Raw genomic sequence first — 52,746 nt, 5'->3', positions numbered from 1 at the left:
GGCCCCACGAGTGCTCGTGGGGCCCGCCGTCGGTATGGACCCGGGAATCACTGCAGCCCTCAGGACTCCCGCGCGGTCCGTTGTTGCGCGAACATCCCCACTATAGGGAAGGCTGCCCTTATTTCACAAGACCTCGAACCGGAAACCCTGCTGCGACGAACGCGTCGAGGAGAATTTGCCCCCGGCGCGCGGCGACCCGCCGGGATCCGCCGCCGAGAATCGGCAGTTGCGCCGCACCGGTCACCACGGACCGGCCCACCATGGCCCAGAATCGCGGACCGTCGAGGGGCGCGGACCGGCAGACGGCGCCGTGCACCGCCGTCAGGGCAGTGACGGCGCGATGCGCCGTCCACACGGCCATCGCCTCCTCGCACGGCAGCACCACCACGTCGCCGGAGTCGGCGGCGCGATCGTCCGGCAGAACCCGCAGCGTGTCGTCGGCGACACCCGCCCAGTCGATGCAGCCGTCGCTGTCCTGATGCAGCCAGAGATTGTCCAGTCCCGGATCCCACACGCGGCCGTCCAAGACATACGGGGCGAGCACGCGTCCGGTCACCGCATGGATGAGCGCTGCGGCGACCTGTTCCGCGGCGATGCGGGGATCCTCGACGTCTTCGCGCGCCCGGGCGTAGAGCAACTCGATGCGGTGCGTGCGCTCCATTCCCCCGAGGTACCACCAGCGTCGCCGCGGTTCCTCGTCCACGCACGCGACCGCGTACACGCGCGGCGCTCTCGCGGTGAGTGATTCCAGTCGCCGGCGCGTGTCGTCGAACGCGCGGACGGGGGTGGGAGCGGCCGCGGGTGACGGCAGCAGCAGAGTCGTCATCCGACCTCCTGATCGACGGGTCCCGTTAATTAGGTAAGCCTAACCATCGCAGTCCGGGCGGGAGCGCGCAACCCTCCCGTTCCCGTTCCCCCGGGCACCCCCTCCCGCCGCCACATAGGATTCCGTAACCTAACTCCTAGATCCGCAGTCCCACTCGCGATCCCTCCCGAGGAGCACCCCGCGCACGTGACCACCACCCCCCACCGCGACGCCGCCCCACCGGCGTCCACCCCGATCACCCCGCCCACCACGGGGCGTCGCGTCGCCGCCGAACTCCTCGACCTCGCACTCGTCGCCCTCCCCCTCGCCATCGGCGCCCTGGTGGTCGACACCCTCGGCGACGCACACGGCGGCGGGCAGGCCGACCGCATCGTGTTCGGCACCGCAGCCGTCCTCATCGCCGCAGCGGTGCTGTGGTGGAATCGCGGACTCCGCGAAGGCCGCACCGGACAGAGCCTCGGCAAACAGTGGCTGGGCCTGGTCACCCGCGACACCGTCACCAGCGCACCGGTCGGCGCCCGGGCCGCACTCCTGCGGCGCGGCACCGACACCGTCACCGTCAAGGCCGCCGTCCACGACGGCTTCACGCCCCGACCGGCCGACACCAGCCTCCCCGCGATGCGCCGCCGCCGACTCCTCGGCCTCGCCGTCCTGGCAGTTCTCCTCGTGCTCGTCCTGCTCGCCAGCATCGCCATCGGTGCCCGGCCCATGTCCTTCGCCGAGGTCTACCACGCGCTCGCCGTCAACGACGGCGCCGAAACCGACCTGATCGTGCACTCGCTCCGCATCCCTCGCACCCTGCTCGCCCTGATCGTCGGCATCGCACTCGGCGTCGCCGGGGCCCTCATCCAAGGGCACACCCGCAACCCCCTCGCCGACGCCGGCCTGCTCGGCATCAACGCCGGTGCCGCGTTCATGGTGGTGCTCGCGATCTACCTGTTCGGCGTCACCACCCCCGCCCAATACCTGTGGTTCGCGTTCGCCGGCGCCATGCTCTCGAGCATCGTCGTGTTCGGCTTCGCCTCCGTCGGCAACGGCCGCTCGAGCCCACTGAGCCTCGCCCTGGCCGGCGCAGCCGTCGCCTTCTTCCTGCAGGCGATGATCCAGACCATCGTCCTGCTCGACCAGACCAGCCTCGACGGCTACCGATTCTGGGTGGTCGGCTCCGTCGCCGGCCGCGGCATGGACGTGCTCTGGCAGGTCCTCCCGTTCCTCGTCGCCGGACTCGTCGTCGCCATCGCGGGCACACCGTCGCTCAACGTGCTCAGCCTCGGTGACGACGTCGCCCGCTCCCTCGGCACCAACGTCGTCCTCACCCGCGTGGTCGGCATCGCCGCCATCACCGTCCTGACCGGCGCAGCCACCGCAGCCTGCGGACCGATCGCCTTCGTCGGCCTGATCGTCCCGCACATCGCCCGCGCGATCACCGGGCCCGACTACCGATGGCTGCTGCCCTACGCCGGGCTGCTCGGAGGCGTCCTGCTCGTACTCGCCGACGTGATCGGCCGCATCGTGGTGCGCCCCGGCGAACTGCAGGTCGGGATCGTGCTCGCACTCATCGGCGCCCCGTTCTTCATCGCCCTGGTGCGACGCCGGAAGCTGGTGGCACTGTGACCACCACCCCCGGCACCGAGAGCCCCACGCCCCTCACGGCCCCCGTCGACGGCGCGCGGCGCCGCTCGCCGATCCAGATCTCCACCGCCGTGCCCGGCCGGCACGCGTTCCGCATCGGACCGTTCTCGGTGGTCTGGCGCGGCCGCATGGTGCTGGTGTGCGCCCTGATCGCTGTCGCCACCTTCCTGCTCACCTGTGTGTCGCTCGGACGTGGCGACTACCCGATGTCGGTTCCCCAGGTCATCGAGGTGCTCTTCGGCGGCGGCTCCCGCCTCGAGCGATTCGTCGTCTTCGACCTGCGACTGCCCCGGGCGGTCGGCGCGATCGTCGTCGGCGCCGCCCTCGCCGTGGCCGGCGCGATCACGCAGTCGCTGTCCCGCAACGCCCTCGCCAGCCCCGACATCCTCGGCATCACCGCCGGTGCGAGCGCCGCCGCGGTCGCCCTGATCGTCCTCACCGGCGGCGGATCCGTCGTCGGCATCCTCGCCACCCTCGGGTTGCCGCTGGCGGCCCTCGCCGGTGCCCTGCTCACCGCCGCGGTCATCTACCTGCTCGCCTGGCGCAACGGCGTCGAAGGGTTCCGGCTCGTCCTCATCGGCATCGGCATCAACGCGATGCTGCTCGCCCTCACCAACTGGATGCTGGTCTCCGCCGACATCAACGACGTCTCCCGCGCCCAGGTGTGGCTCACCGGATCACTCAACGGCGTCTCCTGGAACCAGGTGGCCCCGGCCGCCCTGGTTCTGCTCGTCCTCGGCGCGTGGGCCACCGTCTCGTCGTTCACCGTCGGTGCGCTGCGCCTCGGCGACGACACGGCGCGCTCCCTCGGGGTGCCGCTGCAAACGCAGCAGGCCCTGCTGCTGATCACCGCCTGCACCCTTGCCGCGGTCGCCACCGCCGCGGCCGGACCCGTCGGGTTCGTCGCGCTCGCCGCCCCCCAGATCGCAGTCCGTCTGGTCAAGTCCGCGGGGCCGCCGATCATCGCGTCCGCACTGACCGGGGCGCTGCTCGTCGTCGGCGCCGACCTCATCGCCCGTACGATCCTGCCCGTACCACTGCCCGTCGGTCTCGTCACCTCCGCGCTCGGCGGCCCGTTCCTGCTGTACTTGCTCGTGCGCTCCAACCGGAAGGTCTCCGCGTGACCGACACCCACACCCCCGCCGCCTCGGACACCGAACACCCCGAGGCTGCCCCGGCGACCCGTCTGGTCGCCGAACACATCGGGCTCGGCTACGGGGATCGGCTGATCATCGACGACCTCGACCTGGAGATCCCCACCGGCGTCATCACCACCATCATCGGACCCAACGGCTGCGGCAAATCGACCCTGCTGCGGTCGCTGAGCCGACTGCTCAAACCCCGCACCGGGCAGATCCTGCTCGACGGCCGCAACATCACCACGATGCGCACCCGCGACGTCGCCCGCGTGCTCGGGATGCTGCCGCAAGCGCCCCTCGCCCCCGAAGGACTGACCGTCGCCGACCTCGTCGCCCGCGGCCGGCACCCTCACCAGTCGTGGCTGCGCCAATGGTCGTCCGACGACGAGGGCGAAGTCGCCGCCGCGCTCGACCGCACCGGCATCGCCGACCTCGCGGACCGGCCGGTCGACGAATTGTCCGGCGGCCAGCGCCAACGCGCCTGGATCTCCATGGCACTCGCGCAAGGCACCGACATCCTGCTGCTCGACGAACCCACCACCTACCTCGACCTCGCGCACTCGGTGGAAGTGCTCGACCTCGTCGACCGGTTGCACAGCGAACTCGGCCGCACCGTCGTGATGGTCCTGCACGACCTCAACCTCGCCGTCCGCTACAGCGACCACCTCGTGGTGATGAAGGACGGCCGCATCGTGCGCTCCGGTCCGCCCTCGGAGGTGATCTCCGCCGAACTGCTCGCCGAGGTGTTCGATCTCGACGCGTCGGTGATCGAGGATCCGGTGTCCGGCCGGCCGCTGATCATCCCGATCGGCACCCGGCACGTCTACGGCGCAGTCGGGGGTCCCGTGGCCCCGGCGCACACGCCCGGAATTGCCGAAACTCCCTGATCACGACCCCGCCGAGGCTACGACCCGGGGTAGTACGCACAAACGTCGGAGAAATCCGTAGAATCGGACCATGGCAGCACTAGGCGAACTCGAGCGAGCAGTGATGGACCACCTGTGGTCCTCCACCGAACCCCAGACGGTCCGGCAGGTCCACGAAGCCCTGTCCACCCGCCGCAACCTGGCGTACACCACCGTCATGACGGTGCTGCAACGGCTCGCGAAGAAAAACCTGGTGGTCCAGCAGCGCGACGACCGCGCCCACCGCTACATGCCCGTCCACGGCCGCGACGAACTCGTCGCCAACCTCATGGTGGACGCCCTCGATCAAGCCGACGAAACCGCCGGCCGCGCGGCCGCCCTCGTCCACTTCGTCGGCCGCGTCGGCGCCGACGAAGCCGAAGCACTGCGCGCCGCACTCGCCGAACTCGAAGCCCAGCAGTCGGGCACCACCGCCACGCTGGGCGAACACGGCTCCGGGCGCGCGAGCTGACACACTCGATGCCATGAACGCCCCCACAGCGCTGTTCTTCGGGATACTCGCGCTGCTTCTCGCGGGTCCGGTGCCCGGGCTCCTCGCCCGTGCCACCTGGCCGCACCGCAACCCGCGTGCGGCGCTCGTGCTCTGGCAGGCGATCGCGCTGGCCGCGGTCCTGTCCGCGTTCAGCAGCGGGCTCGCCATCGCCAGCCGGCTCCTCGTCCCCGGGGCCGACGGCCGGCCCACCACCGAGCCGCTCCGCGAAATCGAAGCGCTCGGTCTGCCGCTCTGGCTTACCTACATCGTGGTGCTCGCCCTGACCCTGCTCATCGGTGCTCGCCTGATCTACTCCATGCTGCGCGTCGCGGTCCGTACCCGCCGTCGCCGGTCCCGGCACCGGATGCTCGTCGACCTTCTCGACAACCGCGACTCCCGCGAGGTCGTCCGACGCCACCCGCACGTCCGGATCCTCGACTCCGCCGACCCCATCGCATACTGCCTTCCCGGCCTGCGCCACCGCGTGGTGCTCAGCGCCGGCACCCTCGACAACCTCAGCGACGCCGAACTCCGCGCCATCCTCTGCCACGAACACTCGCACCTGCGGGCCCGCCACGACCTCGTCCTCGAGGCGTTCACCTCCGTGTACGAAGCCTTCCCCCGCTGGGTGCGGTCCCGTTCCGCCCTCGGCTCGGTGCAGACGCTCGTGGAGATGCTCGCCGACGACTCCGCGGTCCGCGTGACCGGGCCGACCCCCCTCGCCCGGGCGCTGGTCGCGTGCGCCGGCACCTCCACCCCGAAGGGCGCCCTGGCCGCCGGGGGACCGAGCACCGTGCTCCGGGTGCGGCGACTCGCCGATCCGGGACCCGACCTGCGTATCTCCGCCGGCGCCTACATCGCCGCCGCCGCGATCCTGGTGGTGCCCACCGTCGCCGTCGCCGTACCGTGGCTCACCGAGCTGAGCCGCCTGCTCGCGCACTGACCCCGCGCCGATTTCGATCCCACCCCGTTTCGGGGGAAGCTGTACCCATGACCGTCGAACACACCGCGACACCCCAAGCCCAGATCGGCGTGACCGGCCTGGCCGTCATGGGGTCGAACATCGCCCGTAACTTCGCCCGCCACGGATACACCGTCGCCCTGCACAACCGCAGCATCGGCAAGACCGACGCGCTGCTCGCCGAGCACGGCTCCGACGGCACGTTCGTGCGCACCGAAACCATCGAAGAATTCGTCGCCGCACTCGAGAAACCCCGCCGCGTCCTCATCATGGTCAAGGCCGGCGACGCCACCGACGCGGTGATCGAGGAACTGGCCGGGGCGATGGAACCGGGCGACATCATCATCGACGGCGGTAACGCCCTCTACACCGACACCATCCGCCGCGAAGCAGCGCTGCGCGAGCGTGGCCTGCACTTCATCGGCGCCGGTATCTCCGGCGGCGAGGAAGGCGCACTCAACGGCCCCTCGATCATGCCCGGCGGGCCCGCCGAGTCCTACAGCGCCGTCGGCCCGCTCCTCGAGACCGTCGCCGCCCACGTCGACGGCATCCCGTGCTGCACCCACATCGGCCCCGACGGCGCCGGCCACTTCGTGAAGATGGTGCACAACGGCATCGAATACGCCGACATGCAGCTCATCGGCGAGGCCTACCAGCTGTTGCGCGACGCGCTCGGCCACGACGCCGCAGCGATCGCCGACGTGTTCTCCGAGTGGAACACCGGCACCCTCGAGTCGTACCTCATCGAGATCACCGCGGAGGTGCTCCGCCAGACCGACGCCGCGACCGGCAAGCCCCTCGTCGACGTGATCGTCGACGCCGCCGAACAGAAGGGCACCGGCCGCTGGACCGTCAAATCCGCCCTCGACCTCGGTGTGCCCGTCACCGGCATCGCCGAAGCGGTCTTCGCGCGCGCCCTGTCCGGCTCCCGCGACCAGCGCGCCGCCGCCCGCGGACTCACCGGCGGCACGCTCGGCGCCGCCCCCACCGACGCCGCCCAGTTCACCGAGGACATCCGCGCCGCCCTGTACGCGTCGAAGATCGTCGCCTACGCCCAGGGATTCGACCAGATCGCGGCGGGCAGCGCCGAGTACGGCTGGAACGTCGACCGCGCCGCCCTCGCCACCATCTGGCGCGGCGGCTGCATCATCCGCGCCCAGTTCCTCAACCGCATCAAAGAGGCGTACGACGCGGACCCCGACCTGCCCAGCCTGATCCTCGCCCCGTACTTCCGTGACGCCATCGAAGCGGGCATCGACAGCTGGCGCCGGGTGGTGGTCACCGCCACCACGCTGGGCATCCCGATTCCCGCGTTCGCGTCGTCGCTGTCGTACTACGACGGGCTGCGCGCCGAACGGCTCCCCGCCGCCCTGACCCAGGGTCAGCGCGACTACTTCGGAGCGCACACCTACGAGCGGATCGACAAGCCGGGCAAGTTCCATACCCTGTGGAGCGGCGACCACAGCGAAGTCAGCGCCTGACCTCGCCGTGAACGGCCTCGCGGCAGCATCCGTGGCGTGCGCACTCGCCGCCGCGGTGCTGACCGCGATCGCCGGGGTCGCGCAGCAACGATCCGCCGCCGCCGTCCCCGAAACCGGCAACCTGGTCAGCTCACTGCTGCGCAACCCTCGCTGGTGGGCCGGCGCGGTCGGCGACACCGCCGGCTACGGATTCCAGATCGCGGCGCTCGCCCTCGGCTCGGTGCTCGTCGTGCAGCCGCTGATGGTGAGCTCGCTGCTCTTCGCGCTACCTCTCGCCGCCTATTTCGGCGGCTACCGCCTCACCCGCAGCACCTGGCTGCTCGCCGCAGCGCTCTGCGCGGCGCTGGCGATCTTCCTGATCGTCGGCAACCCCGCCGCCGGGACCACCGACGCGGCCGCCACCCGCTGGGCGCTGCCCCTCGGCGCGGTCCTCGCCGTCACCGCGGCCGCCGCGGCGCTCGGCGCCGCCCCGGCCCAGACCACGCGGCTGACCCCCGGCGTCCGCGCGACCCTGCTCGGTACCGCCGGCGGTCTGCTGTACGGGGTCGTGGCCGCCCTCACCAAACACGTCACCGACCTGTTCGAGGACGGGCCTGTCGCGGTACTGACCTCCTGGCAGGTCTGGATGCTCGTCGTCGCCGGTGTCGGCGGCTACTACCTGCAACAACGAGCATTTCAGGTCGGGCCGCTGTCCGCGTCTCTCCCCGCCCTCACCGTCGGCGAACCGCTCGGTGCGATGTTCCTCGGTGTCGTCGTGCTCGGTGAACACCTGCAGGTCGGCGGCGCCGGCATGGTCCTCGTCGCCGGGGCGGTGCTCGTCATGTTCGTCACCACCATCGCGCTGTCGCGGGCGGAAGCTCCCGCCCCCGAGGTCGCTACGCCCGCGACAACACCGCCACCAGAAAACCCGAATCCTCGGTGAAGGGACGCAGATCCCACGTCGACAGGCGCAGGTCGACCGTCAGTCCGGCCCGCTCCGCATCGGCGAAGAACTCCGCGAATTCGTAGTCCCGGCCGGCGCCGAATCCCACCACGACACGCCCGCGGTCGGCGAGGTGCCGGACGAATCCCGCCAGGACCGCATCCCGCGTCTGCGGCGCCACGAACGTCATCACGTTGCCCGCACAGACGATCACGTCGAACGCGCCCGTCACCCCCCGCGCCGGCAGATCCAGTTCCGCGAGATCCCCGACCAGCCAGCGCGGACCGGGATGGTCCTCCTCCGCCGCGGCGATGAGCACCGGATCGACATCCACGCCGACGACCTGGTGTCCGGCGCGATGCAGATATCCGCCCAGCCGGCCCGGACCGCAGCCCGCGTCGAGTACCCGCGCCCCGCGCTCGACCATGGCGTCGACCAGCCTGGCCTCACCGACGGTGTCCTGGCCCTGTGCCGCCAACTCCCGGAACCGCTCCACGTACCAGGTCGAATGCGACGGATCTGCCGCCGTGATCTCCTCCCACCGGCTCGGGATACGTCCGCCAGGGGTTCCTGCAGTCATGGTCGATACTCCTTCGTCCGAGGGCGCGAGCACGGATCCGTTCCGCGGTCCCGACCACACCGTAGGCCGACGGCCGGCGAACCGTCGCACCCGCCGCCGACCGGGGGCGGTTCGGCGCCGCGGCGACAACACCGCATCCCCCTCAGTAGAATGAGGACTTTCACACGACGTCCGGGCGGCCGCTTCCTCTCCCCGTCCCGGACCAGACGAAAGGAACCCGGTGCCCGCGGCACCCTCTTCCCGCAGGTCAGTACCCGAAGCCACTGCGGAGCCCGACTCCGCCGGTCCGGAGGGCTCCCCTACCGAGCCGGGTGACCACCCCGGCGACACTCAGCACCCACGGGAGCGGATGTGACTTCCGTGATCCTGTCCGTCCTCAGCCTGGTCGGCTTCGTTGCCTTGACCGCCGGAACCGCGCTCTTCGTCGCGGCCGAATTCTCCCTCACGGCCCTCGAACGCAGCACCGTCGACGCCGAAGCCCGAGGCGGCGACCTGCGCGCCCGGCAGGTGCAGCACGCACACCGCACCCTGTCGTTCCAGCTCTCCGGAGCACAGCTCGGCATCACCATCACCACCCTGATCACCGGCTACCTCGCCGAACCCGTCCTCGCCCGCTTCCTCGACCCGCTGCTCACCGCGGTCGGGCTGAGCGAGTCCGCGTCCGGCACCGTGTCGCTGATCGTCGCGCTGATCCTGGCCACCTCGTTCTCCATGATCTTCGGCGAACTCGTCCCCAAGAACCTCGCCATCGCGCGGCCCCTGGCCACCGCCAGGGCCACCGCAGGCCTGCAAGCCGGGTTCTCCCTCGTGTTCAAGTGGGCCATCAACGGGCTCAACGGCAGCGCCAACTACATCGTCCGGCGCCTGGGCATCGAACCCGCCGACGAACTGCGCTCGGCGCGGTCGCCGCAGGAACTGGGCTCGTTGGTCCGCGCGTCCGCCGTCAGCGGCGTCCTGGACGAGAGCACCGCCCAACTCGTCGACCGGTCCCTGCAGTTCGGTGAGCGCACCGCCGCCGATCTCATGACTCCGCGTGTGACCATCGAGTCGCTGGACCGCAACGACACCGTCCTCGACCTGATCGACCGCTCCGACCGCACCGGCTACTCCCGGTTCCCGGTCGTCGACGGCGACCTCGACGACACCCTCGGTGTCGTCCACGTCAAACACGCGTTCACCGTCCCGGCCGCCGCACGGGCCACCACGCCGGTCCACACCCTGGCCCGCCGGGTGCCCAACGTGCCCTCCAGTCTCGACGGGGACGCCGTGATGGAACGGGTCCGCGCCGACGGCATGCAGGTCGCGCTGGTCGTCGACGAATACGGCGGCACCGCCGGCCTGGTCACCATGGAGGATCTCATCGAAGAAATCGTCGGCGATGTCCGCGACGAGCACGACGAACCGGAACTCGACGCGCACCCGCAGGGCATCGGCTGGTCGTGCGCGGGTCTGCTCCGCACCGACGAACTCGCCCAGCTGACCGGCTACCAGGCCCCCGAGGGAGACTACGAAACTCTGGCGGGCCTGTTCCTCACCGAACTGGGCCGCATCCCGGACGTCGGGGACGAGATCGTCCTGCCGGCCCGCCCCGGGGAGGAACACCGGCCCTGGTACGCGCAGATCCTCGAGATGGACGGTCACCGGATCGACCGGGTTCTCCTCGTCCCCGGCGAACCGGACGACGACCCCGAATCCGATGTTCCCGAGTCCGGTGACCCTGAATCCGGGCACCTCGGTGACACGGGATCCTCGGAGACAACGGATTCCTCGGAGACCCCGGACGGTGACGCCCGATGAACGACTGGATCGCCGTCGCCCTCACCGTCGTACTGCTCGCCGGCAACGCGTTCTTCGTCGGCGCGGAGTTCTCACTCATCAGCGCCCGGCGGGACCGCCTCGAAACGCTCGTCGCCCAGGGCCGGAAACGCGCGCAGACCGTCGTCGACGCGGGCGAGCACCTCTCCCTGATGCTCGCCGGGTCCCAACTCGGCATCACCATCTGCTCGATCCTGCTCGGCCGGGTCGGCGAACCCGCGCTCGCGCACCTGATCGAACGGCCCCTGCACCTCGTCGGGATCTCCGAGGCGTGGCTGCATCCCATCGCCTTCACCCTGGCCCTGAGCCTGGTGGTCGTGCTGCACATTCTGCTCGGCGAGATGGTCCCCAAGAACATCGCCATTGCCGGCCCGGAACGCACCGCGATGCTGCTCGTCCCCGCCCATCTGATGTTCATGCGACCGGCCCGGTTGCTCATCGCGTTCTACAACGTGTGCGCCAACGGGGTGCTGCGGCTGATGCGTGTCGAACCCAAGGACGAACTCGAGGTCACCGTCACCGCCCTCGAACTGTCGGAGATGATCGGTGAGTCCCGTTCCGAGGGTCTGCTCGACGAGGAACAGCATCGCCGCCTCACCCGGGCGCTGAGCACCAGCAACCGCACCGTCGCCGACGTCATGATCCCGCTCGCGGCCGTGCGGACCGTGCCTGTCACGGCGACCGGCACCACCACGCTCGGCGCGATCGAGCAGGCGGTCATCGCGACCGGGTTCTCCCGCTACCCCGCCCAGGCACCGACCGGCACGATCAACGGTTACGTGCACATCAAGGATGTCCTCGACCTCGTCGGAGATCCGAACGCCGGTCCCGACGCCGTCATCGCCGCCGACACCATCCGGCCGCTGCCGTCGATCCGCCCGAGTGTCGCGCTGGACGAGGCGCTGTCGGTGCTGCGCCGCACCAGTTCGCATCTCGGCGGGGTCGTCGATGCCGCCGGCACCGTGATCGGCATCGTGGCGCTCGAAGATCTCGTCGAGGAGTTCGTCGGTACCGTCCGCGACGCCACCCACCGCGTCGCAGAACCCCCGGAGCGCCGCGCCCCATGACCGATCCCACCCCCGGTGCCGCCCCGACCGTGCTCGCGGAGGCGGACTGGACCGGTCGCCGCGACCGTCACCACGCCGCGGCGGACGCCCTGCTGGCCGACCATCTGCGGCGGCGCGCGGCCGACGAGACGCACCCGGTGCACGACTTCCTGTTCACCTACTACAACTACCGGCCCGGCAAGTTGCGGTTCTGGCATCCCGGTTACGGGACGATCCTGCTCGGTGCCGCGACCCGCGACTACCGGGATCATCCCGGCTACGAGCGGCTCGAGGTGGACGGCGTGCCCGCGGTCCGGGTGAGCGAGGCGGTCCTTGCGCACCGCTCCGGCACGGTGGACTTCGTCGCCGGTCTGCTCGCGGCCACCGCGTCCCGTCCGGCCCAGCTGGGGTGCTTCGGTCTGCACGAATGGGCGATGGTGTACCGCACCGGAACCGAGGACGTCCGGCACTCGTCGGTGCCGCTGCGCCTCGGCCACCAGGGCACGGACGACGTGGTGAAATCAATGCAGCTTCGATGCACCCATTACGACGCGTTCCGTTTCTTCACCCCGGAGGCCGCGTCGCGCAACGCCTCGGCACTCACCCAGGACAGCCGGACGGACCGGGAACAACCCGGGTGCCTGCACGCGGGGATGGACCTCTACAAGTGGTGCTTCAAGCTCTCCCCGCTGGTCGACTCCGATCTGGTGCTCGACTGTTTCCGGCTGGCGTCGGCGGCTCGCGAATTGGACATGCGGGCCAGCCCGTATGATCTGAGCGGCTACGGCTACTCGCCCGTCGCCATCGAGACTGCCGCCGGACGCGCACAGTACGTCCGCGAGCAGTCGGCGCTCACCACTCGCGCCGCGGCCCTCCGTGAGGAACTGCTCAATCGCTGCTCCGCCCTGCGCGCGTGTCGACCCGACACCCCTACTGCTACCGGCGGGTAACATAACTGGAGTTTTTCGTGCAAGCACCCGTGGCGCTGCCCCGGGCGCACCGCAACCGGAAAGAGTGAGGCTAATGACAGAACGCGTGCAAATCGGTGGACTCCACATCGCAAAGGTGCTCTACGACTTCGTCAACGACGAAGCGATCCCCGGCACGGGGGTAGACGCAGCCGCGTTCTGGGACGGTGCAGACAAGATCATCCACGAGCTGGCCCCCAAAAACCGAGAGCTGCTCGCCAAGCGCGACGATCTGCAGAGCCGCATCGACACCTGGCACCGCGACCGCGCCGGGCAGCCCCACGACCCCGTCGCGTACAAGGCGTTCCTCGAGGAGATCGGGTACCTCGTCCCCGCCCCCGAGCCCTTCGAGATCACCACGGCGAATATCGACAGCGAGATCGCGACCACGGCCGGACCGCAGCTCGTCGTCCCCGTCCTCAACGCCCGCTTCGCGCTCAACGCGTCCAACGCCCGTTGGGGTTCGCTGTACGACGCGCTGTACGGCACCGACGCCATCCCCGAGGACGACGGCGCCGAGAAGGGCACCGGATACAACAAGGTGCGCGGCGACAAGGTGATCGCCTGGGCCCGCGACTTCCTCGACAAGGCCGTCCCGCTCGCTGAGGGATCTCACGTCGACTCCACCAACTACGCCATCGACGGCACCGAACTCCGGGTCACCCTGGCGGACGGCACCGTCACCGGTCTGGCCCAGCCCGAGAAGCTCGTCGGCTACCTCGGCGACAAGGCCGCCCCCACCTCCGTGCTGCTGCGCAACAACGGCCTGCACATCGAGATCCAGATCGACGCCGAATCCCCCATCGGCAGCACCGACGCCGCCGGCGTCAAGGACGTCGTCCTCGAATCCGCGGTCACCACGATCATGGACTTCGAAGACTCCGTCGCCGCCGTGGACGCCGAGGACAAGGTCATCGGCTACCGCAACTGGCTCGGCCTCAACCGCGGCGACCTGTCCGAATCGTTCTCCAAGGGCGGCAAAACCCTTACCCGCACCCTGGCACCGAACCGCGTCTACACCGCGCTCGACGGCAGCGACCTCGAACTGCACGGACGTTCGCTGCTGTTCGTCCGCAACGTCGGTCACCTCATGACCAACCCCGCGATCCTCGACCGCGACGGCAACGAGGTGCCCGAAGGCATCCTCGACGCTCTCGTCACCAGCCTGTGCGCCAGCCACGGCCTCTACGGCGACGACGAGCACGGGCCGCTGCTCAACAGCCGCACCGGCTCGATCTACATCGTCAAGCCCAAGCAGCACGGCCCCGAAGAATCCGCGTTCACGACCGAACTGTTCGGCCGCGTCGAGGAGATCCTCGGCCTGCCCGCCAACACGCTCAAGGTCGGCATCATGGACGAGGAACGCCGCACCACGGTCAACCTCGCCGCCTGCATCGAAGCCGCATCCGAGCGCGTCGCCTTCATCAACACCGGCTTCCTCGACCGCACCGGGGACGAGATCCACACCTCCATGGAGGCGGGCCCGGTCGTGCGCAAGGCCGCGATGAAGCAGCAGAAGTGGATCGCCGCCTACGAGGACTGGAACGTCGACACCGGTCTCGCCGCCGGCCTGCAGGGCAAGGCACAGATCGGCAAGGGCATGTGGGCCATGACCGACCTCATGCACGACATGCTCGTGCAGAAGATCGGCCAGCCCAAGGCCGGCGCCAACACCGCCTGGGTGCCGTCCCCCACCGGGGCGACGCTGCACGCCACCCACTACCACGAGGTCGACGTCTTCGCGGTGCAGGACGAGCTCAAGGGCAAGACCCGGGCCACGCTCGACGACATCCTCACCATCCCGCTCGCCGAGAACCCGAACTGGTCGGACGCCGAGAAGCGTGAGGAACTCGACAACAACTGCCAGTCGATCCTCGGCTACGTGGTGCGGTGGATCGACCACGGTGTCGGGTGCTCCAAGGTCCCCGACATCCACGACGTGGCACTGATGGAAGACCGCGCCACCCTGCGCATCTCCAGCCAGCTGCTCGCCAACTGGATCCGCCACGGTGTCGTCACCGAAGCCGACGTCATCGAATCCCTCGAACGCATGGCACCCGTCGTCGACCGTCAGAACGAAGGTGACGCCACCTACCGGCCGATGGGCCCGGACTTCGCCGGCAACATCGCGTTCCAGGCAGCCAAGGAACTCATCCTCGAAGGCACCACGCAGCCCAGCGGCTACACCGAGCCGATCCTGCACCGCCGCCGCCGCGAGTACAAGGCCACGTTCGCCTGACAGAACGCCGGCACCGGCACACCCGCCTCGCGCAGCAGGGCCCCGATCCGAGAAGGACCGGGGCCCTGCCCTGTAATACCCGTCCGCACTACGGGCTGCACCGCGTACAGCGCCTTCGGCGGCATCACTAGACTGCTGTAGCCGGTCGGATTCGACCGGATTCACGACGAAACGAGGCGAACCCAGACGTGAGCGGGAGACATCGCGGCGACGGTGCGCGAGGCATCAGCACAAGCGTGATCGTGGTGGTTGTGGCACTCCTCCTGCTCGTGGTCGCCGTCTTCGGCTGGTTCCAGCTACGCGAACGAATCGACAGGCAGGGCGCGGACGCCGCCGCAACATGTGTCGAAGGCGACGCCGTACTCCGGATCGCCGCCGACCCTCTGATCGCTCCGACACTGACCACGCTCGCCGACCGGTGGAGCACAGACGTCGCTCCCGTCATCCGCGACCACTGCGTCACCGCGCAGGTGTTCGCCGCCGAATCGGCTCCCGTCGCGGCGAGCCTCGGCTCGGACACGCCGTGGAACACCGCCCTCGGGCCCGAGCCCGCCCTGTGGGTGCCCCTCGATTCCCGCGCCGCCGAACGCGCCACCACCGCCGTCGACGGGCAAGCCCGCTCCCTCGCCACCTCCCCGGTCGTGCTCGCCGTTCCCGACGATCTCGGCCGCGCGCTGACCAGCTCAGCGGTCGGATGGGACGATCTCCCGAAGCTCCAGCGCGACCCGGCTGCGATGCGCGCCGTGGGCCTCGACGCGTGGGGACAGCTCGCACTCGCGCTGCCCACCGGCGAACGCACCGACGCCACCGCGCTCGCCCTCGAGGGAGTCGCCGCGGCGGTCACCGGCGCCGGCACCGGCCCGCTCACCGTCGAACAGGCCGAGTCCCCGGCCGCTGTCACCGCCGTCACCGAACTGGCGCTCGGCGCCAATGCGCTCGGGCCGACCGCCGGGCCCACGACGACCGACGCACTCGCGGCGCTCGGCGCCCGGGCCGACGTCTCGGCGCCGGTCCACGCGGTGCCGGTCGTCGAGCAGCAGTTGTACACCTCGCTCGACGGTAACGCGGTACGCGGCTTGTCCGGCTATCTTCCCGTCGGTGCCACCCCGGTGGCGGATTTCCCGGCTGCCGTCGTGGATGCCCCGTGGGTCGACGAGACCCTCTCGCGCGCCGCGGCAGAGTTCGTCGATTACGTGCGCAAGCCCGAGCAGACGCACCTGTTGGTCGAGAACGGTTTCCGGGTCGGCGACGAAGTGCCCGCGCCCATCGACACCATCCGCCTTCCCCGCGTGGACTCGACGCTCGTTCCCGCCCCCCGTGTCGTCACCGACGCACTGCTCCGCACCCGCATCGAGCCGGTGCCGCCCGGCAAGGTCACCTTCGTCGTCGACACATCGCAGTCGATGTCGACCGTGGACGGCGACGGCACTCGCCTCGCCCACACCGACGACGCCCTCGATCTCCTCGTCCGCCGCTCCCCCGACACGTCCGTGATCGGCATGTACGTGTTCTCCGACGCCGCACCCGGATACCGGATCGCGGTGGAACGGGACGGGCTGACCGCGGCGAAGAGAACAGCGCTCGGCAGCGCACTGGACGGCGTCACCCTCACCGAGGACGAGCCCGTGAGTGCCGCGCTGTCCGCCGCATACCGCGACGCAGTGGACAAGTACGACCCCACCCGCCCGAACGTCGTGCTCGCAGTGATCGACAGCAGCGACACCGACGTGGCCGGTCTCCTCGCCACGGTCGACGAGCTTGCCTCCCCCGACAAACCCGTCCGTGTGAATCTCGTCGTCCTGGGCGAGTCCGCCGACGACCTCTCCGCGTTGCGAGCGGTCGCCGACCGCACCGGCGGAACACTCGAGACCGTCCCCTCCACCGAGGGCGCCGCCCTCGTCGACATCATCCGGAAGCTGGCGTCCTGACCGTGCTCAGATTGCTTGTCATGGCGAGCTTCTTCGCCCTCATCACGTATTGGTTGCATCGTCGGCTCGTCCGCGCGCCCGGTGTGACCGGTCGCGCCGCCCTCGGCGCAGACCTCGCGCTTGTAGTGCTCGCGGTCTTCGCCATCGCCGCCGGTTCGGTAGGTACCACGCTCGACCCGTCGTGGGCACGGCCGATCGGGTTCCTCGGGTGGACCTGGCTCGCCGTCGTGCTGTACCTCGGGCTCGGGGTCCTGCTCATCGGCCTCTTCGCTCTCGGGGCACGGCTCGTCCGGCGCGTTCGTGACCGCTCGAGGCCCCGCACCGACGAGCCTGCCGACCCGTCCCGGCGCCGAGCCATCCGCATCGCAACCGCGACACTCGTCGTCGCATCGGTCGGTGCCGTCACCTACGGCGTCGTCGAGGCCGCGCGTCCGCGCGTGGTCGACGTCCGCGTACCCCTGCGTCGGCTCCCCGCCGGATTCGAGGGGACCCGCGTCGCGCTCGTGACCGACCTGCACGCCGGACCCGCTCGCGGTGCCGACTTCGTGCGCCGCGTCGTCGACCTGGTGAACGCGCAACAACCCGACCTGGTGGTCCTCGGCGGCGACCTGGTCGACGGCACCGTGGCCCTCGCCGGAGAGGACCTCGAACCGCTTCGCGACCTGCGTGCACCTCTCGGCGTCTTCGGTGTCAGTGGCAATCACGAGTACTACGCGGACGACGGCATTTCGTGGCTCGACCACTGGGAAACCCTCGGGGTACAGACATTGCGCAACGAGCACGTCGTTCTCACGCGGGGCGGCGACACGATCGCGCTTGCCGGAGTTCACGACTACACGGCGCCGGAACCACACACCGCAGACATGTCGGCCGCGCTCGACGGCATCGAACCCGGCACGGTCGTGGTGCTCGCCGCGCACCAGCCCAAGCATGTCCTCGAAGCGCGTGAGCGCGGCGTGGACCTGCAACTGTCGGGACACACGCACGGCGGACAGATGTGGCCGCTACGTCCGTTGGTCTCACTCGCCAATCCCACGGTGACCGGGCTCGACCGGTTCGGCGACACCTTGATCTACACGTCGCAGGGCACCGGCGCCTGGGGCCCGCCCGTTCGGGTCGGCGCTCCCCCCGAGATCACGATTCTCGAACTCACCGCCGGCGCCTCCTGAAATCAGCCCTCGGGTATGGGCTGAGGTGGGATTCGTCGTTCAGGTGAGGAGTGTTCTGGTTTTCTAGTGTTTCCGTACAATCCAGAATATTGATCGGAGAGCGACTGCCGGGGCCGACGGTTACGCCCGTCGGCCCCGGACAGATCAGTTGCTGTACGCCTCCAGCGGCGGGCACGAGCACACCAGATTCCGGTCACCGTGCGCACCGTCGATACGCCGGACCGCCGGCCACACCTTCGCGCGGGCCTTCCCCATCGGGAACACCGCGGTCCGGCGCGAGTACGGGTGGTCCCACTCTCCCACCAGGCATTCAGCCGTGTGCGGAGCACCGCGCAGCGGGTTGTCGTCGGCGGGCCACTCCCCTGCCCCGACCCGGTCGATCTCGTGGCGAATCGAGATCATCGCGTCGATGAACGCATCGAGTTCGGCGATGTCCTCGCTTTCGGTGGGCTCGACCATCAACGTGCCTGCCACCGGGAAGCTCATCGTCGGCGCATGGAACCCGTAATCGGCCAGTCGCTTCGCCACATCGTCGACCGTCACGCCGGTGGCCTTGGTGATGCCGCGCAGGTCGAGGATGCACTCGTGGGCCACCATGCCGTTCTCGCCGGTGTACAGCACCGGGAAGTACTCGTCGAGACGACGGGCGATGTAGTTCGCCGAGGCGATCGCGGTGAGCGACGCCTTCCGCAGGCCCTCCGCCCCCATCAGCTTGATGTACGTCCAGGTGATCGGCAGGATCGACGCCGAGCCGAAGGGCGCCGCCGACACCGGTCCGCCACCGCCGAGGCCCGGTTCGGCCGGGTGTCCGGGGAGGTAGTGCGCCAGGTGGGCGCGCACTCCGATGGGTCCGACACCCGGCCCACCGCCGCCGTGCGGGATGCAGAACGTCTTGTGCAGATTGAGATGACTGACGTCGCCACCGAACTTGCCCGGCCGCGCGAGCCCGACCAGCGCGTTGAGGTTCGCGCCGTCGATGTACACCTGCCCACCGGCGTCGTGCACTGCCCCGCAGATCTCGGCGATGTCCTCCTCGTACACGCCGTGCGTCGACGGGTACGTGATCATGATCGCCGCGAGACGCTCCGCATGGTCGGCGATCTTGGCACGCAGGTCGTCGAGGTCGACGTCGCCGTTCGGCCGGCACGCCACGACCTCCACGCGCATCCCGGCCATCACTGCCGATGCGGCATTGGTGCCGTGGGCACTGGACGGGATCAAGCACGTGTCGCGCCGGTCGTCGCCCCGGTCGAGGTGGTACCGGCGAATCGCGAGCAGCCCTGCGTATTCGCCCTGGCTGCCCGCATTCGGCTGCAGACTGACCGCGTCGTACCCGGTCACCGCCGCCAGCCATCCCTCGAGGTCCGCGATGAGACTCCGGATGCCGGCGGTCTGCTCGGCCGGTGCGAACGGGTGCAAGCCCGCGAACTCGGGCCAGGTGATCGCTTCCATCTCGGCAGCGGCGTTGAGCTTCATCGTGCACGAGCCGAGCGGAATCATCGTGCGGTCGAGCGCGAGATCCTTGTCGGACAGACGCCGCAGGTACCGCATCATCGCGGTCTCGGTGCGGTAGCGCGTGAACGCCTCGTGCTGCAGGAAGGCGCTCGTCCGCGCCGGCGCGGCGAGCGACGCGCCCCCACCCGATCCCGAGTGCCCTTCGGCGACACCGAACGCCTCCAGCACCGCGGTGATGTGCGCCGGCGTCGTGGCTTCGTCGCAGGACACCGAAACATGGTCGGCGTCCACGCGGTAGAGATTGATACCTGCCGCTGCTGCGGCACCGATCACCTCGTCGGCCCGGCCCGGGACCCGGGCCAGCACGGTGTCGAAGAAGGACTCGTGCACGACCTCCACGCCACCCTCACGCAGCGCCGACGCGAAGTGATCCGCGTGCCCGGCGACACGGCGCGCGATCGCCGTCAGTCCCTCGGCACCGTGGTACGACGCGTACATCGCGGCCAGCACGGCCAGCAGCACCTGCGCGGTGCAGATGTTGCTCGTCGCCTTTTCACGCCGGATGTGCTGCTCGCGGGTCTGCAATGCGAGGCGGTAGGCGGGGTCGCCGTCGGCGTCGACCGACAGGCCGACGAGCCGCCCCGGCAGTGTGCGTGTATCGGACGCCTTCACCGCGAGGTAGCCCGCGTGCGGACCACCGAATCCCATCGGGACACCGAAACGCTGTGTCGTGCCGAAGCACGCGTCGGCGCCCTGTTCTCCGGGAGGGGTGATCAAGGTCAGTGCCAGCAGGTCGGCGCCCACCGCGACGAGCGCGCCGCGTGCGTGGGCGGCGTCGATGATCGGGGTGACGTCGTACACCCGTCCCGACGCTCCGGGTACCTGCAGGATGATCCCGAAGAAGTCGCCCTCGGGAAGGCCGTCGTCGACGAGGTTCGCCGTGACGATTTCGATGCCGAGGGGTTCTGCGCGGGTCGCGAGGACGGCGGCGGTCTGCGGGAACAGATCGGTGTCGACCGCGATCCGGTTGCTCTTCGACTTGCGGTTCGCGCGGCGTAGCAGTGTCATGGCCTCGGCTGCTGCGGTGGCCTCGTCGAGCATCGACGAGTTCGCGACCTCCATGCCGGTCAGGTCCGCGACCATGGTCTGGAAGTTCAGCAGGGCTTCGAGGCGGCCCTGGCTGATTTCGGGCTGGTACGGCGTGTACGCGGTGTACCAGGCGGGGTTCTCGATGATGTTGCGGAGCAGTACCGGCGGCGTGAGCGTGTCGTAGTAACCCTGCCCGATCATCGAGGTCGCGACGGTGTTCTTCCGGGCGAGAGCAGTCAGCTCGGCGAGAACCTCGTGTTCGGACTTCGGAGCGTCGAGGACGTCGAGCCCGTCGGAGACGGCACCGTCGCGCTCGTCGAGAATAGTCGCCGGAACGGCCCGCGCGGCGAGTGCGTCGAGCGAGTCGACGCCGATCACCTCGAGGATGCGGCGCAGGCCCGCGGTGTCGGGACCGATGTGACGGTCGGCGAAGTTCGAGGTGACATCTTCTGACATCGCAGCTCCCAGGCTGATCGGAGAGGTCCACCACCGCGCGTGGGCGCACGGGGCGTTTCCTCCCCCTCTGTCGTGAGCTCGCGGTGCGAGCGCCTGAGAGATTCGGCCCGTGGAGGGCGTTTCCCCGTGGGCGGGTGGGTGCTCCCACCGCTTTCCAGAGACGTCGTAGCTCGCACGGTCCTGTATGCCTGAGAGATTGACGGGGAGGTGCTGCTCCTTCGGCGCCCGGATCAGGTCCGGAACTCTCCCGCACGACGGCGACGCGAGCCCAAGTCTAGAACACGACGGTCTTCCGTCGACGCCGCCGCACCACCCTCGCGGGTGATCTTCGTCTAGCCGATTCGGCGGTTGATGCGACTGCGGCGCCGGGACGCCAATTCGTCTTCCGGCCGCTCTTCGACGTCGCCTCCGTCGGCACGCTCGGCGGGGAAGTCGGCGATGCTTCCGGTCAGTTCGCGCATTGCGCCGCTGACCGCGATTCCGAACACGCCCTGCCCGCCTTGGAGAAGATCGACGACCTCCTCGGGCGACGTGCATTCGTACACGGTGGTGCCGTCGGAGAACAGCGTGATCCTGGCGAGGTCGCGGACCCCGCGACTGCGCAGGTGATCGACGGCGACGCGGATGTTCTGGAGCGAGACACCGGTGTCGAGGAGTCGCTTGACGATCTTGAGAACCAGGATGTCCTTGAACGAGTAGAGCCGCTGGCTTCCCGATCCTGCCGCGCCCCGGATCGACGGGACCACGAGGTTGGTGCGGGCCCAGTAATCGAGTTGGCGGTAGCTGATTCCCGCGATCTGGCACGCGATGGGCACCCGGTAGCCGACAAGCTCGTCGGGCACCGAATCGTCGGGGAACAGCCCGGGCTGGATCTCGTCGTCGTGCGGTGTGGGTGACGAACTCGCGCGGTCGCCGGCGTCAACGGTGGAATGCTGTCCCTGCGGCCGATCTCGCACTGTGTGACTTCCTCTCGCGCGCCCTGTTGTACCTCGCAACGACCGACTGGCGGATCCCCCACCACATCCAATCGTCGAGCGCTCTCAGGCTCACCAAGTAACCCATATTCGGATTTACCCAGCGTACGCTCCGGCGTGGGGCGCGGGGCAGCAACACGCCCACCGGAAAGGCAACGTTCGACACTACTCGCGTCGGACTGTGCTGCTGCTCGAAGCGGCAACGCGTCCGTCGCCGGTCGACGAACGACCGCTCAGCCGTCCGTCGCCTTGAAGTCGTCCGGAGAGATGTTGTCGAGGAATTCCTTGAACTTCTCGACCTCGTCTTCACGCTCGTCCGGCATGACCAGTCCTGCTTCGGTGAGCACAGCTTCGTCGACGAAGACCGGCGCACCGATGCGCAAGGCTACAGCGACGGCATCGGACGGACGGCACGACACGCGCATGTCGCCGTCGAAAACAAGATCGGCAAAGAAAGTGCCTTCCTGGAGGTCGACGATGCGGACTTCCAGGAGTGCGTGACCGAATGCGTCCAGGAGATTCTTGATCAGGTCGTGCGTGAGGGGGCGGGCGGGTTCCACACCTTGCTGCTCGAGCGCGATCGCGGTCGCTTCGTTCTGGCCGATCCAGATGGGCAGGTACCGCTCCCCGTCGACCTCGCGGAGCAGTAGGACAGGCTGGTTCTGGGGTTGTTCTACTCGGATCCCCACCACTCGCATCTCGCTCATCGCGGCGCCTCCGTCCCGCTGCTCGTCAGTGGCGTACCACCCGAATCGATATTGCCTGAATTCTAGTGCGCTCCCGAACATCCGTCAGGTGCCGGCCGGCGCAGCCCGGAGCGATCAGCGGTCGAGGGCGCCCTGGACGGCGGCCTTCACCAGGCAGGTGTGGAGCGTCAACGACAGTGCGGCGAGTTCGCGCACCATCTCTTCGGCTCTCTGCCGGGCCCCGGCATCGCGCCCCTTCGCGACAGGACCCGCGATCTGGGCGACGAGTCCGGCCTCGCGGTCGGCGGCGAGCTTGAATGCGCGCAGATGCCGTACCTCGAGGCCGAACTCGGCCATTGCCTTCGCGGTGCGCGCGAGCAGCACCGCGTCGTCGTCGAAAAATCCGGCGGGTCCCGGCGTGACCAGGCCCGCCCCCACCAGTTCGGTCAGGAAAGCGACATCCACACCGGCCCGCTCGCACAGGTCGTCGCGGCTGACGCGGATCTCCCGGTCGGTGCGCAGATCCTCCGGCGAGACCTCACCGCGGGCAACTGCCAGCGGCCGCGGCCGCTTGGGCCGGGTCTCGACCGATCCCACCGTCGCAGCACCACGGTCGATCGCCTCGAGCTGTTCCTTGATCACCTTCAACGGAAGGTACTGATCCCGTTGTGCGGTGAGCACATAGCGCAGCCGTTCGCAGTCCGCGATGGAGAACCGGCGATAGCCCGACGGAGTGCGCTCCGGGCTGATCAGCCCCTCGGCCTCGAGAAATCTGATCTTCGAGATCGTGACATCCGGGAACTCGGGCCGCAATCGATCGAGCACGGACCCGATCGACATGCCGGCCGGCGCCGACTGGTGGGCTGCGGTCATCAGCTACTCGCGCCCTGCGAACCGCGAGGACCGGTCAGGAACACCAACCGGAACTTGCCGATCTGAACCTCGTCGCCGTTGGCGAGTACCGCGGAGTCGACCGGTTCCCGGTTGACGTAGGTGCCGTTGAGGCTTCCGACGTCGACCACCTGGAAGTCGCCCTCGTCCTGACGGAACTCGGCGTGCCGGCGGCTGACGGTCACATCGTCGAGGAAGATGTCGCTGTCGGGATGCCGTCCCGCCGACGTCGTCGGCTGGTCCAGCAGAAAGCGCGAACCCGCATTGGGTCCACGCTTGACGACGAGCAGCGCTGATCCGGCAGGGAGCCCTTCGACACCTGAGACGGGCGCGTCGGTCGTAGCCGTTCCGGCCCCGGCGCTTTCCACTTCGTTCAGGAAGTCGGCGCGAAACACCGAAGTCGTCTCCGCAGGAGTCTCCTCGTAGCCCGCGTTGCCGTTCTCGCTCACCGTTTCTCCTTATCCGTTCGATCGCCCGGGAACTCCCGGGCGATCGTTGAGTCGTTCGCCCCGATCAAATCGACACGGCACACGCCATATCTGACCGTACCCTGTGCGGGGGCACTGGTGCAGGTAGTCGCGGCCACGTTACATGCCGGGTCCGTCAGCTTTCCGTGATGCCGCGGTAGCCGTCCGCATCCATCGTTTTTCCGAGGGCGCCGTCGAGGTCACCTTCGGTGTCCACCTCCACCTCGACCAGCCATCCGGCTCCGTAGGGAGCGCTGTTGACCAGTTCCGGGTTGGTCTCCAGGTCGGTGTTGACCGTGGTGACCTTCGCGCTGAAGGGCGCGTACACATCCGAGACGCTCTTGGTCGATTCGACCTCACCGAAGGAGTCGCCTCCGGTCACGTCGGCACCCGGCTCGGGCAACTGCACGAAGACGACGTCGCCGAGTTGAGACTGTGCGTAGTCCGTGATCCCGATCCGCGCGGTTGTCGCTCCGGTCCTCTGCACCCATTCGTGCTCCGCCGTGTAGCGCAACTCGCCGGGGGTTTCGAACTCACTCAAGGTAGATCCTTTCGGGGGCGACGTTCCGGGCGAACGTCGGATTCACTATCCGGGCTGAGAGTATTGGCGCGGCTTGATCTCCCGCAAGGCGGGCACGTCGACCTGCGGAAACTGTTCCACGGTGAGGCTGCCGCCCGCTCGGGCCACGGCGTCGACGACACCTCCCGGGATGTTCAGTGCTGCCGCGAGGGTCGGTCCGTCACCGATGGCGGTGACCGTATAGGGCGCACGGAGCGGCGTGTCGTCGACCGTGATCGCGCCCGGCGAGCCCGTCACCCACGAATCCACCCCGATCCGTACGGTCTCGCCGCCCGCACCGGCGATCTGCATCGTGTCGGCACCCGCCGCGCGCAGTTCCTGGATCATGTCGAGCACGACCTCGGCACCGACGCCACCTCGCGGATCGTTCACCGTGAGAACGACTCCCGGGCCGGTCGCCGGAGCAGTGCCGAGCTGGATCGACAGGTCGTCGAGCCGCTCGCGTGCCTCGGCAAGAGCGGCGTCCGAGCCGTCCCGCTCGAGACTCGAGAGTGTGCGCTCGAGTGCCGTGATCTCCTGCCGCAGCGCGGCCTCTCTTCGATTGAGGTTGTCGAGCAGGACCAGAAGATCCGCCGGGCGCGCCGAATCGAGGGTGTCGCCCGTACCGGTGTTCCTCACCTGTGTGGCAATCGCCGTGCCGAGCAGGAAGACGAGGAGTGCGGCGAGTACTGCGAAGACCGGCGCGGTCCGCTTGGGCCCCGGCTTCGCCGCCGCCGAGTCCCGGCCATCCGAGTCCCGAGCCGGTTCGACGGCGTCCGGTTGGGGGCCGTCCCGTTCGGGACCGCCGCGTGGTTCGTGTTCGCCGCCGCGTGTGTCGTCGGACATGGGTCACGCACCGAACAATCTGCGGCGCAGCGCCGAGGCGTTGCCGAAGATCCGGATACCCAGAACCACGATGACCGCGGTGGAGAGCTGCGTGCCGACGCCGAGCTGATCGCCGAGCCACACGATGAGTGCGGCGACGAGGACGTTGAACACGAACGACACCACGAACACCTTCGCGTCGAAGATGTCATCGAGGTACGCGCGGAGACCGCCGAACACCGTGTCGAGGGCGGCAACCACCGCGATGGGCAGGTACGGCTGCACGATGTCGGGAACCTGGGGGCTGAACACGATGCCGGCTGCGATCCCGATCGCGAGCGCCAGCGCCGCATACAGCGCCTGAGCATGATTGACCCGATTCACCGATTCCCCACTTCCCCTGCTGATCCGATTTTTCGCGCCGGCGCGGCCGGGAGTTCGAGTTCGTCCTCGTCGGCAAGGGTGAAACCTACCCCGTAGAGTTGCGCGATCCCCGCAATCCTCAGGTAGGCATCGCTCACGACGAACGAGGTCTGCAGCCGGCCCGGAGACCCCACCGCCGAGACTTCGTACGGAGAGAAGACCGGCTGGTTGTCCACGAGCATCGCTCCCCCGGCCTGACGGACGGTCACGCCCGGACCCACACGAACCCCGCCGACCGACACGGCCTCGGCACCCGCGGCCCACAGTGCGTTGACCACTGCCTGCAGATCCCGGTCGAAGACCGCGGCGGTCGGGCGGCCTTCTGTCTGCTGGGACGAGTCGGACAGGTTCGGGCGGGCCGCGGGATCGGTGAGGGTGACCGTCAGTCCCGGACCCCGGACCGGCAGCGCCGCGGCCGCATCCTCGGCCGCGCGCAGTTGGTCGAGCACGGTGCCGCCTTCGGTGTCGTCGGCGAAGAGAGCATCGCGGCGGTCCTGGATCGTCCGGGTCAGTTCGTCGCGACGCGCGACGAGCGCGGCGTTCCTCTCGTCGCTCGCGCGCAGAGACGCAAGGATCTCGGCGCGCGCCTGGTCGGTCCCCGCTTCTCCCGCGTTGTTCTGGGCGTACGCGGTTCCCAGTACGAGGCCGGCGAGCACGACTCCCACGACGAGCCATACCCGGGCGGTGGCGGGCGAGGTCGGTCGTCGTCCGGCGCGCCGGTCGGCGGCAGCCGCGGCGTAACCGGGGTCGAGATGGTCCTCGAGGAGAGATTTGAGAAGCGACGGCACCGGGTTGCGGCGCACGCGTTCCCACTTGCGGCTCATCCGGGCCGGCCCGTCACCGGGACCGTCCGCGCGATGGTGACGGCCTGAGCGAGATACAGGACTGCGGTCCACACATAGAGCACGGTGCCCCAGATCAGCGCGGCCCAGCCGAGCGGGCCCGTGATCGGTTCCGATGCGGGTACCGCCACCGTTGCGAGTAGGAGCGGTAACGCGAACATCAGCAGGAAGGTGGCGCCTTTACCGAGGTAGAGCACTTCCGGCGGAGGCAGTCCCCTGCGTCGGTAGACGGCGAGGGTGGGCGCGAGGACGACTTCACGCCCGATGAGGATGGCGGCGATCCACCACGGCATGATGTCGCGGGCGACGAGTGCGACGAGCGTGGTCACGACGTAGAGGCGATCGACCATCGGATCCAGGAACGCGCCGAGGCGTGAGGTCTGGTCGAGCAACCGGGCGAGCTTGCCGTCCGCCCAGTCGGTCAGGCTGCTGACGATGAGCAGGATCAGCGCCCAGGCGTCGGCGTGGACGACGAGCACCAGATACAGGAACAGCGGGACCCCGAGCAGCCGGAGAAAGCTGAGGGCGTTGGGAACGGTGAGGATGCGGTCGGCGCTGCCCGTACCGGCGCCCGTGGTCGCATCGGTCATCGTCGCGTCATCCCTTGTTCTTCGCAGTTTTCTCGGCTTCACCGTCGGTCTCTCACAGCCTTCCACATTCGTCCCGGGTCTCCGTCCGGGGCGTCAGCGCCAGGCGAAGACTGGCTGCTCGAGTCCTTCGATGCGGGTGTGCCGGCCGTGCAGTGCCACTTCCCGGAACTGGTACACCACCGCTGCCGTGGGGGCGTGGATGAGATGTCCGCGGAAGGGCCATTGGATCACGGGCTTGTCGGACTCGGGGATCGCGACGAAGCGCGGCGCGACGTCGAGTTCGGATGCGGTGACCGCGTAGAGGATGTCCACCTCGTCCGGGCTCGGGACGAGGTCGGCCATGGCGGCGCCGGACCAGACCACGAACGGCGACATGACATATCCCGATCGGGTGACGTAGTCGTCGAGGCGGCCGAGGATCGCGTCGGGCTCGAGGGCGAGGCCGAGTTCTTCGTGCAGTTCGCGAAGCGCGGCGTCCTCGGGGGTCTCGCCGTCGTCGAGACGCCCGCCCGGGAGGGCGAACTGACCCGGGTGCGCGCGGAGTCGTGCGGGTCGTTTGGTCAGCGGCATCACGGGCTCCCCGGTGCGGTCGTCGAGGACGGCGACGACCACCGCGGCATGGCGCCTGCCCTCGAGCGGCAACCGGCGTGACTCGAACGCGGCGAGTGCCGCGGTGAGATGGTCGCGGTCGAGGGGGTGTGGGGCGCTCATGCGACGACAGTAGTTGGTGGGTCGAACCAGCCGCGGCACAGCGTGTCGGGGCAAGGCGGGGTGTCCAGTAGCTCGCGATTCGGTAAATCAATCGTTTCCGTAGAGTCCGGATTTCGTCCAGGATCGACGGGTCGTTTCGCCCACACCGAGATCCGCTGCACGCCATAGTGTGTCGAAACAGAAAGGATCCGGATGACGGACACAGCCGCACCCGCAGGTCTCGACCTCGACAAGCTCGCCGCCCACCTGAGCACCGTGGGATTCGGGCAGTTCGACGGTCCCCTCTCCGCCCGGCTCATCAGCGGTGGACGTTCCAATCTCACCTACGAGCTGACGGACGGATCCCACCGGCTCGTCCTGCGCCGCCCCCCACTCGGTCACGTCCTCGCGACAGCACACGATATGGCGCGCGAACACCGCGTGCTGACCGCCCTCGCGGGAACGGCAGTGCCTGTCCCCCGGACGCACCACCTGTGCGAGGACCACGACGTGATCGGCGCGCCCTTCTATCTGATGGACCTCGTGGAGGGGACGCCCTACCGCACCGTCGAACAACTCCTCCCCCTCGGACCCGAACGGGCACGGTCGATCTCGGAACGCATGATCGACACCCTCGCAGCCCTGCACGCAGTCGACCCGGACGCGGTCGGACTGGGAGATTTCGGCCGGCCGGAAGGATTCCTCGGCCGGCAGGTGCGACGCTGGACCACCCAGCTCGAGAACTCCCGCAGCCGGGACCTGCCCGAAGCCGACGAACTGCATCGGCTGCTCGTCGCACGACTCCCCCGCGACGGTGCCGCAGGCATCGTGCACGGGGATTTCCGGCTCGACAATCTCCTCGTCGACGACCACGACGAGGTCGCCGCGGTCCTCGACTGGGAGATGGCAACGCTCGGCGACCCACTGACCGACGTGGCGCTGCTACTCGTCTACCAGCGTCTCGCGCGGCTCGACGCCGGGTTCCCCGTCTCCACGGTCTCGCAGGCGCCGGGCTTCCTGAGCGACGATGAGCTGCTCGCCCGCTACGACGCGGCCGGCGGACGCGACGTGTCCGACATGGCATTCCACCTGGCGTTGGCGTACTACAAACTCGCGGTGATCCTCGAGGGGATCTACTTCCGCTACCGGCAGGGCAAGACGGTCGGTGAAGGCTTCGACAAGATCGGCGACGGAGTCACACCACTCCTTCGCGAGGGGATCGCCGTGCTCCGCTGAACGGACACAATTGTCCCCCGGCGCCGGCCACACGACGAGCGTTCGACCTGCCGCGGAACGCTGCTGCCCCCGCGAAGTCGGCGGTACGCTGCCCGCATGTCGCACCCGATCATGTTCGACGAGAACGATCCGCTGCTCGCGCGGGTGCGCGAGCTGGCATTGGCGTTTCCCGGCGCCGGGGAGAAGATCTCACATGGCCGTCCGTTCTTCCACACGAAGACGGCGTTCGCGGTGTACGGCGGAACCGTGAAGGAGACCGGACGAAGCTACCCGCGCTCGCTCATCCTCAAGCCGGACGCCTCCGAACGGGAAGCGCTGCTTCAGGACGCGCGCACCTACCACCCCGCCTACATGGGTCCGTCGGGTTGGATCGGGTTCGACCTCGAGAGCGCCACCGTGGACTGGGGCGAGGTTGCCGAGCTGCTGGATATGTCCTTCCGCGTCACCGCCCCCGCGCGCCTGGTCCACGAGCTCGACGCCCGTCCGAAGTAGCCGGTCTCCTACGCGGAGGCTCCGGAGATGTTGACCATCCAGTTGACGCCGAATCGATCGGTGCACATCCCGAAGGAATCTCCCCACGGCGCCCGCTCGAGCGGCACGTCGATTCGGCCGCCTTCGATCAAACCGTCCCAGTAGCCGCGGAGTTCGGCCTCGTCGTCGCCGCTGAGCGAGACCGAGTGGTTCGTCCCCGGGATGTACTCCATCGCCGCCGGGGTATCGGAACCCATGAGCACGAAGCCTTCGGCGGTGGTGAGCATCGAGTGCATGACCTTGTCTTTTTCGGCAGGGTCCTCGCTCGCCTGCATCTCTCCGAACGTGGAGATCGTCAGTTCACCTCCGAACACGTCTCGGTAGAACTCCATCGCGTGACGCGCGGTGTCGCGGAAGCCGAGATACGGATTCAGTGTGGTGGGCACGGTCACCAACTCCTTCTGTGTCGGGAAATGCTCGGTCGCGGTGTGGCAGTGCCACGCCGTGACAGACCCGCGGCGTGGCACTTTCTCATCGTGACCGTCTTCCCACACTCACGACACCGCAATCGTCTTTCCGGCGTAGTCCGGCCGCTCGACGGCGTCGGCGAGGACCTCACCGACCGCACCGCGGGCCACGTGCCAACCGGCGACCTCCCCCGTGTCGGACGTCGTCGCCGTACCGGATTCCTCGTCCGTGAGATTGACCGGTTGCACGAGTGTCCAGAGGACGTCACTGCCCCGCACGAGAGCGTCCTGCTTCTCGGTGTCCGCGATCTGCGGACCGAGCAGCGCCCGGAACATCAGCGCATATCGCCGGGGCAGCTTCCCGCGGGTGTCCCCCACGCCGTACGAGGTCTGCACGACGAGGCGCCGAACGTCGTGGCGTCCCATCGCGGCCACGATGTTGCGCGTGCCGCGTGAGCGCACATCGAGAGCCGTCCCTGCCGGTCCGCGCATCCGCACACGGACGGGGTTTTCACTGATCCCGAGTGTGACCACCACCGCGTCCTGACCGCGCACCGCGACATCGACGTCCTCCGGGCGGGTGGCGTCCCCGGTGACGACCGTCGATCGACCGGCGAGATCTCCCAGTGCCGCGTCGTTCCGGACGAACACGGTCACGTCGTGACCGCGGCGGAGCAGCGCAGTCACCGCCGCCTTCCCGGAACCTCCTGTTGCACCGACCACCAGTACTTTCATGTTGTCCTCCTCGTTCGCGTCCATAGTTCTGTGTTCAAAATCCAGGCTATGGAGCCGATTCAGGACACTCCATGCCCCGGAGCCCGGGTTTCATGCCCGTTCGTCCGGTGCGACTGGACGAACGGGTCGCAAGGGCGGGATTGTGGCCCTATGACGAACGCGACCGGTGCCGCCACATATCCGTGGACGCCGGTGGATCCCCTCGGCGAAGCACTGCACCTGCTGCGGATGCGCGGGGGGTTCTACTGCCGCTCCGAGCTGAGTGCGCCGTGGGGTCTGGAGATGCCGGCGTTCGCCGACAGTTCGAGCTTCCATCTGGTCGTCTCGGGCGAAGCATGGCTCGATGTCCCCGGCTCACCGTCGGCGCGCATGCTTCCCGGCGAATTCGCGGTGGTGCCCCACGGGACGGGCCACCTGATCCGCAGCGAGCCGGACGCGCGCCGCACCGGTCGCGTCGACACGCTGCCACAGCAGATGATCGGCGATCACTATTCGGTTCTGCGGCACGGTGGGGGCGGTGACCCCACCGTGCTCGTATGCGGCATCGTCGAATTCGACCATCCGACCGCTCGGAGACTGGTGTCCTTACTGCCACCGGTCCTGCGGATCGACTCGGCGCGGGGAACCGCGTCGCAGATACTTGCGCTGATGGCGGACGAAGCGCGCCGGGTGCGGCCCGGTGGCGAGGCAGTGCTGACCCGGTTCGCCGACATCCTCGTAATCCTCGCGATCCGGAGCTGGGTCGAATCCCACCCCGCAGCACGGGACGGGTGGGTCGGGGCGCTGCAGGACCCGCAGGTGGGCCGCGCGCTCGCAGCGGTACACCACAGTCCGGAGGGACCGTGGAGTGTCGCCGGGCTGGCTCGCGAGGCATCGATGTCACGATCTGCGTTCGCAGCGCGGTTCACCGAACTCGTCGGGGAACCGCCCATGCGGTACGTCGCCCGGTGGCGGATGGAAACAGCGGCCGTGGCGTTGCACAGGGGCGCGACGGTGTCCGAACTCGCCGCGCGATCGGGATACGAATCCGAGGCTGCATTCGCGCGTGCGTTCAAGCGGGCGACGGGGACAACCCCGGGAGCGGTACGGCGGCGCGGGACTCCGTCAGCGTGAAGCCCCTCCGGTTCGAGGGAAGGGCAAGGCCGTTGTCGACGGTGTCGTCACCGAGCGCCTCTGACATGACGATCCAGGAAAGCGATCTGATCGGTCACGATCTGCTCGAAGTGCGGGTCCAGATAGGGTTCGAAGTGCGTGCAGTCATAGGACCGCACTTCACCCCGCGGGATGCGCCCCGCGATCTTCCGAGCCTTCGCATACGGGGTGACGTCGTCCTTCGTGGCGAGCTGAACCAGCGTCGGAGCAGTGATGTCGGCTGCCTTCCTCCCCGGTGAGTAGAACGGGACTCGGAGCGCGATACGAGCGGCCACATCATTCTCGGCCAGTAGTTTCTCGAACTGGTCACCGGCCATTCGCTCGACCAGGGCGTAGGCACCGGGGGAGGTCATCATCGCGAGGTCGCCGGGTATGCCGATGGACTTGACCCGATGGGGCGGGCGGCCCAGCCACGCCCCTACCTGATCGCGCACGGCCGCCACGACAAGGCGGGCGAGGAGTGTGGGGGCTTGCGCGAACGCCGAGGCTGGGCCGGTCACGTGGGGCACCTGCACGATCGCGGCAGCAAGCGCGTGATCCTGGGCGGCCAGGTCCAAGACGTGTCCACCGCCGAATGAGGATCCCCACCCGACGATGCGCGTCGTGTCGACGTTGGGCAGACTGCGGGCGTAGGCGATGGCGGCACGCCAGTCGGCGTGCTGCCGACCGATGTCGAGGATGCGGCGGGGTTGTCCTCCGCTGGCCCCCCAGTGGCGATAGTCGAACACCAGCGCGGCGTATCCGGCTTGGGCGAACCGTGCAGCGTAGGCGTCCAGTCGCAGTTCGCGGAACGCGGCGAAGCCGTGCGCCAGCACGACGACGGGCGGATTCTCGACGCCATCGGGCCGATACAGCCATGCGGCGCAGGGGGTCCCATCGGACAGGAATGTCACGTCGTGTCGGACATAGCTGTATGGGTGAGTCACGGTGTCCCCCCGGCGAGTATCTTGAATGACATTCAACACAAAGTAGCAGCGCCGTGAACGGCATCAAGGAATGGCACCTGGACCGCCCGAGGGGAACCACGCCATGGCACGCAACAAGCGCCCGCAACCCGCCGACGAGAAGCGCGCAGAAATCGTGGCGGCCGCCCGGCGGCTGTTCGTCGAGGATGGCTACGACGCCACGTCGATGAGCCGACTCGCCAAGGAAGCCGAGGTGGCCCCGAACACTATCTACTGGTACTTCGGAAACAAGGACGACGTCTTGATCGCAGTTCTCACAGCGGTCATGGCCGACGTGTGGCCGCGCTACCAGGACGTCGCCGCCGAACCCATTGCCGCCCGGTTGCTTTGGGTGGTCGGACAACTCACGGACATGAGTCACCTGGTGACGACGGTGCACGCCCGCGTCGAGCACTCTCCGGCCGTCGCCGAATGGCATCAGAATTTCCATGCGATCACCGGAAGTCTGTTCCGCTACGAGCTCGAGAAGGCCGGAGTCGCCGCCCCCACCGTGGACGCCGAAGTGATGATCGGAATTTTCACCATCGAAGGACTCCTCGCGCACCATCAGAACGAATCTCAGCAACGCACCATCTGCGATGCTCTGGCTTCGCGCTGGACACTGACGTAGTTGCGCCGGAAATGGGCTCTCGGAGCTCCACGAGACCCGTTCGAGGACTATGCGCCACTCGGCAGCGATCCGCGCTGAATCAGGGCTCGAACGCAGTAGAGGCGGTCTCGGATTTCTCCGAAACCGCCTCTGACATGCTGTTCCTCGGTCGGGCTGACAGGATTTGAACCTGCGACCACTTGACCCCCAGTCAAGTGCGCTACCAAGCTGCGCCACAGCCCGTCCCGCGCTCTCTCGAACGCTCGTTGAGATTACAACAGGGACGGCGGGAAACGCTAATCGCCTGGTCAGGGCACTGTGACCGTCACGGGGTCATGGGCGCGGACCGCTCACTTGCGACGGTCACGCTTCTCCCGGACGCGAACCGAGACACGAACCGGGCTGCCGTCGAAGTTGAACTCCTCACGCAGCTTCCGTTCGATGAACCGGCGGTAACCGGCCTCGAGGAATCCGGTGGTGAACAACACGAAGGTCGGCGGGCGCGTCGCGGCCTGCGTCGCGAACATCACACGCGGCAACCGGCCACCGCGCATCGGCGGAGGCGTCGCGGCCACGATCTCCTTGAGCCAATTGTTGAGACGTCCGGTGGAGATGCGCTTGTCCCACGACTCGAGCGCCGTCTCCATGGCCGGGACGAGACGCTGCACCGAGCGGCCCGTCTTGGCGGAGATGTTGACGCGCGCTGCCCACGGCACCCGCGACAGGTCGCGTTCGATCTCGCGACCGAGTTCGTAGCGACGGTCCTCGTCGACGAGATCCCACTTGTTGAACGCGATCACGAGCGCCCGGCCCGATTCCACGACCATCGTGATGACACGCTGATCCTGCTCGGTGATGGGCTGGGACGCGTCGATCAGCAACACCGCGACCTCCGCGGCCTCGATCGCCGCGCGCGTCCGCAGCGACGCGTAGAACTCGGCGCCCGACGCATGCGTGACACGCTTGCGCAGGCCCGCCGTGTCCACGAACCGCCACGGCTTGCCGCCGAGCTCGACGAGCGAGTCGACGGGGTCGACGGTGGTGCCCGCTACGTCGTGCACCACCGAACGCTCGTCGCCGGCGAGCTTGTTGAGCAGGCTCGACTTGCCGACGTTCGGCTTACCGACCAGTGCGACGCGGCGAGGTCCTCCCCCGCCGGTGCCTTCACGCGGCGTCGCGGGCAGTTTCTCGAGCAGGTCGTCGAGCAGGTCGCCCGTGCCGCGTCCGTGGGTGGCGGACACCGAATAGGGCTGACCGAGCCCGAGCGACCACAGGGCGGCGGCTTCGGCTTCGACGCGGTCGTCGTCGACCTTGTTCGCGACGAGCAGCACCGGGGTCTTCGAGCGCCGCAGCACCTTCGCGACAGCCTCGTCGACGTTGGTCGCACCGACCGTCGCGTCCACGACGACGAGAATCGCGTCGGCGGTACGCATCGCGACCTCGGCCTGCTGCGCCACGGACTGCATCATGCCCTTGGCGTCGGGCTCCCAGCCGCCGGTGTCCTGCACCATGAATCGGCGCCCTGCCCACGTCGCCTCGTACGAGACGCGGTCGCGGGTGACTCCGGGCACATCCTCGACGACCGCCTCGCGGCGACCGATGATGCGGTTGACCAGAGTCGATTTGCCGACGTTGGGCCGGCCGACGACCGCGACGGTCGGAACCGGCACGAACTCTTCGAAGGCGTCACCGTCGGTGAGGTCGATATCCCAGTCGGTTTCTTCCGACCATGTGCCGTCTCCGGCGAATTCTGTGGTGACGTCGTCGCTCACAGCGTCGCTCCCGTCTGCTCGGTGACCACCGCGACCAGCGCGGCAACCACCTCGTCGATGTTCATATCGCTGGTGTCCACGACGACCGCGTCGTCCGCCGCGCGCAGCGGTGAGACCGCGCGGGTGGAGTCGAGGTGGTCGCGGCGTTGTACCGCCGCGAGCACAGCCTCGTAGTCGTCGCCGCGTCCCTGGGCGATGTTCTGGTTGTTGCGCCGGTGGGCGCGGGCCTCCGGAGAGGCGGTGAGATAGATCTTCACGTCCGAGTCGGGGAACACGACGGTGCCGATGTCACGTCCCTCGACGACGACACGTCCCGCGGCGCGTCCGAGTCGCCGCTGTGCCTCGACGAGGAGCGTGCGCACCTCGGGCACTGCGGAGACTGCGGACACCGCAGCGGTGACCTCCCCGCTGCGGATGACCTCGCGGACGTCCTCACCGTCGAGGCGGATGTCCTCGACTGCCGGATCGGTGCCGATGGACCAGGGCAGACCTGCGGTGACCGCCGCGATGGCGGCCGGGTCCGTCAGATCGGTGCCGCGACGCAGCGCGTGCAGGGTCGCGATCCGGTACATGGCCCCGGTGTCGAGGTATGCCGCCTTCAGGTGCTTCGCCAGGCGCTTGGACACGGTGGATTTTCCGGTCCCGGACGGTCCGTCCATCGCAACGATCAGCGGGCCCTCCCCGGCGAGCGGGGCGGAGCCGGTCACAGGCCGACCGCCTCGTACAGTCCGCCGACTTCCTTGCGTCCGAGCACACGGAGAGTGCCGGGCCGCTGATCACCGAGCGCGACCGCACCGATGTTGGTGCGCACCAGGCGGATCACCGGGTGACCCACCGCGTCGAGCAGGCGGCGGACGATGTGCTTGCGGCCCTCGTGCAATTCGAGACGCACGCGGGACTGGCCGTTGAAGACTTCGAGCAGTGCGAACTGGTCCACCGAGGCGGGGCCGTCGTCCAGCTCGATGCCTTCCTTGAGCTTCTTGCCGACGCCGCGCGGCAACTCGCCCTTGACGGTCGCCAGGTACGTCTTGGTGACCTCGAACGACGGGTGCATGAGCCGGTGAGCGAGCTCACCGTCGTTGGTGAGCAGCAGCAGACCTTCGGTGTCCGCGTCGAGCCGGCCCACGTGGAAGAGCCGCTGACCGGCAGCGATGCGTTCGGAGACGATATCGCCGACGCACGGGCGGCCGAGATCGTCGGACATCGTGGACTGCCATCCGCGCGGCTTGTTGAGCACGAGATGCACGAGGTCCTTCTTCACGACCACGCGCGTTCCGTCCACACGGATGACCGTGTTCTCCGGGTCGACGCGAAGGCCCTGTTCGACCACGATCTTGCCGTCGACCTCGACGCGACCGGCATCGATGAGTTCTTCGGCGGCCCGGCGTGAGGCGACACCGGCCTGAGCGAGCACCTTCTGCAGGCGCACGCCCTCACCTGCGGGAAGCTGGGTGGGGCCGGCATCGCTGTGCTGGTGCCGCGCGGGCTTCGCGTTGCTGATCGTCGGGTTGGGCACGGGCCGCTTGGCCGCCGGTTTCGGCGCGGCCGGACGGCCGCGCTTGTTCAGCGTGGCGCCCTTGCGGTGGGGCTTCTTCCCGGCGTCCGGCGTCGAGGTTTCTGCCCGTCGATCCGGACGAGCGTCGGTGCGGCGATCGGGACGAGAGTCCGTACGTCCCTCAGCCCGATCGGGACGAGAGTCCGTACGACGATCGGGACGGGCGTCGTTCCGGTGTTCGGGACGGCCTTCGGTACGACGGTCGGTCCGGTGGTCCGAACGGCCCTCGGTACGGCGATCGGGACGGCCCTCCGTACGACGATCCGTCCGGTACTCGGGACGACCTTCGGTACGACGATCGGTCCGATGGTCCGACCGACCTTCGGTACGACGATCGGTCCGATGGTCCGAGCGACCTTCGGTACGACGATCGGGACGGCCTTCCGTACGACGATCCGTCCGGAAATCCGAACGACCCTCGGTACGACGATCCGAACGGAAATCCGAACGACCCTCCGTACGACGATCGGTCCGGTGATCCGAACGACCTTCGGTACGACGATCGGGACGGCCTTCCGTACGACGATCCGAACGGAAATCCGAACGACCCTCAGTACGGCGATCGGGACGCCCCTCCGTACGACGATCCGTCCGGAAATCCGAGCGACCTTCGGTACGGCGGTCGGGGCGGGAGTCGGTGCGACGATCGGGACGAGCGTCCGTCCGATTGTCGGAGCGCTGAGCGCGAGGATTCTGAGCCTTCGCGGCGCGGGGGTTACTACGATTGCGGTCCGGTGTGCCATCACGGCGAGCGGGTGTATTCACTTGATTCCTGTCAATTCTCTGGATCGAACTCCGCGGGCGAGAGTGTCTCGGGACGCGCGTTCTTTCCCATTCTCTCAAATCGTGGGTCCGACTCGAGACTCTCAGAGATGTCATCGATCACATCGACGTCCGGAAGCAGGGGTCCGACGGGCGGGAGATCCTGCAACGACGCCAGCCCGAGCCGTTCCAGGAACAGATCCGTCGTGACGTAGAGCGTGCCGCCGGTCTCGCGGTCCGTCCCCGCCTCGGCGATGAGATCCCGGGCGAGCAGGGTGCGCATCACGCCGTCGACATTGACGCCGCGCACCGCACTGACCCGGCTACGTGTCACCGGCTGCCGGTATGCGACGACGGCCAGCGTTTCCAGGGCCGCGCGGGTGAGCTTCGTGCGTGCGCCACTTTGCAGCAGTTTCTCGACGTACGGTGCGAAGTCGCGGCGTGTGTAGAAGCGCCAGCCGTCCCCCGCGATCCGCAGGTCGATGCCGGAGCCGCGCGCGGTGAGACTGTGCGCGAGGCCGCGCAGTGCGGTCTCCGCACGTTCGGTGGTGATTCCGATGGCGGCGGCGAGTTGTTCGGTGGGTGCCGGGGTGTCGACCACGAGCAGCAACGCTTCGAGCGCGGCAACGAGTTCGTCGTCGGCCATCTCGAGCAGTTCCGCGTCCCAGGCCCGCTCGTCGGCGGTACCGGCGGCATCCGCGACGTGGTCCTGGCTCATCCGTAGTCCTCCTCGAAGTCGATGGCGGCGTCGTCGTTCTCCCCGGTCCACGCCACCTGCAACGGTCCCAACGGGTCGGGTTGCTCGAACGTGACGGCACGTTCCCGGTAGAGCTCGAGCAGCGCAAGGAACCGGGCGACGATCTGGAGTCCGTGCTCGCACTCGGAAATCAGTTCGTCGAACCCTACCCAGACCCCGGCGCCGCGTTGTTCCAGGACCGCGAGAATCAGAGCCGCTTGCTCGGGTACCGACACGGTCGGCACGTGCAGGTGGTCGAGACCGACCGTGGGAACCGGCTTGGGCCGGAACGCGGCAGCCGCGATCTCCGCGAAGCGCTGGGCGTCGACGCCGAGAACGACGTCGGGCACCAGGTTCTCGAAGCATTCTTCGAGGGAGACCGCGCGCGGGTAGCGGCGCAGGGCGGCACTTTCGAGAGCGGCGAACTGCTCGGCGACGAGTTTGTAGGCCCGGTACTGAAGGAGCCGCGCGAACAGCAAGTCGCGGGCTTCGAGGAGGGCGAGGTCTTCGGGATCGTCGACGTCGCCGGACGGAAGCAGCCGCGCCGCTTTGAGATCGAGCAGGGTCGCCGCGACGACGAGAAACTCCGTGGTCTGATCGAGACCCATTTCGGATCCGAGCCGGCGGGTGTAGGAGATGAATTCGTCGGTGACCTCATGGAGCGCTACTTCGGTTACGTCGAGGCGGCGTTGGGAGATCAGGCTGAGCAGCAGATCGAAGGGGCCTTCGAAGTTGCGGAGGCTGAGGTGGAAACCGGCGGGCCTGTCCGGCTCCGCGGCGACCGGCGCCGAGGTCTCCGCGATCGCTGGTGAATTCGTGGTGTCCGGGGCAGCCGGGATTTCCGGGGCGCCCGGCGTGAGATTCCGGTCGACGGTCTCCGGAAGAGTGGCTTTCGGAGGAGCCGTGTCCGGGGTGGCGGTGTACACGGATCAGCGGCCGGTCCGGTGGATCACTTCTCGCGCCAGGCCCCGATAGGCCTCCGCGCCGGCGGAGGTTGGAGCCCACCGCGTGATCGGTTCGCCCGCGACGCTGGTCTCGGGGAATTTCACGGTGCGGTTGATGACGGCGTCGTAGACCAGATCCCCGAACACCTCGACGACGCGCGACATCACTTCGCGGCCGTGCAGGGTGCGCGAGTCGTACATGGTCACGAGAATCCCCGCCACCGTCAGTTTCGGGTTGAGCCGGTCCCGGACCTTGGCGACCGTGTCGTTGAGCAGCGCGAGCCCGCGGAGACTGAAGAATTCGCATTCCATCGGGATGAGCACCGAGTCGGCGCAGGCCAGCGCGTTGACGGTGAGAAGCCCGAGCGAGGGCTGGCAATCGACGAGTATGTAGTCGTAGCGGTCGAGCAGAGGGTAGAGAGCGCGTCCGAGTGCCTGTTCGCGTCCGACTTCGGAGACGAGTTGGATCTCGGCGGCCGACAGGTCGATGTTGCTGGGCAGAAGATCGAGGTCCTCGACACGTGTGTGAACGAGGACGTCGTCGGCGGTGACCCGCGGGTCGACGAGAACGTTGTGCACCGTCATGTCGAGGTCGTGGTGGGCGACACCGAGACCGGCCGACAGCGCACCTTGGGGGTCGAGATCGACGAGGAGCACGCGGCGGCCGCACTCGGCGAGTGATGCGCCGAGGTTGATGGTGGAGGTGGTTTTGCCGACCCCACCCTTCTGGTTGCACATCGCGATGATCTTCGCGGGACCGTGGGACGAGAGCGGGGCAGGTTCGGGTATCGACCGGCGCGGCCGTCCCGTAGGTCCGAGTTCGACATCGGCGACCGGCGGTGCGGACTCCGCGTCCCGCGATCCGGTGGCCGCGAGCGCCCATGCGGGTGTCCGGGTCTGTGTGGTTTCCGTGGCGGGTGGCTGAGGTGTGCCCACGTTCGGTACTCCCCCTGTCTGGCGACCCGGTCTCTGTCTCACCGGAGTCTGTCTGTCACCGGAGCCATGGTCCGGCGGCCGTTCCGTTACACGAACGCTACCGCCTCGTGCCCCCGTTTACCGCACGGACACGCGCCGCTACGCGGTGTAACTCATCTCGCGCGCGGATGCGCGCCGGCCCACACCTCGCGCAGCGCACCCACTGTGACCAGCGTGTATATCTGAGTGGTCGTCACAGAAGCATGCCCCAGTAACTCCTGTACCACCCGTACGTCGGCGCCGCCGTCGAGGAGATGCGTCGCGAAGGAGTGGCGCAGGGTGTGAGGGGAGACACTCGAGTCGATTCCGGCTCGGTCCGCGGCGGCTCGCAGCACCGTCCAGGCGCTCTGCCGGGAGAGCCGGCCGCCGCGCGCGTTGAGGAACAGCGCGGGCGTGTGTCCGCCGGCGAGGGCGGGTCTGCCCCGTACGAGATAGGCGTCGAGCGCGGCGAGTGCGGGTCGCCCGACGGGAACGAGGCGCTGTTTTCCTCCCTTGCCTCGCAGCAGCACGGCACGCGACTCGGTGTCGATGTCGTCGATGTCGAGCCCTACGGCTTCGGAGATCCGCGCTCCGGTGGAGTACAGCACTTCGAGCAGCGCACGGTCACGCAGGCCGCGCGCGCCGTCCGCTTCCCCTCCGACGGCGTCGAGGAGCGCGGTGACCTGGTCGACGGTGAGCGACTTCGGCAGTCGCCTGCCCTGGCTCGGCGGGGTGACGGACCGCGCGACGTCCACCGGGGTGTGGCCTTCCGCGGCGGCGAACCGGTGGAGGCCGCGAACCGCGATCAGTGCGCGGGCTACCGAACCGGCAGCGAGCGCAGGACGGCCGGCTTCGGGGTCGCCGCGGCGGAGCGCGACCCCGAAATCGGCGATGTGCTGTTCCTCGACATCGGCGAGCTCACCGACCCCGCGCTCCGCGAGGTAGTCGAGGTATCGGGTCAGGTCCCGCCGGTAGGCCGTGATCGTGTTGCGGGCAGCACCGCGTTCGACGGTGAGGTGATCGAGATAGGCGTCGAGGTGTCGTGCGAGCACGCCCTCTAGGTTCTCACTGTTCGGCGCGAGTGCGGGCGAACGCGGTCGGCCGGTCCGGCCATGCCGCGTCCGGGGCGCGGAGGAACGCTCCCCCGGTGGCGCGAGTGGCGGCGAACGCCAGGATGCCCGAGACCGCCGTGGCATTGACGATCTCTCCGCGCAACGCCATCGCGACGGCCTCGTCGAGAGGGACGAATTCCACCTCGAGGTCCGCCTCTTCGTGGACAGGGTCGGGGCGGTCGACCGAGGTGAGACCGCGTGCGGCGAAGACACGGACCGCCTCGTCGGTGAATCCGGGCGACAGCGCGATGTCGACGAGGACTTCCCATTCGGCGGCGGCAAGTCCGGTCTCTTCGGCGAGTTCGCGGCGTGCCGTATCGAGGGGGTCCTCACCGGGGGCGTCGAGCAGGCCGGCGGGTAGCTCCCACAGCCGCCGGCCGAGCGGATGGCGGTATTGATGGACGAGCACAACCCGGTCGTGGGCGTCGACGGCCACCACGGCCACGGCGCCGTGGTGCTCGACGACTTCCCGTTCGGCGGTCTGCCCGCCGGGCATGACCACCTCGTCGACGCGCAGCGACACGATGGCGCCGGTGTAGATCCGTCTGCTGGACCGGGTGCTGAATTCGTGTCGCTGCGCCATCGATCTACTCGGCGTCGCCGGAGCCGGACGCGGACGTGACCGGCTCGGCGGCGGACGGGTCACCGCCGTGGACGTCGACGGGCAGCCGTTCGGCGGCCTTGTACTGCAGTGCGGCGGCGATCAGCCCGGCGAAGAGCGGGTGCGGGCGGGTCGGGCGGCTTTTCAGTTCGGGGTGCGCCTGGGTTGCCACGAAGTAGGGGTGGGTGCTCGCGGGGTATTCGACGAACTCCACCAGGCGGCCGTCGGGCGAGGTGCCCGAGAACACCAGTCCCGACTTCGCGATCTCGTCGCGGTAGGCGTTGTTGACCTCGAACCGGTGACGGTGCCGTTCGGAGACGTGCTCGGAGCCGTACGCCTTGGCGACGACCGAGCCCTTCTTCAGCGTGGCCGGGTAGGCGCCGAGCCGCATCGTGCCACCGAGATCGGCTTCGCCGGCGACGGCCTGTTCCTGGTCGGCCATCGTCGAGATCACCGGTGCTGTGGTGTCGGGATCGAACTCGGTGGAGGAGGCATCGGTGATTCCCACGGACCGGGCGGCTTCGATGACGACGCCCTGCAGGCCGAGGCACAGGCCGAGCAGCGGGATCTTGCGGATACGGGCGAAGCGGATCGCGCCGAGCTTGCCTTCGATGCCGCGGATACCGAATCCGCCGGGGATCAGCACGGCGTCGACGTCACCGAGGTGCTTTTCGGCGCCGGCTTCGGTTTCGCATTCGTCGGAGGCGACCCAGCGGATCTTCACCTTGGCGCGGTGCGCGAATCCACCGGCGCGCAGCGCTTCGGTCACCGACAGGTAGGCGTCGGGCAGGTCGATGTACTTGCCGACCAGTGCGACCTCGACGGTCTCGCGAGGGTTGTGCACCCGCTCGAGCAGGTCACCCCACACCGTCCAGTCGACGTCGCGGAACGGCAGGCCGAGCTGACGCACGACGTAGGCGTCGAGGCCCTCGCTGTGGAGCACCTTCGGGATGTCGTAGATGCTCGGGGCGTCGGGGCACGAGATGCACCCGGCGAGGTCGACGTCGCACATCAAGGAGATCTTGGCCTTGAGCGTGGCCGGCACGTCGCGGTCGCACCGCAGGACGAGAGCGTCGGGCTGGATGCCGATGTTGCGCAACGCCGCGACCGAGTGCTGGGTCGGCTTGGTCTTCAGTTCGCCGGACGGGCCGAGGTACGGCACCAGCGACACGTGGAGGAAGAAGCAGTTGTCGCGGCCGACCTCGTGACGGACCTGGCGTGCGGCCTCGAGGAACGGCTGGGATTCGATGTCACCGACCGTGCCACCGATTTCGGTGATCACGACGTCGGGGATCTGGCCCTCGTTGTCGGGTGCGGCCATCGCGAGGATGCGCCGTTTGATCTCGTCGGTGATGTGCGGGATCACCTGCACGGTGTCGCCGAGATACTCTCCGCGGCGTTCCTTCGCGATGACCGTCGAATACACCTGGCCGGTGGTGACATTCGCATCGGCGCTGAGATCGCGATCGAGAAAACGTTCGTAGTGGCCGACGTCGAGGTCGGTCTCGGCGCCGTCCTCGGTGACGAAGACCTCACCGTGCTGGAACGGATTCATGGTGCCGGGATCGACGTTGAGGTACGGGTCCAGTTTCTGCATCGTGACCCGCATCCCGCGGGCGGTGAGCAGCGCTCCGAGGCTCGACGCGGTGAGACCTTTGCCGAGCGAGGACGCGACGCCCCCGCTGACGAAGATGTGCTTGGTAGCGGTACGCGAATGGCGTGACTGTGGCAAAAGAGCTCCCGTGACGTCAGGTGCAGGGCTTTTGGACTGATGTGATGCAGCTGGGGCCTGCCGACCCACGGAACTTCACGGTAACACCTTCTGCGTCCGGGGCGTACTCGACTCGCCTGTATCGCCCTCCGGTGCTGTGGACGTCACATTTCCCGGGCGGTTGGAGCACGCGCACCGGGGCGGACGGGTGCGCTCAGCGCGCCGCGGAACCGACGGTGACGCCGCTCGCTCCGGGACCGGTGCCGTAGCGTCCGGCGCCTCCGTCGAGCTGTTCCCGGACCGCGAGAATTGTGGTGATCCGGCCGGCTTCCCGATCGAGATTGTCGACGGTGGACAGCCCTGAGGACAGTGCCGCGTCGGCACGCACCACGGCGACGGGGCCGTTTCCGGCTGCAGCGCCCGGCCGACCGGCGAGGACGGCGCCGGCTCCGCGCGCGTCGACAGCGGCGGCGAAGCGGGCCACGAGCGCCCCGCGGTTTCCGCCGGCGGTATCGCTCCCGGTAGGGGGTTCTCCGGTGACGACGAGCGCCGTCTGCGCCGGTTCGGCCTCTCCGTCGTCGTAGCCGATGAAGCCGCCGCTGCGCAGAGTGGTCAGGGCCAGTGCGCGTTCCTCCGGTGTGCCGCGAGCCTCACCGGTGGCCGGGTCGACCAGCAGCACTGCGCCGAGAAGGTCCCCGGCGAGGCTGCCCGGATCGATGGCGCCGGTCTGCAGCTCCACCCCGGCGGGGATGACGTTGGTGACGGTGGTGCGAAGTTGGTCGGCTCCGGACGCGCCGACGAAGGACTCGGTGAGCGCGAGCCGGCCGGTGACCCTGCCTCCGGCGTCCCCCACCGTGCGTACGAGTGCGTCGACGTCGGCGGGATCGGCGTCCGGGGTGGTGACGACGAGGACGGTGCGGTCGGTGAGGACATCGCGCACCACGCGCGGCGCGACGGTGGCGTCGAATCCGTCGGCGGCGACGAGTTGTCCGCCGAGCCGGGCGGCACGGTCCTCGGCCTCCTGCAGTTCGCGCCGCATCTCGGACTTGTCGTCGCGCAGGCCGGAGACCACGCTGCCCGACAGCAGTCCCGATCCGAGCACGATGCCGAGCGCCAGGGCCAGGAACACGGCCACCAGCGAGACGGCGTGGTGACGCAGCGAGATCACGCGCGCAGGCCCCGGACCCAGTCGACGGCGCTGTCCCACCATTCCTGGGCCAGGGCGACGACATCGCCCCCGAGATTGGAGACGACCAGGGCCGCGATGATCGCGATCAGCGCCGCGAAGATCAACAAGGCGATGATGCCGCCGGAGACGCGGCTGCGGTACAGGGTGGCGACAGCTTTGGCGTCGACGAGTTTCGGTCCGACCTTGAGGCGCGTCATGACCGCCGACGGGTTGGTGTCGCGGCGTCCCTGGTCGAAGAACTCGTCGAGCGAGACGGTGCTGCCCACGGTGACCACGAGCGCGGCGCCGTGATGGTCGACGAGCAGCAGCGCGAGGTCGGTGGGCGTTCCGGCCGCCGGGAAGGTCATCGCGCCGATACCGAGGTCCTGAATGCGTTCGAGTCCGGGAGCATGGCCGTCCGGGTCGGCGGGCAGCACGACTTCGGCACCGGATTTGAGGGTCGCCGTGCCGATCCCGTCCGGATCACCGACGATCAGATCAGGCCGGTATCCGGCTTTGGTGAGCGCGTCCGCACCCGGTCCGACGCCGACGAGAATCGGCGAATATTCCTTGATGAAGGGCTTGAGGTCCTTGAGGTCCTGGACGTGGCCGGGCCCATCGGACACCACCACGACGTGCCGGTCGCGCAGGTCGAGGTCGATCTCCGGGATGCCGACGCCGTCGATGAGCAGCGGGCTTTCTGACCTGATGAACTCGATGGTGTTGCCGGAAAACGCTTCGAGATGGTCGACGAGACCCGTCTTGGCTTCGATCATCCGATCGGAGATCTCGGCCTCGGTCTGTTCGTCGCCCTGCACCAGCAGTCGCTCGCCGGCGTATACGCCACCCTCGTAGAGCCGGACTTTGGCGCCGTCCTTGATCTTCTTGAATGTCTCGGCGCCGGTGTTGTCGACGAGGAGGATGCCGTTGGCGACGATCACCTCGGGCCCCAGATTCGGGTACCGGCCCGAAATCGAGGCCGATGCATTGACTACGGCCGACACGCCTGCTTCGACGAGAGCGTCGGCGGTGACACGATCGAGGTCGAGCGCGTCGAGGACCACCACGTCGCCGGGACCGACCCGACGCAACAGCTTCGCGGAGTTCGTATCGACCCTCGCGATACCGCTGACTCCGGGCAACGTTTCGTTGGTACGTGACAGCAGCGCCGGCATCTTCATGGCAAAGATGATGCTCCGGAGTTCCGGTCAGTTATCGGAGGCGCGCCGAGACGACGCCGCGACGCCGCATCGACGGCCCGATCACTGTGCCCGCTCGGCGTGCGCGACGGCGAGCAACTCCTCGGCGTGGGCGCGACCGGTCTCGGTGTCGTCGAGTCCCGCGAGCATCCGGGCGAGTTCGGCGACACGTTCGGCGTCCGACAACATCCGCACGCCGCTGCTCACCACCCCGGCGCGATCGTCCACCTTGTCCACCACCAGGTGCGTGTCGGCGAACGCGGCGACCTGCGGGAGGTGTGTGACGACGATGACCTGATGGGTCCGGGACAACCGAGCCAGCCGACGGCCGATCTCGACAGCGGCGCGGCCTCCGACGCCGGCGTCGACCTCGTCGAAGACCATGGTCGCGCCACGCTCGGATCCGGCGAGGACCACCTCGAGCGCGAGCATCACCCGCGAGAGCTCGCCGCCGGACGCGCTGCGCGCCAGGGGAAGAGCCGGAGCGCCGCCGTGCGCGGCAAGCCGGAACTCCACCTCGTCGACGCCGGACTCACCGGCGTGCAGGACGCGATCGCCGATCGGCAGCGGCGCGGAATCTGCCGCCGCGGCCTGCTGTTCGCGGATCTGTACCTCGAGCACCGCGCGGCCCATCGCCAGTCCGGCGAGTTCTTTGCTCACCGCTTTCGCCAGCTTCCCCGCCACCTTCTGGCGTGCCGCCGACAGTGCCGTCGCGGCCTCCGCGGTGGCGGCGGCTTCGGCGTCGACCTCGGCGGCGAGTTTGTCGAGGGCCTCGGCGGACACATCGAGACCCGAGAGTCGTTCTCGTGCGCTGCGCGCCCACTCGAGTACTCCGTCGACGTCCGCCGCGTATTTCCGGGTGAGGGTTTTCAGTTCGGCCTGCCGGGTGAGCAGGGTCTCGAGCGCACCCGGGTCGGAGGGAAGATCCCCCAGGTAGCCCGACAGATCGCCGGCCACGTCGGTGACCACCGCGATGGCGTCGTCCAAGCGCGGCCCGAGGTCACGAAGGGCCGGGTCGTCGCTGCCGTCGACGCGCGAGCGTGCCTCACCCAGCAAGTCGAGTGCGGAGCGGGCTTCGTCACCGTCGGCGGCGTCCTGTCCGGCGAGCACCGCGTGCGCGCCCATCGCTGCCTCGCGGAGGGAATCGAGATCGGACAGACGACGGACGTCGTCGACGAGCCGGGCGTCCTCCCCCGGCTCCGGATCGACGCGCTCGATCTCGTCGAGTCCGTACTGGAGACGGTCGGCTTCCTGCGCCAGCTCCCGCGACCGCTCGGTACGTTCGTGCCATTCGGCGCGGGCGTCGAGCCACCGGCGCCGGTGCGTGCGATACCGGTCGAGCAGCGGAGCGATCGCCTTGCCGCCGAACCGATCCAGCGCGGACCGCTGTTCGCCCGGGCGGAGCAGGCGCAATTGGTCGTTCTGCCCGTGCACGGTGAGCAGCGGGTCGGTGAATTCGGAGAGCACACCCACCGGGACGCTGCGTCCCCCGAGGTGGGCGCGGGACCGGCCGTCGCTGCCCACGCTGCGGACGGCGATGATGCTGCCGTCCTCGTCGCGTTGCGCGCCGGCGGCCTCGAGAAGCCGGGCGACTTCTTTTTCGACATGACTGGCACCGTCGTCGACGCTGAAGCGTCCCTCGACCACGGCACGGTTCGCGCCGACGCGGACCCGTGTCGCGTCCGCCCGAACCCCGGACAGCAGGTGCAGGCTCGTGACCACCATGGTCTTGCCGGCACCCGTCTCGCCGGTCAGCACGGTGAGACCACCGTGGAACCGGGCGCTCGCCTCGGAGATGACGCCCAGGTTGTCGATCCTGATCTCAGCGAGCATCTCAGAGCTTCCTTCCCCGCCAGCCCTTCACCGGAAGTTCGAACTTTCGCACCATTCGGTCTGCGAACGGTGCCGAATCCAGCCGTACCCAGCGCACCGGGTGCCGGCCGCGCACGACGTCGAGGCGTCCGCCCGCGGGCAGTTCGAGCGTGCGCCGGCCGTCGCAGAACACCACCCCGTCGTGACCACCCGCGAGGGTTTCGACGGCGATGATCGATTCGGGGCTCGTCACCAGCGGGCGCGCGAACAGCGCGTGTGCGTTGCTCGGGATCACCAGCAGTGCCTCGAGTTCCGGCCACACCACAGGACCGCCCGCGGAGAACGCGTAGGCGGTCGAACCCGTGGGGGTTGCGATGAGGACCCCGTCGCAACCGAACGACGAGACCGGCCTGCCGTCGACCTCGAGCACGACTTCGAGCACCCCGAGCCGGGATTTGTTCTCGAGGCTCGCCTCGTTCAGCGCCCAGCCGCGGTCGACAATCCTGTCGTCGACGCGGATGGTCACATCCAGAGTCATTCGTTCTTCGATGCGGTATTCGCGGTGGGCGACCTGATGCAACGCGTCTTCGAGGTGTTCGGCTTCCGCCTCGGCAAGGAACCCGATTCGTCCGAGGTTGATGCCCAGCACAGGGACCGACGCATACTGTGCGAGTTCGGCAGCGCGGAGGAAACTTCCGTCCCCGCCCAGCACGATGACCATCTCGCAGCCTGCGGCGGCGTCGGGACCGGGTTCGACGATGCGAATGAAACTGCCCGGGATCGCGAGAACTCCCAGCCCGTTGCTACCTGCCTCGTCCTCGAGTACCCGTAGACCGATGCCCGCCTCGCCCAGAACCTTGGCGACCCGCAGGGCAGTGGTGGCGATCTCGTCGCGACCCGCATGCGAGACGAGCAAGATCTCGCGTTCGGTGCCTCCGGGACCCGTCGGCGCCGGGGTGCCCGGGTTCGGCTGCGCCGGCCCTGTTGTCCCCGGGTTCGGCTGCGCCGGCCCTGTTGTCACTGTGGTCCTTCCTGTACCGCGCGGTGGACGAGATCGATCACGTTTGGGTCCAGGTCCTCGGCGCCCGGCTCTCCGGCCCGCAGCCAGAGGAAGTACTCCACGTTTCCCGACGGACCCGGTAGCGGGCTCGCGACCACTCCCCGGGTGCGGAGCCCCGCTCGCTGGGCCTCGCGTGCCACGTCGAGCACCGCTTCGGCCCGGAGTTCGGGGTCTCGCACGACGCCGCCGCTGCCGACCCGGTCCTTGCCGACTTCGAACTGGGGTTTCACCATCGGAAGCAGGTCGGCGCCGGGAGCCGCGCAACGCACGAACGCGGGCAACACCAGCTTCAGAGAGATGAACGACAGATCCGCCACCACCAATTCGACCGGTCCTCCGATGAGATCCGCGTCGATGGTACGCACATTTGTTCGATCGATGACGTGGACACGCGGGTCGGATTGCAGTCTCCAGACGAGCTGCCCGTACCCCACGTCCACGGCGACCACCTCCGACGCGCCTTCGTGCAGAAGGACATCGGTGAATCCCCCCGTCGAGGCGCCTGCGTCCAGGCATCGCTTCCCGGAAATCTCCAGGCCCTGCGGGGTGAAGGCTTCGAGTGCTCCGAGGAGTTTGTGCGCGCCACGTGAGGCCCAGGACACCTCGTCCGCGACCTCCGTGACGAGCAGCGGGGTGTTCGGCTCGACTGCGGTGGCGGCTTTGGTCGCCACCGTGCCTGCGATCAACACCCGGCCCGCGGCGATCAGCTCGCTCGCGTGCTCCCGCGAACGCGCCAATCCGCGTCGTACCAGTTCTGCGTCGACCCGTGCTCGGCGCGCCACGTCAGATCTTGTCCACGGTCGCCAGCGCCTGCACGAGAACGTCGTGGGCCTGGTCGAGCAGCTGGGCCTGGCGGGAGATCCCCTGGGCCGTGTCGGAGGTGTCCGCGCTGTCGCGCGCGCGCATCAGCAGCGCATCGACCTCCGCGTGGATACGGTCGGGATCGATCGCGACTCGTGGGCCGGGAACGTGTTCGCCGGGGCGTGGAATAGACGTGCTCATCACCGACCACGCTAGTGCATCCACGCCACGACCGGCACACGGCACGACCCGATTCAGGAAGCGATGCCCCACTCCGCGAGCACAGTGCGCGCGTGCTCGTCGACCGGCCGGAGCCGGCCGAAACCGGGGTTCGACCAGGCAACATCGAGCAGTCCGCGCAAGACCTCCATCGCGTCGCCAACCACCCCGGTGGACTCGAGATGCAGATCGCCGTCCTCGAGCCGTACCGACCAGCCCTCGGCGGGCATCACCCGGACCTGCGACGCCGGAGCGTCGAGGCACCCGAGCGAGGCACCGACGTACGTGGGGCGTTGCTCCACGGGAGCGCGCAACAAGTCGTCGACCGTGCTGACGCCGGTCAGGACCAGGAGGGAGTCCGCGCCGACTGCGTTGGCACCCTCGATGTCGGTGTCGAGCCGATCACCGATGACCAACGGCCGTTGTGCGGCACCACGCCGGATCGCATCCTCGAGCAGAGGAGCCGCCGGCTTGCCTGCCACGACGGGCTCGGCGCCGGTGGCGTGACGTACCGCTGCGACCATCGACCCGTTTCCGAGCACCAGTCCCCGTTCGGTGGGCAGCGTCGAGTCGATGTTGGTCGCAACCCACCAGGCGCCGGCACGAATGGCGAGTGTCGCCTCGGCGAGCATCGGCCACCCCGTCTCGGGTGAATGTCCCTGGACCACGGCAACGGGATCTGCGTCGGCGGTCCGCACCGGGTTCAATCCCACCCGGGCGACCTCCTCTGCCAGAGCGTCGGTACCGACCACCAGAACAGGTGATCCCGACGGCACCTGTTCCGCAAGCAGACGGGCGGCGGACTGCGAACTCGTCACCACCGACGCGTCGTCCGCCGGGAACCCCAGGTCGCGGAGATGGCGGGCGACTTCGCTCGGGCGACGGCTCGCGTTGTTCGTGACATAGAACAGCCTGTCGCCTGCGGTCAACGCCTCGCGGGCACCGGGAACGGCATCCGCGCCTCGATAGACCGTGCCGTCGAGGTCGAGCAGGAGGACATCGTAGAGCGAACGCAGAGAGTCACCGGTGTACTCGGCCGCCGCGTCGCCGAAGGCGCCGCTCGACGAGGTCACAAGTCTCCTCCGGTGAGCTCCTCCACCCGATCCTCGGCGTCGGTGACGCCTTCGATGTCGGCTTCCGCGGAGTGCAGGAACCACTGCACGCCTTCTTCCGCGCGTCCCGCTGCGACGAGTGCGTCGGCGTATGCGTAGAAGAGCCGTGCCGCGGGCGTACCGGTGCGGGTCGGGTCGAGATCGGAGGTCTGCAGTGTCACCACGGCCTGGTCGTACTGGCCGAGATCCATGCGGGCACCCGCGACGACGATCCGCAGTTCGCTGGCTTCGTCGCCGGTGAGGGCACGTGCTTCTTCGCTTCGCCCGAGTTCGATGGCCTTCTCCGGCCGTCCGAGGCCACGTTCGCAATCGGCCATGACAGCGAGAAGTGCTGTTCCACCGGACATCCGGCGTGCTGCACGGAGCTCGGAGAGCGCCTCGGCCCATTCGCCTGCGTGATACGCGGTGATACCGGCGGCTTCACGGACGACTGCGATCCGGCCGGCACGCTGACGTGCGGCACGGGCATGCGCCAGTGCGAGACGCGGGTCGTCGTCGATGAGCTTCCCCGCCATGACCAGGTGACGTGCGACGGCGTTGGCGTTCAGCTTGTCGAGACTGAGGAGGTCGCGCCGGATCGCCGGGTCCAGTTCCGAGGCTTCGACGTTCTCGGGCAGGTCCGGCTCGTCGGGGCGGGCATCGCGCCGGGGAGCAGAACCGTCACGTCCCCCTGCCGGGCCGAATCCGCCTTCGCCGCCACGACGACGAGGGGCTTCGCCACCGCGGCGATCACCGCCGTAGCTGCGGGCTCCGCGATCGTCGCTTCCACGGCGGTCGTCGGTGCCACGGCGATCGCCGCCGTAGCTGCGGGCTCCGCCGCGTGCGTCGTCGCGGCTGCGGTCACCGGTCGGGCGATTCGGACGCTCGCTGCGACCGGCGTCTCCGCGGGACCGATCCGACGCAGGTCGGTTCCGATCACCGAACTGCCGTCCGCGGTCGTCACCCCTGCTCTGCCGAGGATCGCTGTCGCGGTTCGGTCGCGAGTCGCCACTACGGGCGGGACGGGAGTCGTCACGTCGGCGGTCGCCGGACGGCTGGTCGCGCTGCGGCCGGTAGCCGCGGTCGGACCTGTCGTCGCTGCGGGGCGGACGCGCATCGCCTTCACGGCGAGGCCGGGAGTCGTTGTTGCGGTCGGGTCGTGCATCGCCTTCTCGGCGGGGGCGCGCGTCCTCGCTTCGGCCGCGCTGTGCGCGATCCGGGTAGGAGCGTTCACCGCTCCGCTGTGGCCGGCGGTCGTCTCCGCGCCCGGCGGAGGAATCGTCACGCCTGTCGCCGCTCTGCCTGCGGTCGTCGTTGCCGCGATTGGTCTGCGAGCCTTCTTTGCCTTCGCCCCGGCCCGACCAGGGAGTAGATCCTCCACTCCGGAAGGATCGACGCTCACCGTTGTTGTCGGACACAGAAAAAATCCTTTCATAAAAGCACGATAAAAACACGAAAGGGGACCCAATTATTGGGTCCCCTTTCGGTAACGGGTGTTCGGCGGTGTCCTACTCTCCCACACCCTGTCGAGTGCAGTACCATCGGCGCAATGGGGCTTAGCTTCCGGGTTCGGAATGGGACCG

The 52,746-nt window shown here is 68.7% G+C and carries 49 protein-coding genes, 1 tRNA gene, 1 rRNA gene, 1 pseudogene and 1 riboswitch; of the genes and pseudogenes, 17 read left to right on the top strand and 35 right to left on the bottom strand.

Annotation, left to right across the window (positions count from 1 at the left end; all coding sequences use genetic code 11):
* Positions 1-118: 118 nt before the first annotated feature.
* Positions 119-826, bottom strand: a complete 708-nt coding sequence (locus ACFWBU_RS15545) for a hypothetical protein (protein WP_378528678.1) — start codon at positions 824-826, stop codon at positions 119-121.
* A gap of 186 nt (positions 827-1,012) precedes the next feature.
* Here ACFWBU_RS15545 and ACFWBU_RS15540 point away from each other — a divergent pair, with 186 nt between their 5' ends.
* The 7 genes from ACFWBU_RS15540 (at position 1,013) to ACFWBU_RS15510 (ending at position 8,359) form a co-directional block, all read left to right on the top strand.
* A complete protein-coding gene (locus tag ACFWBU_RS15540; protein WP_378528677.1) occupies positions 1,013-2,440 on the top strand; it encodes an iron chelate uptake ABC transporter family permease subunit in 1,428 nt (475 codons plus the stop codon).
* 146 nt (positions 2,441-2,586) lie between these two features.
* Complete coding sequence (locus ACFWBU_RS15535; protein ID WP_206037251.1) at positions 2,587-3,582, top strand: iron chelate uptake ABC transporter family permease subunit; 996 nt, start codon at positions 2,587-2,589, stop codon at positions 3,580-3,582.
* On the top strand, positions 3,579-4,484 hold the full coding sequence (locus ACFWBU_RS15530) for an ABC transporter ATP-binding protein (protein WP_169622328.1): 906 nt from the start codon (positions 3,579-3,581) through the stop codon (positions 4,482-4,484). The genes ACFWBU_RS15535 and ACFWBU_RS15530 overlap by 4 nt, the downstream gene beginning before the upstream one ends.
* Positions 4,485-4,554: 70 nt before the next feature.
* Positions 4,555-4,974 (top strand): BlaI/MecI/CopY family transcriptional regulator, encoded by a 420-nt coding sequence (locus ACFWBU_RS15525; protein ID WP_169622329.1) that lies wholly within the window; start codon positions 4,555-4,557, stop codon positions 4,972-4,974.
* Positions 4,975-4,987: 13 nt separating this feature from the next.
* Entirely contained in the window at positions 4,988-5,938 is a 951-nt protein-coding gene (locus ACFWBU_RS15520) for a M48 family metalloprotease (protein ID WP_378528676.1), read from the top strand.
* A gap of 47 nt (positions 5,939-5,985) precedes the next feature.
* Positions 5,986-7,437, top strand: a complete 1,452-nt coding sequence (gndA, locus tag ACFWBU_RS15515; RefSeq protein ID WP_169622331.1) for an NADP-dependent phosphogluconate dehydrogenase — start codon at positions 5,986-5,988, stop codon at positions 7,435-7,437.
* Positions 7,438-7,444: 7 nt separating this feature from the next.
* Positions 7,445-8,359, top strand: a complete 915-nt coding sequence (locus ACFWBU_RS15510; protein ID WP_378528675.1) for a DMT family transporter — start codon at positions 7,445-7,447, stop codon at positions 8,357-8,359.
* On the opposite strand, the gene ACFWBU_RS15505 is transcribed toward ACFWBU_RS15510, so the two are convergent.
* Complete coding sequence (locus ACFWBU_RS15505) at positions 8,313-8,939, bottom strand: class I SAM-dependent methyltransferase (RefSeq protein WP_378528674.1); 627 nt, start codon at positions 8,937-8,939, stop codon at positions 8,313-8,315. The genes ACFWBU_RS15510 and ACFWBU_RS15505 overlap by 47 nt on opposite strands.
* 351 nt (positions 8,940-9,290) lie before the next feature.
* Here ACFWBU_RS15505 and ACFWBU_RS15500 point away from each other — a divergent pair, with 351 nt between their 5' ends.
* From ACFWBU_RS15500 to ACFWBU_RS15475, 6 genes are all read left to right on the top strand, one after another.
* Positions 9,291-10,736, top strand: coding sequence for a hemolysin family protein (locus tag ACFWBU_RS15500; RefSeq protein WP_378528673.1), 1,446 nt, complete (start codon positions 9,291-9,293; stop codon positions 10,734-10,736).
* Entirely contained in the window at positions 10,733-11,821 is a 1,089-nt protein-coding gene (locus ACFWBU_RS15495; protein WP_378528672.1) for a hemolysin family protein, read from the top strand. Before ACFWBU_RS15500 ends, ACFWBU_RS15495 begins: the two co-directional genes overlap by 4 nt.
* The gene (locus ACFWBU_RS15490; protein ID WP_378528671.1) at positions 11,818-12,750 is read left to right on the top strand and encodes a 3-methyladenine DNA glycosylase; all 933 of its coding nucleotides are present in this window, start codon (positions 11,818-11,820) and stop codon (positions 12,748-12,750) included. Before ACFWBU_RS15495 ends, ACFWBU_RS15490 begins: the two co-directional genes overlap by 4 nt.
* A gap of 73 nt (positions 12,751-12,823) precedes the next feature.
* Positions 12,824-15,007, top strand: coding sequence for a malate synthase G (locus ACFWBU_RS15485; RefSeq protein ID WP_169622337.1), 2,184 nt, complete (start codon positions 12,824-12,826; stop codon positions 15,005-15,007).
* Between the two features lie 188 nt (positions 15,008-15,195).
* Positions 15,196-16,935, top strand: a complete 1,740-nt coding sequence (locus ACFWBU_RS15480; RefSeq protein WP_378528670.1) for a substrate-binding domain-containing protein — start codon at positions 15,196-15,198, stop codon at positions 16,933-16,935.
* A 2-nt stretch (positions 16,936-16,937) separates the two neighbouring features.
* Positions 16,938-18,104, top strand: coding sequence for a metallophosphoesterase (locus ACFWBU_RS15475; protein ID WP_378528669.1), 1,167 nt, complete (start codon positions 16,938-16,940; stop codon positions 18,102-18,104).
* A gap of 144 nt (positions 18,105-18,248) precedes the next feature.
* Here ACFWBU_RS15475 and gcvP read toward each other — a convergent pair whose 3' ends face one another.
* The 11 genes from gcvP to ACFWBU_RS15420 form a co-directional block, all read right to left on the bottom strand.
* The gene (gene gcvP / locus ACFWBU_RS15470; RefSeq protein WP_378528668.1) at positions 18,249-21,104 is read right to left on the bottom strand and encodes an aminomethyl-transferring glycine dehydrogenase; all 2,856 of its coding nucleotides are present in this window, start codon (positions 21,102-21,104) and stop codon (positions 18,249-18,251) included.
* Between the two features lie 165 nt (positions 21,105-21,269).
* A riboswitch (glycine riboswitch) is annotated at positions 21,270-21,364 on the bottom strand.
* Between the two features lie 72 nt (positions 21,365-21,436).
* The gene (locus ACFWBU_RS15465) at positions 21,437-22,060 is read right to left on the bottom strand and encodes a MerR family transcriptional regulator (RefSeq protein WP_169622340.1); all 624 of its coding nucleotides are present in this window, start codon (positions 22,058-22,060) and stop codon (positions 21,437-21,439) included.
* Between the two features lie 251 nt (positions 22,061-22,311).
* Positions 22,312-22,785, bottom strand: a complete 474-nt coding sequence (locus ACFWBU_RS15460) for a bifunctional nuclease family protein (RefSeq protein WP_072698776.1) — start codon at positions 22,783-22,785, stop codon at positions 22,312-22,314.
* Between the two features lie 114 nt (positions 22,786-22,899).
* Positions 22,900-23,637 (bottom strand): MerR family transcriptional regulator, encoded by a 738-nt coding sequence (locus tag ACFWBU_RS15455; RefSeq protein ID WP_072698120.1) that lies wholly within the window; start codon positions 23,635-23,637, stop codon positions 22,900-22,902.
* Positions 23,637-24,104: a glycogen accumulation regulator GarA gene (gene garA / locus ACFWBU_RS15450; protein ID WP_169622341.1), complete on the bottom strand. Its 468-nt coding sequence runs from the start codon at positions 24,102-24,104 to the stop codon at positions 23,637-23,639. The genes ACFWBU_RS15455 and garA overlap by 1 nt, the downstream gene beginning before the upstream one ends.
* Positions 24,105-24,258: 154 nt before the next feature.
* Positions 24,259-24,663 (bottom strand): glycine cleavage system protein GcvH, encoded by a 405-nt coding sequence (gcvH, locus tag ACFWBU_RS15445; RefSeq protein WP_072698118.1) that lies wholly within the window; start codon positions 24,661-24,663, stop codon positions 24,259-24,261.
* Positions 24,664-24,708: 45 nt separating this feature from the next.
* A complete protein-coding gene (locus ACFWBU_RS15440) occupies positions 24,709-25,527 on the bottom strand; it encodes a DUF881 domain-containing protein (protein ID WP_378528667.1) in 819 nt (272 codons plus the stop codon).
* Between the two features lie 3 nt (positions 25,528-25,530).
* Positions 25,531-25,890: a small basic family protein gene (locus tag ACFWBU_RS15435; RefSeq protein WP_072698117.1), complete on the bottom strand. Its 360-nt coding sequence runs from the start codon at positions 25,888-25,890 to the stop codon at positions 25,531-25,533.
* Entirely contained in the window at positions 25,887-26,753 is an 867-nt protein-coding gene (locus ACFWBU_RS15430; RefSeq protein ID WP_169622344.1) for a DUF881 domain-containing protein, read from the bottom strand. Before ACFWBU_RS15430 ends, ACFWBU_RS15435 begins: the two co-directional genes overlap by 4 nt.
* The gene (locus ACFWBU_RS15425; RefSeq protein WP_169622345.1) at positions 26,750-27,361 is read right to left on the bottom strand and encodes a CDP-alcohol phosphatidyltransferase family protein; all 612 of its coding nucleotides are present in this window, start codon (positions 27,359-27,361) and stop codon (positions 26,750-26,752) included. Before ACFWBU_RS15425 ends, ACFWBU_RS15430 begins: the two co-directional genes overlap by 4 nt.
* Before the next feature lie 93 nt (positions 27,362-27,454).
* Positions 27,455-28,072, bottom strand: a complete 618-nt coding sequence (locus ACFWBU_RS15420; protein WP_169653170.1) for a CoA pyrophosphatase — start codon at positions 28,070-28,072, stop codon at positions 27,455-27,457.
* Between the two features lie 192 nt (positions 28,073-28,264).
* Here ACFWBU_RS15420 and ACFWBU_RS15415 point away from each other — a divergent pair, with 192 nt between their 5' ends.
* Together ACFWBU_RS15415 and ACFWBU_RS15410 are read left to right on the top strand one after the other, a co-directional pair.
* Positions 28,265-29,287 carry a phosphotransferase family protein gene (locus ACFWBU_RS15415; protein WP_169653171.1) on the top strand — a complete coding sequence of 341 codons (1,023 nt, stop codon included), beginning with the start codon at positions 28,265-28,267 and terminating at the stop codon, positions 29,285-29,287.
* A gap of 96 nt (positions 29,288-29,383) precedes the next feature.
* Positions 29,384-29,779 (top strand): MmcQ/YjbR family DNA-binding protein, encoded by a 396-nt coding sequence (locus ACFWBU_RS15410; protein ID WP_169622348.1) that lies wholly within the window; start codon positions 29,384-29,386, stop codon positions 29,777-29,779.
* Positions 29,780-29,787: 8 nt separating this feature from the next.
* Here ACFWBU_RS15410 and ACFWBU_RS15405 read toward each other — a convergent pair whose 3' ends face one another.
* Together ACFWBU_RS15405 and ACFWBU_RS15400 are read right to left on the bottom strand one after the other, a co-directional pair.
* On the bottom strand, positions 29,788-30,204 hold the full coding sequence (locus ACFWBU_RS15405) for a VOC family protein (protein ID WP_169622349.1): 417 nt from the start codon (positions 30,202-30,204) through the stop codon (positions 29,788-29,790).
* Positions 30,205-30,312: 108 nt separating this feature from the next.
* Positions 30,313-30,960 carry an NAD(P)-dependent oxidoreductase gene (locus ACFWBU_RS15400; RefSeq protein ID WP_169622350.1) on the bottom strand — a complete coding sequence of 216 codons (648 nt, stop codon included), beginning with the start codon at positions 30,958-30,960 and terminating at the stop codon, positions 30,313-30,315.
* A 150-nt stretch (positions 30,961-31,110) separates the two neighbouring features.
* On the opposite strand from ACFWBU_RS15400, the gene ACFWBU_RS15395 reads away from it, so the two are divergent.
* Positions 31,111-32,073: an AraC family transcriptional regulator gene (locus ACFWBU_RS15395; RefSeq protein ID WP_378528666.1), complete on the top strand. Its 963-nt coding sequence runs from the start codon at positions 31,111-31,113 to the stop codon at positions 32,071-32,073.
* Between the two features lie 47 nt (positions 32,074-32,120).
* Here ACFWBU_RS15395 and ACFWBU_RS15390 read toward each other — a convergent pair whose 3' ends face one another.
* A complete protein-coding gene (locus ACFWBU_RS15390) occupies positions 32,121-33,038 on the bottom strand; it encodes an alpha/beta hydrolase (protein WP_169653172.1) in 918 nt (305 codons plus the stop codon).
* 103 nt (positions 33,039-33,141) lie between these two features.
* Between ACFWBU_RS15390 and ACFWBU_RS15385 the strand changes: the two genes are divergently transcribed.
* A complete protein-coding gene (locus tag ACFWBU_RS15385; RefSeq protein WP_169622353.1) occupies positions 33,142-33,687 on the top strand; it encodes a TetR/AcrR family transcriptional regulator in 546 nt (181 codons plus the stop codon).
* Between the two features lie 148 nt (positions 33,688-33,835).
* On the opposite strand, the gene ACFWBU_RS15380 is transcribed toward ACFWBU_RS15385, so the two are convergent.
* The 19 genes and pseudogenes from ACFWBU_RS15380 to rrf all read right to left on the bottom strand — a co-directional run.
* A tRNA-Pro gene (locus ACFWBU_RS15380) sits at positions 33,836-33,909 on the bottom strand.
* A gap of 107 nt (positions 33,910-34,016) precedes the next feature.
* A complete protein-coding gene (gene der, locus ACFWBU_RS15375) occupies positions 34,017-35,438 on the bottom strand; it encodes a ribosome biogenesis GTPase Der (protein ID WP_169622354.1) in 1,422 nt (473 codons plus the stop codon).
* Positions 35,435-36,097, bottom strand: a complete 663-nt coding sequence (gene cmk, locus ACFWBU_RS15370; RefSeq protein ID WP_169622385.1) for a (d)CMP kinase — start codon at positions 36,095-36,097, stop codon at positions 35,435-35,437. Before cmk ends, der begins: the two co-directional genes overlap by 4 nt.
* A gap of 44 nt (positions 36,098-36,141) precedes the next feature.
* Positions 36,142-37,155 (bottom strand): annotated as a pseudogene (locus tag ACFWBU_RS15365) (pseudouridine synthase); the annotation flags it as partial.
* A gap of 613 nt (positions 37,156-37,768) precedes the next feature.
* The gene (gene scpB / locus ACFWBU_RS15360) at positions 37,769-38,473 is read right to left on the bottom strand and encodes an SMC-Scp complex subunit ScpB (RefSeq protein ID WP_378528664.1); all 705 of its coding nucleotides are present in this window, start codon (positions 38,471-38,473) and stop codon (positions 37,769-37,771) included.
* The gene (locus ACFWBU_RS15355; protein ID WP_346765214.1) at positions 38,470-39,294 is read right to left on the bottom strand and encodes a segregation/condensation protein A; all 825 of its coding nucleotides are present in this window, start codon (positions 39,292-39,294) and stop codon (positions 38,470-38,472) included. Before ACFWBU_RS15355 ends, scpB begins: the two co-directional genes overlap by 4 nt.
* Positions 39,295-39,420: 126 nt before the next feature.
* Positions 39,421-40,371: a ParA family protein gene (locus tag ACFWBU_RS15350; protein WP_378528663.1), complete on the bottom strand. Its 951-nt coding sequence runs from the start codon at positions 40,369-40,371 to the stop codon at positions 39,421-39,423.
* Between the two features lie 152 nt (positions 40,372-40,523).
* Entirely contained in the window at positions 40,524-41,441 is a 918-nt protein-coding gene (gene xerD, locus ACFWBU_RS15345) for a site-specific tyrosine recombinase XerD (RefSeq protein ID WP_378528662.1), read from the bottom strand.
* Positions 41,442-41,454: 13 nt separating this feature from the next.
* Positions 41,455-42,084: an NUDIX hydrolase gene (locus ACFWBU_RS15340; protein WP_169653175.1), complete on the bottom strand. Its 630-nt coding sequence runs from the start codon at positions 42,082-42,084 to the stop codon at positions 41,455-41,457.
* A gap of 4 nt (positions 42,085-42,088) precedes the next feature.
* Positions 42,089-43,834 (bottom strand): CTP synthase, encoded by a 1,746-nt coding sequence (locus ACFWBU_RS15335; RefSeq protein ID WP_378528661.1) that lies wholly within the window; start codon positions 43,832-43,834, stop codon positions 42,089-42,091.
* 193 nt (positions 43,835-44,027) lie between these two features.
* Positions 44,028-44,981, bottom strand: coding sequence for a copper transporter (locus tag ACFWBU_RS15330; RefSeq protein ID WP_378528660.1), 954 nt, complete (start codon positions 44,979-44,981; stop codon positions 44,028-44,030).
* Entirely contained in the window at positions 44,978-46,162 is a 1,185-nt protein-coding gene (steA, locus tag ACFWBU_RS15325) for a putative cytokinetic ring protein SteA (RefSeq protein ID WP_169622360.1), read from the bottom strand. Before steA ends, ACFWBU_RS15330 begins: the two co-directional genes overlap by 4 nt.
* An 81-nt stretch (positions 46,163-46,243) precedes the next feature.
* Complete coding sequence (gene recN / locus ACFWBU_RS15320; protein ID WP_378528659.1) at positions 46,244-48,013, bottom strand: DNA repair protein RecN; 1,770 nt, start codon at positions 48,011-48,013, stop codon at positions 46,244-46,246.
* A gap of 1 nt (position 48,014) precedes the next feature.
* Positions 48,015-48,911: an NAD kinase gene (locus tag ACFWBU_RS15315; protein ID WP_296550984.1), complete on the bottom strand. Its 897-nt coding sequence runs from the start codon at positions 48,909-48,911 to the stop codon at positions 48,015-48,017.
* 98 nt (positions 48,912-49,009) lie between these two features.
* Positions 49,010-49,834, bottom strand: a complete 825-nt coding sequence (locus ACFWBU_RS15310; RefSeq protein WP_378528658.1) for a TlyA family RNA methyltransferase — start codon at positions 49,832-49,834, stop codon at positions 49,010-49,012.
* A gap of 1 nt (position 49,835) precedes the next feature.
* The gene (locus tag ACFWBU_RS15305) at positions 49,836-50,054 is read right to left on the bottom strand and encodes a hypothetical protein (protein WP_169622364.1); all 219 of its coding nucleotides are present in this window, start codon (positions 50,052-50,054) and stop codon (positions 49,836-49,838) included.
* A gap of 53 nt (positions 50,055-50,107) precedes the next feature.
* Positions 50,108-51,145, bottom strand: a complete 1,038-nt coding sequence (locus ACFWBU_RS15300) for an HAD-IIA family hydrolase (protein ID WP_169622365.1) — start codon at positions 51,143-51,145, stop codon at positions 50,108-50,110.
* Positions 51,142-52,581, bottom strand: a complete 1,440-nt coding sequence (locus ACFWBU_RS15295; RefSeq protein ID WP_169622366.1) for a hypothetical protein — start codon at positions 52,579-52,581, stop codon at positions 51,142-51,144. The genes ACFWBU_RS15300 and ACFWBU_RS15295 overlap by 4 nt, the downstream gene beginning before the upstream one ends.
* Positions 52,582-52,658: 77 nt before the next feature.
* Positions 52,659-52,746: ribosomal RNA gene (rrf, locus tag ACFWBU_RS15290) — 5S ribosomal RNA — on the bottom strand; the annotation flags it as partial.

The organism is Rhodococcus sp. NPDC060084 (assembly GCF_042730335.1).
Classification (GTDB): Bacteria; Actinomycetota; Actinomycetes; order Mycobacteriales; family Mycobacteriaceae; genus Rhodococcus.
This window is presented reverse-complemented; position numbering and strand designations above follow the sequence as displayed.

Excerpts from the sequence above, each read along its gene's own strand:
- ACFWBU_RS15455 (WP_072698120.1), bottom strand. The coding sequence starts at position 23,637 with ATGACCGCAGCCCACCAGTCGGCGCCGGCCGGCATGTCGATCGGGTCC.
- cmk (WP_169622385.1), bottom strand. The coding sequence starts at position 36,097 with ATGGACGGACCGTCCGGGACCGGAAAATCCACCGTGTCCAAGCGCCTG.
- ACFWBU_RS15415 (WP_169653171.1), top strand. The coding sequence starts at position 28,265 with ATGACGGACACAGCCGCACCCGCAGGTCTCGACCTCGACAAGCTCGCC.
- ACFWBU_RS15400 (WP_169622350.1), bottom strand. The coding sequence starts at position 30,960 with ATGAAAGTACTGGTGGTCGGTGCAACAGGAGGTTCCGGGAAGGCGGCG.
- ACFWBU_RS15440 (WP_378528667.1), bottom strand. The coding sequence starts at position 25,527 with ATGTCCGACGACACACGCGGCGGCGAACACGAACCACGCGGCGGTCCC.
- ACFWBU_RS15525 (WP_169622329.1), top strand. The coding sequence starts at position 4,555 with ATGGCAGCACTAGGCGAACTCGAGCGAGCAGTGATGGACCACCTGTGG.
- recN (WP_378528659.1), bottom strand. The coding sequence starts at position 48,013 with ATGCTCGCTGAGATCAGGATCGACAACCTGGGCGTCATCTCCGAGGCG.
- ACFWBU_RS15505 (WP_378528674.1), bottom strand. The coding sequence starts at position 8,939 with ATGACTGCAGGAACCCCTGGCGGACGTATCCCGAGCCGGTGGGAGGAG.
- ACFWBU_RS15520 (WP_378528676.1), top strand. The coding sequence starts at position 4,988 with ATGAACGCCCCCACAGCGCTGTTCTTCGGGATACTCGCGCTGCTTCTC.
- scpB (WP_378528664.1), bottom strand. The coding sequence starts at position 38,473 with ATGAGCCAGGACCACGTCGCGGATGCCGCCGGTACCGCCGACGAGCGG.
- ACFWBU_RS15430 (WP_169622344.1), bottom strand. The coding sequence starts at position 26,753 with ATGAGCCGCAAGTGGGAACGCGTGCGCCGCAACCCGGTGCCGTCGCTT.
- ACFWBU_RS15545 (WP_378528678.1), bottom strand. The coding sequence starts at position 826 with ATGACGACTCTGCTGCTGCCGTCACCCGCGGCCGCTCCCACCCCCGTC.
- gndA (WP_169622331.1), top strand. The coding sequence starts at position 5,986 with ATGACCGTCGAACACACCGCGACACCCCAAGCCCAGATCGGCGTGACC.
- steA (WP_169622360.1), bottom strand. The coding sequence starts at position 46,162 with ATGAAGATGCCGGCGCTGCTGTCACGTACCAACGAAACGTTGCCCGGA.
- ACFWBU_RS15410 (WP_169622348.1), top strand. The coding sequence starts at position 29,384 with ATGTCGCACCCGATCATGTTCGACGAGAACGATCCGCTGCTCGCGCGG.
- ACFWBU_RS15460 (WP_072698776.1), bottom strand. The coding sequence starts at position 22,785 with ATGAGCGAGATGCGAGTGGTGGGGATCCGAGTAGAACAACCCCAGAAC.
- ACFWBU_RS15395 (WP_378528666.1), top strand. The coding sequence starts at position 31,111 with ATGACGAACGCGACCGGTGCCGCCACATATCCGTGGACGCCGGTGGAT.
- gcvP (WP_378528668.1), bottom strand. The coding sequence starts at position 21,104 with ATGTCAGAAGATGTCACCTCGAACTTCGCCGACCGTCACATCGGTCCC.
- ACFWBU_RS15485 (WP_169622337.1), top strand. The coding sequence starts at position 12,824 with ATGACAGAACGCGTGCAAATCGGTGGACTCCACATCGCAAAGGTGCTC.
- ACFWBU_RS15340 (WP_169653175.1), bottom strand. The coding sequence starts at position 42,084 with ATGGCGCAGCGACACGAATTCAGCACCCGGTCCAGCAGACGGATCTAC.
- ACFWBU_RS15495 (WP_378528672.1), top strand. The coding sequence starts at position 10,733 with ATGAACGACTGGATCGCCGTCGCCCTCACCGTCGTACTGCTCGCCGGC.
- ACFWBU_RS15490 (WP_378528671.1), top strand. The coding sequence starts at position 11,818 with ATGACCGATCCCACCCCCGGTGCCGCCCCGACCGTGCTCGCGGAGGCG.
- ACFWBU_RS15305 (WP_169622364.1), bottom strand. The coding sequence starts at position 50,054 with ATGAGCACGTCTATTCCACGCCCCGGCGAACACGTTCCCGGCCCACGA.
- ACFWBU_RS15420 (WP_169653170.1), bottom strand. The coding sequence starts at position 28,072 with ATGAGCGCCCCACACCCCCTCGACCGCGACCATCTCACCGCGGCACTC.
- ACFWBU_RS15385 (WP_169622353.1), top strand. The coding sequence starts at position 33,142 with ATGGCACGCAACAAGCGCCCGCAACCCGCCGACGAGAAGCGCGCAGAA.
- ACFWBU_RS15425 (WP_169622345.1), bottom strand. The coding sequence starts at position 27,361 with ATGACCGATGCGACCACGGGCGCCGGTACGGGCAGCGCCGACCGCATC.
- ACFWBU_RS15535 (WP_206037251.1), top strand. The coding sequence starts at position 2,587 with ATGGTGCTGGTGTGCGCCCTGATCGCTGTCGCCACCTTCCTGCTCACC.